This is a genomic window from Pseudomonas sp. F01002, assembly GCF_004402115.1.
Taxonomy (GTDB): domain Bacteria; phylum Pseudomonadota; class Gammaproteobacteria; order Pseudomonadales; family Pseudomonadaceae; genus Aquipseudomonas; species Aquipseudomonas frigoris.
On record NZ_SOPU01000003.1, the window covers coordinates 452895 to 507212 of the forward strand.

Below are 54318 nucleotides of genomic sequence, written 5' to 3' on the forward strand. Positions count from 1 at the left end.
CCTTGTCATGAGTATCACTCGATGCTGCAAAAATCCCTGAGAGCACAAATCCTCGCGTTGTTGAGCGGCAGCTTGTTCGCGATGTTGTTGATCGCCCTGGCCTGTTTTCATTTTCTGTCCAACGGTGTTCAGAACTACGCGAATCTGATCGAAGGCCCGCTGCACACCTCGCAATTGATCGATGAAGCCAACCTGCAATTCAAGGTTCAGGTTCAGGAGTGGAAAAACGTCCTGCTACGCGGCAAGCAGCCTGCGGATCTGGATAAGTACTGGAAGCAATTCGAAGACCGTCAGCGCGATGTGCAGGACATCCTCGGCGAACTGGCCGGGCAGAAGGGTATCGAGCCGCAGCTGAAAACCCGCATCGAACGCCTGCGTGACGAACATCGCCTGTTGGGCGCGGCCTATCAGAAGGGCCGTGATGCCTACGTGGCGGCAGGTGCCGACCCAACGGCTGGCGACACGGCGGTCAAAGGTGTTGACCGCGCGACTAGCGATCAGATGACCGAGTTGGTCAGCGAATTGCGCAAGCAGGGTGCCGAGCAATCGAAGCTGATCAGCGCCGACGCCGACCGCACCGTGTTGCTGGGGATCATTGTGATGCTCGCCTCGGGTCTGTTGATCGGGTTGCTGAGCCTGTGGCTGGTCAACCGCAACCTGGTGGAACCGATTCGCAAACTGATCGAGTACGTAGCGCAACTCAGCCAGGGTCGTTTCGCCGAACGCGTGGCCAGCACCCGTCAGGATGAGCTGGGCAAATTGGCGACAGCGGCCAATACACTTCGCGATTTCCTCGCCGAAACCTTCAGTCGTTTGCAGCGCAGCGCCAAGGATCTGGACAGCGCCAGCGGTGAACTGAACTCCATCGCCAGCCTCATGGCCATCGGCACTAACGAGCAGTTCAACCGTACTGATCAGGTGGCCACGGCGATGAACGAAATGTCCGCTACCGCGCAAGAAGTCGCACGCCACGCTGCCGATGCGGCACGTGCCGCCGACGATGCCGACCAGTCCGCCCAGCAGGGCGAAAAGGTCATGCAGGGCACCATTCACACCATCACCCAAATGCGCGGCGAAATCGCCAATACCGCCACGGTCATCCGTCGTCTGGAAACCGACAGCGGGCGCATCGGCAAGGTACTGGAAGTGATTCGCGGCATCGCCGAGCAGACCAACCTGCTGGCGCTCAACGCCGCCATCGAAGCAGCCCGTGCCGGTGAAGCCGGGCGCGGTTTTGCGGTGGTGGCCGATGAAGTCCGCAGCCTGGCCCAGCGCACGGCGGCGTCGATCATCGAGATCAACCAGATCATTCAAACGGTGCAAACCGGTGCGGTGGACGCCGCTCAGGCGATTGAAAGCGGTCAGTCGCGCAGTGAGGAAAGTGTCGAGCAAGTGACCCAGGCCGGCGCCATGCTGGAGCGCATCACCCTTGCCGTGGAAGCCATCCGCGACATGAACCGCCAGATCGCCACCGCCGCGGAAGAGCAGACGTCGGTGGCCGAAGACATCTCGCGCAACCTCACCGAGATCACCAGCATCGCCAGCACCAATCTGGACAACGTGCAGCGCACGGAAGCGGCCAGCCACAACCTGCACGGGTTGTCGGGGCAGTTGAATGAAGTGACGGCACGTTTAAGCGCGTAACGGGAAGGGCTGTGTACCGGTTTGCTTACCGAGTCGGTACACAGTCGATCTCAAGTCCGCAGTGTCGATGTCGATGACCACGGTAATCCCATAAACCCAATGGAAAACCGCCATGGTCAGCATCACTTCCGTTTCGATCACCCCGACGGCCTCGACTGCTTCGAACAAGACTGCCGTCAGTGACAGCACCGATGACACGTCAGTCACGGCAACCGCTGAGGCGTCCAGCGACACCACCAAGGTATCCGCCGGCGGCGCCCCTGCGGCGAGCGGCAGCAGTTCCAGCAGCAGCGAAGAATCCGATACGGTGAAAGAGCTGCGCAAGCAGATCGCCGAATTGCAAAAGCAATTGCAGGAACAACAGCAGCAACTGCAAGCGGCCCAGGCCAAACAGGAAAGCGCCGAAGCCAAAGCGGCGGACGTCGCGGCGGCTCAGTCGCAGATTGCGACGACTTCGGGGTCATTGCAGACGGCAACGGCGGCGTTGTTGCAGGCGTTGCAGGATTCCGGTTCCAGTACGTCGGGATCGCTGGTCAGCACTTCGGCCTGATATTCGGTTCAGTAGGCATGACCGCTGGTCGGATTCGACGCTTCAAACCCATTGATTCAGAAGGTACCTGTTATTTCTGACAGTAGACGGGACGCATTCCTGACGGCTTGATGATCGGGTCAGCGCAATGGCGCGATTATCCCGATAAGGAGTGTTCCCATGTCTACGCTTGAAGTGTTGGAAAAGCTGACGATCCCGAGCATGACGCCGGTCGAAGGTCAGGAGTATGAGGGTGAGGTGTCTTTACCCTCGGCTCCCGGTCTGCGGGCGTCTGTCCCTGGCAAACAGGGTTTGAGCGAAGGGGATCATCTTGAGGTGGTATGGGTCACCAAAGCAGGCACTGAAACAGTTTTTACGCATGAGATCACCGAGATTGAAGAAGTAAACCCTGTGCATTTCTATGTGAAGGAAACCTTCATCACCCCGGGTTTGGTGACTACCTTTTATGAGGTTGTCAGAGACGACCGAATCTGGCGCTCCAAGCCGTTGATCATTATGGTCAAGTGATTCGAGCCTGGCAGATCACACCGGCAAGCTGAACGTAAACGTCGTGCCCTGTTGCCCGGTCGAGACCACGTCCAGTTTTCCGCCATGGGACTGCGAAATCTGACTGGCAATGTACAACCCCAACCCGAGGCCGGTCCGTGGTGTTCCGCTGACCGGTCGCGAGTAGGGCCGGAACAGATGTGGCAGCGCATCCTCGGTAATCAGCCCCTGATTGTTTACGCTCAGCACGAACTGTCCTTCATTGATCTGCGCGCTGATATCGATCGAGCCATTGGGATCTCCGTGAGCAACCGCATTCGCCACCAGATTGGAGAGTAACTGCGCGATCCGCTCGCGATCGCAATAAACGCTGTGCAGGTCGCCGATGGACGATTGAATGGTACGGCCGGGATGGACGCTCTGAACTTCAGAAATTACATGCCGCAATGCATCCTCGAGATCCGGGCACGGCTTGATGTTGACCGGGATGCCACGACCCAGTGAGCCGCGAGCGAAATCCAGAACGTCATCGACCAGTTTGGTCGCACGTCGGGCGCTGGTGAGGATGTGCCGGGCCCGCTGCTGATTCGCCGGATCGGGTAGTTTGCGCAGGAGCATTTCAGCGCCGGCGCTGATGGCGAACAAGGGGTTGCGCAGATCATGCCCGAGCACGGCGATGAACTGTTCGCGCAGTTCGGCGGTTTCCCGTTCCTGCCGCAGCGCTGCTTCGGTCTTTTGCAGGTTTTCTTCGGCCTCGATTTGCAGCGCCAGCATTCGGGCGAAGGATTCCATGGTGCTCTGGATCGTGCTGGATTTGAGTGGCGCAGGATTGGGGTCAAGAGCGCAGAGGGTGCCGAAAAAGCGTCCGTCGGTGCGGAAAATCGGCACGGAGATGTAGCTTTCGAACTGATAGAGGCGAGGTGTGTGGTGGTCGCGGTAGAGCGGGTCTTCACTGGCCTTGTCGATGACCACCGAATGATGCGTCTGGCGAATTTCGTGGCACAGGGTCGTGACAAGATCCAGCTCGCCGCCGACCTGTAAACCGAAATTCAGTTGATCAAGCACAGCACACGCCGTCCACGACTCTTCGGTGACCCGGGCCACGGCGGCGAAGCGCAGCCCCGTCAGTTCACGGATCACTTGAAGAATCGCCGGCACTGCACTGATCCGACCGATCGTGGCGATGTCTGCTGCCGCTGCTTGCCCCATTTCAATCTATCCCTGCATGAACAGTGTGGTGGGATTCTAGCGGGCTGGCGCCGCGTTGGCGCGACTTGATTGCCTGAATCGGACATGCAAAAAAGCCGCACGATCCGAAAATCGTGCGGCTTATCGTGAGGCGATTACGTGTCTTGTTTGTTGCTCAGTACTTTGCCGGTTTTGGCATCCAGATCTACATCCCACTCAACATTTTTGGCGTCACGGATCTCCACTTGGTAGACATAAGCGCCAGTGGCGGTCTGTTCCAGTTCGGTATCGGTGATGTTTGCTGCGGTGGTGCCTGGATGCTGGGCGAGGGCTGCCTGGTTGAGTTTTTCCAGGTCCATGATGGTGCCCGCCTTGAGCAGACCCGGGATCAGGTCAGGACGGACATCGGCCTGGGCCAGGCCAGCGGTGAGAGTCAGGGCAGCGGCAGTGAACAGGGCAGTCAGGGTTTTCATGAGGTTCTATCCTTGGGTGATCTGTTTAAGTGGGATCAGGCTAACCGGCGCAACTTAATCCACCCTTAATTCACCGAACGTGACTGAGCGAAGATCGTTCCCTCGTTCATCAGTAACCGTTGTTCTGCAGCAACTGCGCAACACTGGCCGCCGCCGGGCGTTTGTAGAACTTGAGCAGTTCGCTGGCGCGGTTGGTGAAGATGCCGTCGACGCCGGCGTCCATGACTTTCTGGTAATCCACGGCATCGTCGATGGTGTAGACGTGCACCAACAAGCCCTGATCGTGGGTGTACTGGTTCATCCACGGTTGCACCAGGTCCGAGTAACTCTGATCACCACCCTTGGTCAGCGCAGCAGAAGGGCCGGTGCCGATCGCGCCCTGGGCTTTGGCGTATTCGACCCATTGCTGGAATTCGGCTTTGTCCTTCGGTTGCTGTTTGGCGTAGTAAGTGGCTTTGTCCTTGTCGCCGGACTCGGCAAACGTCACCTTGGATTTCGGCTCGATGCTGCCTTCACCGACCCACAGCAGGAGGATTTTCGGCACTTTCGGCATTTCCTTCTCGAGCAGTTCGAGGCTGCTCTTCTCGAAGGTTTGCAGCACGACTTTACCTTTGCCCTGGCCAACCGCCAGATCGCTCTTCGCCAGTTTCGAACCCGCCGGGCTCAACCAGCCGCGGTCCTGGAGTTTTTCCTTGAGGTCGCGCTCGATCCCGGGAAACTGCTTCGGTTCTTTGGTTTCGATGTACAGGCCAGGCTTGTGCAGCGGATTGCCCTGGGCGATATCGATGATTTCGTCCAGCGTCAGAATTTTCAGACCGACGTACGCAGGACGTGCGCGATCCGGGTAGGCGGTGTTGAACCAGCTGCCGGCATCGAGGGTTTTCAGCTCGGCGATAGTGAACTCGTTGGCCGGGCGGTCCTTGCGTTCAGGGAATTTGCTGGCGACGTCGGTGGTGCGTTGCAGGTTGTTGTCGTGCAGAGCAAAGAGCACGCCATCCTTGCTGCGTTGCAGGTCCATTTCCAGGTAATCGACCCCCAGATCGCGGGCCAGTTTGTAGGCGGCGGCGGTGGATTCCGGTGCATCGAACGACGCGCCACGGTGGGCGATCACGGCCGGATGCGGAATGCCCATGCGGGTGGCCAGTGCGGTGGGGCTTGGCTCGCTGGCGGCCTGTGCCTGGCCGAGGCCCAGCATCAGACTCAGCAACAGGGCGCTCTTGGTGAAGGTAACAGGCATGGTCGAGGTCCTTTCGCAGATTTTCAAAGACGTATCTTTTAACAACTGATTGCCGCTTGCGCTATCGTCAGACCGACATAAACGTGTTTAAAGCAGATTTTTTCAGCGCTTTTGTGCGCTTCTTTGCAGTACTCTTGGCCCCGGCAGTTACCCCGGCAGAGGGAACGCCCATTCGCTTGCCCTGCGTGTAAACCATCGATCACCGGTCCTTCGCGACCTTCTGTGAGGTTTATCATGCGCATCACTTCCGTGCTCATCTGCCAGGCCGCCGACCAACTCAAAGGCTTCGTCGGCCTCAATCGAAAGACCGGCCACTACATCGTTCGTTTCAGCGAAGACGCCTTCGGCATGGACGTGGCGGATGACGGCATTATTCCCACCAGTGAATTCGTCTGGGCCCCAGATTCCGGGCAGGCCATGACGCTCAAGCGTGAGTTGATTCAGTTGTTGCTGGATCAGAACATCGATGACCGGATCAACATCACCGAGCCGTTGCGGGTGTACATGAATCGGCGGGACGTGCCGCAGATTTCGGCGGTTCGCAGTCTGGTGCAGAGCTGAGTTTTGCGGTGTTTGTGCTGGCCTCTTCGCGAGCAAGCCCGCTCCCACATGGGTTATGTGTCGATCACAAGACCAATGTGGGAGCAACTGTCATGGTTGTTTTTATTTTGGAGCTTTTTCAAAAGACAACCGGGTTCCCACAGTTTCAACCCGTGTGATTCCCTACAACCGCAGCCTGTTTAGGCTGCGCGTTCTTTCCATTCAGCTTTGTCTCGGATCATGGCGGCCTGCTCGTAGCCGTGATCACCGTCGGTGCGCAGGGAGGTAAAAATCACCGCGTAGTAAGGCGCTGGCAGAGTCTTGGCGATCATGACTTCTGCCTCTTGCAGGCTGCGATCAACGCACGGACCAGCGGCGGCAGATTGCCTTTGAGCGCGGCGCGTTCAGGTTGGAACAGCGTCGCGACGAAGAACGGATGACCTTTGAGTTCCACCGCCCGCAAGTCGCCGGTTGAATCGTGTCCAACGGCGTACAGCTGTTGGGTCAACAACTCACGTTCGAACGCTGGATTAACGCCGTAGCGGCAGCGATATCCTTCGACAATCTCGGCGTTTTCGTACGCCTGGGCGATCAACGAGCCTTCAACCAGATGAATGCTGTCAACGGCCTCCACTAGCGAACAGGTCAGTGGCGTGAGCAGCGCTCGCGTTGCATCGGGCGATGTCTCGCCATGTTCGGCATCTTCCCAACCCAGGACATTTCGGGCGTATTCGAGTACTGCGTGTTGAAAACCGCCACAGGTGCCAAGGAACGGCCGCTGCTGTTCACGGGCAAAACGAATCGCCCGCAACGCACCGTCCCTATCGCGGTAAGGGCTGGCAGGCACGCACCAGAAACCGTCGAAATCAGCCAATGGCGCATCGGCGCTGATGCGGTCGGTGGCCAACCATTGGAACTGCACGTCTGTGCCCGCCTGTTCGGCGGCCATGCCGAGGGCGATGGGGATGGCCTGGTGAGCGGTGACTTGCGGGTCGTAATCGCCGATCAAGGCGATGCGGATTGGGCGGGTTTCCATGAGTGCGCTCCACGCTTGTTGATTCCTGGCACCCACTATAGATTGGCGTTCACGCACTCAATATTGGCGTTATCCCAATTGATCAATGCACCGATGCACTATCGACTGGATTACCCCGACCTGTCCCTGATCCTCGCGCTGGTGCGCGGCGGCTCTCTGGCCCGGGCGTCGACGCTGTTGAAGGTCGACGTTTCGACCGTATTTCGCGCTGTGCGCCGACTGGAAGCCGCGCTGGGCCAGCAACTGTTCGAAAAAAGCCGCGCCGGCTACTTGCCGACCACCTTGGCGCAGACCCTGGCCGAGCAGGCTGAACGGGCCGAACAGGCGCTGGAGGCGGCGCGCATTGGCGTGGAGCAGGGCGGTGAAGTCATCAGCGGCACGGTGCGCCTGACCTGCACCGATTCGGTCTTGCAAGGCTTGCTGCTGCCGGCGTTGGCGAAGTTCATGCCCGGTTACCCGGCGCTGACCATCGAGTTGAGTACCTCCAACGACTTCGCCAACCTCAGCCGCCGGGATGCGGATATCGCCTTGCGCCTGACTCGCACACCGCCCGAACACCTGGTGGGCCGGCGATTGGCGGAGGTTTCCTATCGAGTCTGTGCCAGCGAGGCGTATCTGAAATCGGTCGATTCCGAAGTCTTGGCTTCGCTGACCTGGATCGCCCCGGACGATTTCCTGCCCGATCACCCCACCGTTGTGTGGCGCCGTCAGCAGTTGCCCGGCGTCACACCGGGTTATCGCTGCAACAGTATGTTGTCGGTGACTGAGCTGGTACGAGCCGGACTCGGTGTCGCGGCCTTGCCGGACTTCCTCATCGGTGACGGGTTGCAGCCGTTGAGCGAGTCACTACACGGTTACGACACGGCGCTCTGGTTGCTGACCCGCCCGGACTGCCGCGCCTTGCGCTCGGTGGTGACGTTGTTCGATGAGTTGGGGCGGGCGCTTCGATTGCCTTGACCGAGCGCTAAACCTTCGGCTGATCCTTGCGCACGAAATGCTGATGCATTTCCGAGGTCAGGCTTTCGATGCGTTCGGTGAGGGCCTTGGTCATTTCGGTAAGCCGGGTGTTTTGCTCGAGCAGTTCCAGCAGTTGCGCGGTGTTCTGCGCCGCTTGTGCCTGACGCTCACTGTTGGCCACGGCGAGGGATTCGCGGTGTAGCGCATCGGCTTCAGACTGGGCTTTGTCGCGTGCTGCCTGGCGGGTCTGTGCCAGCAGGATCAGCGGCGCGGCATAAGCCGCTTGCAGGCTGAATGCGAGGTTGAGCAGGATGAACGGGTAGAGGTCGAAGTGGGCCACGCCGAACAGATTGAGGCAAATCCATACCACCACGATCAGCGTCTGCGCTCCGAGAAAGGTCGGCGTGCCGAAGAACCGCGCGAAGGCCTCGGCGCGCAGGGCAAACTTGTCGTTGCCGAACGTGGGCGCCAGATGTGCGTGGGGGCGATGAAAGCGCAGGTGGTCGATGGGGAGGGCGGGTTGAGTGTCGGAAGTCGTGGTGGTCATGGTGCTCTCTGCATGGCGCTGGGACTGAGGCTCACTATAGCCCCAGCGCCAGTTTCATTCTGAAACACATTGCGGTGTTTTATTCAGAGCGACCTGTAATCGGTAAATCGGCAGACCTTGTCATTTATTGCAACTCGATTCAGAGCTGATAGCAGGCCAAAAACATGTCCAACGCCGACTCCACCACCGTGGTCTGCATTTCGGCTGACAGGCCGGGCAGGCCCATGGAAATCTGCGGCCAGAACGCAAAGGATTTGAGCATTCCCTGAATCTGTTGAGCGGCGAATTCGGGGGCCACCGGCTTCAAACGGCCATCAGTCTGAGCAGCGCGGATCCACACCGTCAGGCCCTCTTCGCGCTCACCCATTCGGGCGACCATATTCTGGGCGCGCTCGGGGGAATGGATGGTGGCGGCGATGGCCACTCGCGCCAGGTCGAGAAAATTGTCATCGCCCAGCATCTGCAATTTCGCCATCAGCATCCGGCGCATCTGGTCGCGCAGCGGCAGGTCAGGGTGGTAGGGCGTTTCCTGTTCTGACGTCACCCGCGCCCATAATTGATTGAGGATTTCGGCGAACAACTCTTCCTTGCTGGGGAAGTGGTTGTACACCGTGCGCTTCGACACGCCGGCGGTGGCGGCGATCTTGTCCATGCTGGTGATATCGAAACCGTTGGCACGGAATTCGGCAATCGCCGCCTGAATGATGGCTTCGCGTTTTCGGTCAGTGAGGCGCTGTGGAGCTGTCATAAGTACGCTTCGGCAGGAAGAAGTGAGAATTACACTCGGCAGTTTACTTGTGATCGGCTTTGATGCAACCTAGAAACTACACTGTGCAGTGTAATGATTTGTTAATCCTGTGCAGTGAAGAATAGAATCTCCGGCTGATGCGTGCGTGCCTTGGCCATTTATCGTCCCAAGCGGAAATCGCGAATTGTGCGGTTTTTCTGGAGTCATTCAGTCATGGCCACATCAACTTCCCCATCGGATAACGTCTCTACGCCTGAAGCTTCCCGTCAGGTAGAAGGGCTCTTTCGAAATCATGCGCTGGTAAAGCGCGAAGGTTTTCGCAAAACCCTGCGCATCATGTGGAACATGATCTTCCACAAACCGCACGACACCCGCCCGACGGCGCCTGTCCCGGTGCAAACCCTGACTCAGGCAGCGTTGATCGCTGCTCCCAACCACAGCGTTTACCGACTCGGTCATTCCACCGTACTGCTGAAACTGCAGGACAAATTCTGGATCACCGACCCGGTCTTCGCCGAGCGCGCCTCACCGGTGCAATGGGCCGGCCCGAAGCGCTTCCACCAGCCGCCGATCAGCCTCGAAGAGTTGCCGCCGATCGAAGCGGTGATCCTGTCCCACGATCACTACGACCACCTCGATTATCAAGCGGTGCTCAAACTGGCGGACAAGGCCCAGTACTTTCTGACGCCGCTGGGCGTGGGCGACACCCTGATCAAGTGGGGCATCGATGCCAGCAAAGTCCGACAACTGGACTGGTGGCAGGGCACCAAGGTCGACGGCATCCGGTTCATCGCCACGCCTTCGCAGCACTTTTCCGGGCGCGGTCTGTTCGATGGCAACAGCACGCTGTGGGCCTCGTGGGTGATGATCGACGGCGACACGCGAATCTTCTTCAGCGGCGACAGCGGTTATTTCGATGGTTTCAAACGCATCGGTGAGCAATACGGCCCGTTCGACCTGACGCTCATGGAAACCGGTGCCTACAACGTCGAGTGGCCACATGTGCACATGCAACCGGAGCAAACCCTGCAAGCACACATCGACCTCAAAGGCCGCTGGTTACTGCCGATTCACAACGGCACCTTCGACCTGTCGATGCACGCCTGGTACGAACCCTTCGACCGCATTCTGGCGTTGGCCTGGGAGCGGAATGTTTCGATCACCACGCCGCAGATGGGTCAGGCGTTCAATGTGATGTATCCGCAGCGGGGTAGCACTTGGTGGTCGGAGATGGAAAACATTGGCGATCAGGTGGAGCCTCAGAACGCATAGCGTGTAAAACCGGGCTGAGCGTCTTAAGCGAAAACCACCTCAATACGGCCCTCTTTTCGTGATCGGGGGGCTGTCTTGATCACGATCTGCACGTCACGTCCGAGCAGGGAAAGGCATTCCATCATCTTGGCTTCACTGATGCCGCGAAACTTTCCGCGCAACATCTCAGAAAGCTTGGGTTGAGAGAGGCCCAAGATTTCTGACGCTTGAACTTGGGTCAAATGGCGAGCCTTGATGATCTCGCCAATTTTGGCCGCCAGTTGCGATTTGACTCGCATTTCATTGGCGTTGGGCGTCCCGAGGTCTTCATAGACGTTCCCGCTGCTCTCTTCGATTTCAATCATTTCCTGATCCTTTTGCGTGATCCTGCGCCGCTTGAAGTCTCTTTCTGATCAAATCGATGTCGCACTGCGTGGTTGTGATGCCCGTAGTCGACTTCTTCTGAAAGCAGTGCAGAACATAAATGGCATTACCAAAACGAACGGTATAAACGGCGCGATAGGTGTTCGTATTGAAGTCATCCACCATCTCAAGCACACCTGCACCTCCAAAACCCTTTAGAGGCTTCGCGTCGGGATGTTTTGCACCGCTTTGTGCCAGATCTAGTGCATGACCAAAAACATCTTGTACATCTGCGGGCATTTGCTTGAGGTCTTTCTTACTGCTGCTAACCCACAGGAGTGACTTCCTTGTACTCATGCGAAAATATACCTATATGGGAATAATCGTCAATCGATGATTTCTCACTCAACCATCGCATAATCCGCCCGCCCCACCGGATCAGGCGTAGACCCTCTCACATTCATCCCTCTCCCCGGCACAAATCCCGGGAAGAACACCAACCCCTCCGATTCAAACCGATATGCCAGTGCCAGCCGCGTAACATCCAGCACATTGCGTTCATCCTCAAATCGCTGAATAGCGTCAACCGAAACCCCGGATTCCCGAGACAACTCCTCCACACTCCAGCCCAGCATCGCTCGGGCCTGAGTGCAATGTGCGGGGGTGAATTGGAAAAGGGCGATACGTTCCAGGGTGATTTTCATCGCAAGAGAGGACATGGTGTTCTCCGGGCTCAAGAGTGCTGGTTCAAAATATACTGTGTTTTTGTACAGTTGTTTTAAGCCCGAATCAAACTCATTTTTTGATCGGTTCTATTTTTCCTCTCAGGCAGGAGCGTTGGACCGACTACGCTATTTTTAGGCGGCTCCTGAAAGCTCAATGGGTTTTCAACACCCGTCAGCGGCAATGTTTGAACGTCAGCTTTCTGATTTTCAATACAAGGAAAGGTGGCGTTTCAGAGGCTGTGCGCCACAGCGTTATGCAGGGAAGGGAATCATGAAAAGACTACGTCTGCTATGTACCCTGATCGGTTTTACAAGTCTGTCCGTCCTGGCCGATATGGCATCGTCAAACAAAGATGCCTTTGTGACCAACCTGATGAATCAGATGACCCTGGAAGAAAAAGTCGGCCAACTGCGGCTGATCGCTATTGATGAAAAGATGACTCCCGAAAGGATGTGCCAAGAAATCACTGCCGGGCGCATTGGGGGTACGTACGGCTCTGTGAGCCGTTACGTAAACCGACCCATGCAGGACGCGGCTCAACAAAGCCGCCTGAAAATACCGATGTTTTTCGGCTGGGACGTGATACACGGCCATCGAACCATTTTTCCCATTGGCCTGGCGTTGGCCTCCAGCTGGGATATGGACGCTATCGAGTTGAGCGGTCGAACGGCGGCGAAAGAAGCCAGTGCGGACGGTATCGATTTGACCTTTGCACCGATGATAGATATCGCCCGTGATCCTCGCTGGGGGCGTACATCCGAAGGCTTCGGTGAAGACACCTATCTGGTTTCGCGCATTGCCAAAGTGATGGTTCAGGCCTACCAGGGCAAAAGCCTGAATGCACCCGACAGCATCATGGCCAGCGCCAAACACTTCGCGTTGTATGGTGCTGTCGAGGGTGGACGCGACTACAACAGCGTCGACATGGGCCTGGCCAGGATGTACCAGGACTACCTGCCACCTTATCGTTCGGCGATTGAGGGTGGCGCGGGAGCGATGATGGCAGCGCTTAACTCGATAAATGGCGTGCCAGCAGCTGCCAATGCATGGTTGATGCAAGACCTGCTTCGCAAAGCATGGGGCTTCAAGGGGCTGGTCATCAGCGACCATAACGGGATAACCGATCTGGTTCAGCATGGCGTTGCGAAGAATCACCGCGAAGCGGCCAGGCTCGCAATCAGGGCCGGTATTGATATGAGCATGAACGACTCCTCTTATGGCCCGGAGCTACCCGGGCTGCTTGAGTCTGGCGCTGTTTCCCAGAGCAATATCGATAACGCCGTGCGGGAAGTCCTGGGGGCCAAGTACGACATGGGGCTGTTCGAAGACCCTTACCGGCGCATCGGCGTTGCCGGTGAAGACCCCGCTGATAACAATGCCGAAAACCGTCTGCACAGAGCGCAGGCCCGTGAGGTGGCACGCAAGACATTGGTGCTGCTGAAGAATGAAAACGGGCTCTTGCCACTAAAGAAAGAGGGTGTGATCGCGCTCATAGGCCCGTTGGCAAAAAGTACCGTCGACATCATGGGCAGTTGGTCCGCAAGCGGCGTGCCCTCGCAATCGGTGACGATCTACGACGGGCTGAAAAGCGCGATGAACCAAGGTTCGCTGATCTATGCCCGAGGCGCCAATCTCACGGAAGATCCGGAGGTTGTTAAATATCTGGGAGTGGCCGAAATCGAGAACGACACTCGGCCGGCAGTAGAAATGATTGACGAAGCGGTCAAGGCTGCACAGCAAGCCGATGTTGTGATTGCAGTGGTGGGCGAGCCCCGCAGTATGTCTCATGAAGCGGCCAGTCGAACCAGCCTCGATCTGCCGGGGCGCCAGAGTGAATTGATCACCGCCCTGAAAGCCACCGGCAAGCCGCTGATACTGGTATTGATGAACGGCCGGCCACTTTCCATCGGCAAGGAGCAGAAACAGGCCGATGCGATTCTGGAAACCTGGTACAGCGGCTCCGAGGGAGGCAACGCCGTTGCCGATGTATTGTTTGGTGACTACAACCCGTCCGGCAAGTTACCCATCACCTTTCCACGCTCCGTGGGGCAGATCCCGATTTACTACAGCCACTTGAACACCGGCCGCCCCTACCTGCCGGGTGCGCCTCGCAACTACACATCTCAATATTTCGATCAATCCGATGGTCCGCTTTATCCCTTCGGCTATGGACTGAGCTATACCGACTTCAGCCTGACTGACATGGCCCTGTCTTCGACCACACTGAACAAAACCGACAAGCTCGTCGCCAGCGTCATCGTGAAGAATACCGGCCAGCGCGAAGGCGAAACGGTAGTTCAGCTGTATATCCGCGATGTCGTTGGCTCCCTCAGCCGTCCGGTCAAAGAACTGAAGAACTTTCAAAAAATCATGCTCAAGGCCGGAGAAGAGAAAGCGGTCCACTTCAGCATTGATGAGAACGACTTGAAGTTCTTCAACGCTCAGTTGGAATACGCCGCCGAGCCGGGCGAGTTCCGGGTGCAGATCGGTCTGGATTCTCAGGATGTGAAGGAGCAGAGTTTTGAGTTGCTTTAAGGTCGAGGCATTAGCGGCAGTGGCTAATGCCAGTCAGTTGAACCGTTATGCGATCTGTAGCAGCTGGCGAAGCCTGCGTTCGGCTGCGTAGCAGTCGTAAAACCAGAGATTGCGGTGCATCAGGCAGACCGCGTCAGTCGGATTCACGACTGCTTCGCCCGAGCGCGGACCGAGCCGAACGCAGGCTTCGCCAGCTGCTACAAAGTGTGCGTCGCGGCTGAAATTGCTTAACTGACTGGTATTAACGGCAGCGGCCTCTCTTTTTTGGGCTGACTACTTCGCCCCCTCCAACCAGACGGACGGTGCCTGCCCCAGTACGCGGCGGAACATTGTCGAGAACGCAGCGGGGCTGTCATAGCCAAAATCCAGGGCAATCCGCGTCACCGGTTCGCCGGCCACCAGCCGCGCCAGAGCCAGCACCACGCAAGCCCGCTGCCGCCATTGACTGAAACTCATACCGGTTTGTTGGCGGAACAGGCGATTGAAAGTACGCAGGCTGATGTGCAACTGATCGGCCCATTGCTGTAGCGACTGATGAGCGTCGGGCCGCTGCACAAAACCCTGGCACAACGCGAGTAGCCGCGCATCGACGGGCAGCGGAATGTGCAAGGGCAGGTGAGTGCTGCGCGCCAGTTCATGCAGCAGCAAGCCGATCAGCGTACCGTCGCGCCCGCGCTCGTCATACGCCAGCGGGATCTCCACCGCCTCCATCAGCAAATGCCGCATCAACGGCGAAACGCTGATCACCTGACAACGCTCCCCCAGATCCACCGCCCCCGGCTCGATATACAAACTGCGGGTACTCACCCCCATCATCAACACCTCATGCGCCACCCCCGACGGAATCCATACCGCCCGCTGCGGCGGTACTACCCAATTGCCGTCGTGCGTGCTGACCTGCATCACCCCGGTGGCGCCGTATAACAATTGCGCCCGCCGATGGGTATGACGAGGCAACACATGGCCGTGGGAATAATCCGTACCGATGGCCACCACCGGCCGTGGCGTGTGGTCCAGCAGATCAATCGAAACATTGCGCATCGAGCAGTCCCAGCGGTTGGCGTAAACGCGAACATTATTGGCTGACTTGCTGAGGCAGGCCAAGGCGCATCGTTCTATCGTCGACCGCTCTCAACAACGGACGACACCCATGTTCTATCTCCTGCTGGCACTCTTCGGCTGCATGACCGGCATCACCGCGGTGCTGTTCGGTTTCGGCGGCGGCTTCGTCGTCGTGCCATTGCTCTACCGCATGCTCATGACCAGCCACGGCACAGACGACCCCGTCGGCCAATCGGCGATGCACATTGCTGTGGCTACCTCGACCTGCGTGATGATCGTCAACGCAACGATCGCCACCGGAAAACACCGACGCGCCGGTAATCTCATTCGTCATTACCTGTGGCCGTTGGGCGGGTTTATCGGCGTGGGCGCGGTAGTCGGCGCCGTAGCGGCGATGTGGGTGAGTGGTGAGGTGATTCGCTATGCCTTCATCGCGTACCTGAGCGTGACCATCGCCGATTGCGTGTTGCGACGCGGCTTTCTTACAGCGTCCGACACCGCCATCCCACGGCGATTGGGAAGGACAGAAGTGTCTGGCGGCGGTGTAGGAATCGGCACCATCGCCACGTTTCTCGGCGTAGGCGGCAGCGTCATGACCGTGCCGTTGTTGCGGCGTTGTGGGTTGAGCATGTCCCAGGCGACGTCCATGGCCAATCCGCTGAGTTTGCCCGTGGCGTTGGCCGGGACGCTGACTTACATGGCGTTGGCTGGGTTTACCGAGCTTGATCTGGGGCCGTGGTTTATCGGTTATGTGGATGTGCTGGCGTTTGCAGTTTTGACGGTGGGGTCTATGGTGGGGATTCGGTTGGCTACGCCGTGGATTGGGCGGATACCGGACCGAATGCATGCGCGGGTATATGTTGGTTTGCTGGTTTTGGTGATGCTGAGTATGTGCGTCACGTAGGGTTGGAATCGGTAGGCTTATTCGCAACAATGCGCCTTCGCACTGTCCAAGATTTCACGCAGGAGAATGCCATGTCGATCCTCGAAAGTGACTGGAAGAAATTCAAGGAACTGCGCAAGATCGCGCTCGATCGGTTTTGCCAGGGCGTTCTTGCCGATGCAAAAGCCATTACCCTGCACGGTGCGCTGTCTGCTCACGCTCGATATGGAATGCTCTACGGCTTGATCCATGATCGGAATAAGGACATGGCCCGGGCCTTTGACCATCACAGCCAATCCCGCTCCAGTGCTCTCACCGCATTGAGGTTGTTTGTCATGCATGACTTGCTGACCGACGCAGAGTTATCAGTGCTCAGTGAAGATGCGCTGGACTACATCTCGGATGTCATTCGCCGGCCCTATGAGCTTGAATGGGTCGAAGAGATCGTGCGGCAGGACTGAAAACGGTTATCAACCAGCCTTTTATAAGAGAACGATGGATGTGGATCTTCAATTGCACCGAAGCGGCAAGTAACTTCTTCAGCCGCGTGCACAAGGGTAAAAAAATCAGCCCGGTGCACAAACCGCCATCGTCCGTCATTGAAGATGATGTGCCTGATGAGTCCGCCGAACAGTGGCTGGTTCACGCTGTCACTGTTCAACGCAAGCATGTGTTGTACGTCATTCACGTAAAAACTCGTTATTGCATGATTTTTGCGGACGCGAAAAAAGCGGACATCAAAGGTTTCGTTCAACGTTTTTCCGAGCGTTGGATAAATGGCGTGATTCAGCATGCGGGGCAACACGACATACTTCGTTGGTTCAACGACGAACTGATAGCGGAGCGATTCCAAGAGAGTTGTCGCGAGTACGTGTTTTACAAACGCGGACATCGCGGTGCGCAGAAACACATCAATGACATCGCCTGGGTGTTTGAGGGATGTGCTGCCGAACGAGGTTCTTTACCCCCTGACGAACTCTCGGCGGCCCGCTTCGATTCCGACATGAACAACTACCCGAGAGGCGGTAAAGAACACAAGGATTACTTCTACCCGGATGAGGAAATGATCGTTCACTGGTTAAGCCGTTACGGCGGCCTTGATGAGCTTGGCATTCAAGCAGCCCGTGAGCGGCACAAGGAAGTGAAACGGGAGATTCGGGAGGTCGTAAGGCAGCTTAATCTCGAAGCGCAATGAGCCGTCGCAATAACGCCGTGCCCCGGTCCTTTAACCTTTGAGCCCCGGCGCCTCACGAATGATGAAGTGATCCAGGTTCTCGATATGGGCGCTGAACACCCCGAACATCTGCTCGGGGTTTTTCTTGCTTGGCACCTGCTTCAACTCCGGCGTCACACCATAAAAGAAGCAAAACAACTCTTTTTCGCTCTCGATAGCGTGCTTGATCTCTTCCAGAAACGCTTTGCGTTTGCGGTAGTTGTCGATCAGTTTTTTGCTCAGGTAAACGTTGACCGAGTAAGGCTTCTTCTTCGCCTCGTCCGGTTGCTTGAACCAGACCTTCTGTTCGAAATCGATGCGAAAACTTGCGCTGTGGTAATCCTCGATTTTCTTGATCTTGCCCCAGTAAATCAGCCCTTTGTTGTCCAGCAGAAACTCGATTTTCTTGAAGAAAGAACTGTAGGGCGCCGTGTGCTCGCCAATCTTCAGCGGCATGCGCTTGAGCAACTCCTTGTCCTCGAAATTCGACACAAAACACTCCACCGGATGGGCGAAGACACTTGTCTTGTCCGGTGCCGACTCGCGGCTCGGGTGTTCGACATTACTGGCCGCTGAAGAGGATTTCGGATCGTCCCGCATCACATCAGCCGCCACCGCCGGGCTCGACGGCTTACGCACATACTCACGCCGCGTCAGCAACAACTCCGATGGGAAATGCTCCTCGCGACTGTCATCCGTTTCCGCACCGTCCGCGTCCACACCTGACGGCGGCGTCTTGAGGCTGACATAAGGACAATCCGCAACATGGCGGGTGCTGGGCGTGTTCTTGAAGTGCGGGGTGCGAACGTAATTCACGTTTTTGGCGTTGAACGTCGTCAACACATTCGCCGCATCGAAGGCCGTCCTGCATGCGTCATTGGGACATTGGAAGTGTTCCTTAACGGAATCAAACTCCATGGTCTCGTCGAAATTCAAATCGCGCACGTCATAGATCGACAGCTTGTCGTCTAGGCTGAGGCAGTAGGCGAGGTCGAATTTCATGGGTGGCTCGGGTCCTTGAGTGGGGAAGGGTATTAATAGCGGGAGGCGGGGCGGGTTGCACTCACTGTTTTCAACACAGCGCAAAATCTGCGGTAACACACCAAACCTGTGGGAGCGAGCTTGCTCGCGAAAAACTCAAGAACACCACGGGGCATCTGGTTGAACGCGTTGTCGGTCTTCTCGGACAGCTTGCTTTTTGACAAGCGGTCAGCTCGACACCTTGCCTATTGGAAATCTCCAGCTTAGGCTAGCTTAGCTAACCCTATGGAGGTGCCATATGAATGAACTGGTGCAAGTAAACATGCACGAAGCAAAATCTCAACTTTCCCAACTTGCTGAACGTGTATGGCATGGCGACAAGGTTGTGATTGCCAAGGCCGGCAAGCCTTATCTCGATCTGCTGCCTCATGTCGATACACCTCGGGCGCGCAAGCCTGGACGGTTAAAGGGGAAGATTCGGATGTCTGCCGATTTTGACAAGACCCCCGACGACATCATCGATGGATTTGAGGGCAGTCTATGAGGCGCTTGCTGTTGGATACCCATGCGTTTCTTTGGTGGCTGTCCGATGATCCTTCACTGGGAACAGACGCTCGACAAATGATCGGGGAGCCGCGTAATCAGGTCCTGGTGAGCGCCGCTTCGATCTGGGAGATATCGATCAAACAGGCCAAAGGAATGCTAGAAGCCCCAGAGGATCTTGAGGCGCTGGTTGAGGACGAGGGTTTTACCAAACTGCCGATTTCGCTGTTCCATGGACAGCAGGCAGGCAAGTTACCGGAGATTCATCGCGATCCGTTTGATCGGATGTTGATTGCCCAGGCTCAGGCGGAAGGGCTGGAGTTAGTCACCGCGGACGGGATTATTCCGCAGTACGGGGTGAGGGTAGTTTCGGCAAGGTCGTGAGGGGGGCGGGGCGCCGATGTTCCCAAACCAGCCGCAAATCCCTGTGGGCGCGAGCCTGTTCGCGATTCATAAGATCACCACATTCCCCAAGCCGACCACCAAGCTGAGGCGAGGTGGGTTGGCCCCGTTGGGCTTCGTAGCGGTCCCGGATCTGGCAAGCAGGAGCTGACGAGTCGCGTTTCGCACTAAGCGAAGAAAGCGAGTAAACAAAAACCGATCAGGAGGTCGGTCGGTTTTTTTGTGTTGGCTCTTTCAGTCCACTATCACTTCGATTGCCACTTGTCTCGATAGACGAACGCAACTTGGTAGTCATAGGAGAGCAACTGAATGGCATGGTGGAAATGAGGCTGAAGAGTGCTGACCCAGTCGGGAGATACGTTGAAACCGCCATTGTTCACATTGTTTTCAATGGGTATGCCCAGCGCTTCGATAACAGAGCCATCATCGCCAAAGTCTTTCGACAACTCCTCCCCTTCGCCCATCTCGGTTCGTTTGTCATACCATTCCAGCCTGATTTTCAGTCCCATAACGTCCTCATAGATATTTTTTGATGCTTCGATTTTTCTTCGGTGGGTCCAGCTGTTCGCCAGTCTCATAGTCGAAAGAACCTAAGTGGCTGCCATCACTTGAACGATAGGCTTCAAGTTCACCATGTAAAAAATCCCACTCGTAAATGGTTCTACCCTTCGCATCAGTCCAGCGATCCCGAAGTCCTCCCGCGTATGGGGTTTTCTTTTTTGTTCTTCTCAATCCAGGAAATGCAGTGATGTCTTCGGTTTCGGGGGCTGGGTGATAGGTGTGACCAGCTTCGGCTGTGCCTTTGCCCCTAGCACTCACCACAATATAAACCGGCCTTACCCCCGATCCCGCCGGGAACACCAGAATGAAATCCTTGTACTCCGGCGGATACACCGGGTTCACGATGATGCTGTCAGCCGCTTTCGTCGGCGGGTAAACCCAGATATGCGGTGCTTGCGGTGCAGCTTGCAGCGCCGGAATGCCCAGGATGTCGGAACCATCTACAGCCGGTGTCCAGATCAGTTCAATGCCGTCACCCAGGTCAGCCACCTGCTGGCTGCCACGCAATGTGAACTGCACGACGTCAACCATTTCCCAATCGCGATTTTTGCCGGTGTAGAAACCGTATCCCTTGAGGCTGCCGTCAATCTGTTGCTCGACCCGAAGGCGAACGCGGGTGCGGGCCTGTTTGAGCGCACGGAGTTGGTCTTCGGTGTAAAGCGAGCTGTCGCCCAGACTCGATTGTGTGACCAGCGCAACAAGGCCAATCAACGTTGCTGTTACGGCGCTCGCCGCGGCCACGGGAGCAGCGGCGAATGCCGAGCCGGCCAAGGCGAGGGAACCCAGACCGATGGGAATCGCTGTGCCACTGATCTTCTTCAGTGGCACAACGCCTGATTCATCCGCTTCGCGAGCACCCAGCAGAATCAGGTCACCGTAGTCTTTCAGGCTATCGGTCGGCACCATCCCTGAGGGATTCGAGTAATCGATGATGGCGTCCGGCAGCTTGCAGGACTTGGCGAAGACACATCCGGCTTGAGTGGGCCTTTGCCTTTCCGCTATGACCTGACGGCTGCGTTCGAAGGCGTCTTGCCTGGCCAGCATGGCCTCGTAGGCTTTTTGTCTGGCGTCCCGCTCGGCCAATTCGGTGGCAGTCATGTAGCGGTAGGTGACGTGATGCCCATCCCCGGAGGGTGGATTCTTAATCCGCGGAATGTCCTTGTTGCCAGCCACTGATCATCCTTTCGTTCATCCATCGGCAGCCCCGGAAAAGGGGCTGCGCGACGTTAACGAACGTGTCTAATCGTGGCTGTAGGACGAGTCCTTGATGACGATAAGCGTTTTCTCTTTTTATCGGGACGGCAGCGCAATCCTTACGACTCGCCGCCTTCGTGCACATGTGCCGATGAAGTTTTCCAGGCCCGATCACTCAAACTTCAACCGCTCCACTTTCTGAAACAGTGAAGCTGTGAACTCATCCCGGTCGCTCGAATGGTGACAACGTCGATGACAGTTCGGACACAGCGCCACGGCATTGCTCGGGCGATCCGAACCTTCCTGCGCCAAATGCTTAACGTGATGAACCTCAAGAAACGGTCTGCCGTCCTTTTCAAACGGAGCAGGCTGGCCACAACCTTCGCAGACACCCTTTGCCTCTTTCCGCACCCAAGCTCTCACCTCAGGATCGCGTACATAAGCGTTGCCAGAGGTGGGCAACTGCTGTGGTTTCAAAATTCCTTTCGGCTCACCCTTGAGCGATTGCTTCTCAAGCTTGGCGGCACGTCGTTCTAGCGTTGCTTCGTCAGCGGTCGGTGCAAAGTCTTCAGGAGTCAAAGTGCTTGGAGCATTCAGCGCGTCGCGAATGCTGCTAGCTACATTCGCGCCGACATTCTTGGCAGGTTTGTACCCCTGAATGCGATCACGCTTCAGCTCTTCCAGCACGGTAGAAATGTTCTGCATCCGAAACTCAACTGAGCCTTTGGTACGACCGGCGAGGGCACCTTCGCGCAAGACGCGATTTTCATGAGCCTTATTGACATTCTGACCGCTCAGCTCGCGGGACAACATGCTGAGATAGGCATCGACTGCAGCCTGAATCTCCACGTCACTCCAATCGCTGTTGCTCTTTTCCGTGTCCATACAATCGCCGAGGGTTGAAAACCCTCGGACGATACTGAGTGGCCATTACGACTGTCTACGAAAATTCCTACAGAAAAGAGCGACGAATCGTTCAGTCGGTCCTACAAAGCCATTTGCGCGCTAACCGACGGAATGCTTCGAAGACTGAAACACCTCCACAACCTTCCGCCACCAAGGCTTAACCACCGGCACCCGCCGTCGTGTGCGATTGAGCAACAGATAAGGCATATCCCGCAGCCGAATCCAGCCTTCATCCTGCCAATGCAACAGACTCAACGACATCTCCGGCCAATCCAACATACTCAACATCGGCCGATCAGAATTCGATTGCCCCGCATCACGCAAGGCTGGCACCACTTGATGAGTCAACCATTCACGCAGCAACCGATGCCCTGGCGCGTAGTGATATACCAGCAATGCATACGCACCGGACTCGCTGATCATCAACCGTTTCTCCGGTTGGCCGTGGTACTCAATCAACAACGTATGTCTCTGATCCTCGTCCAGTTTGCTGACCACACGATCATTCAGATGGAAACCCATCAAACGACCCAGATCTCGGGCACAGAACCATGGTTGGTTTTCTAGGAGGAGGGCATGGAGGGCAAGGTTGTGGCGAGTGAAGACTGTTACAGAGAAGGGATCAGTCATGACTGATCTCCAGAATGGCGAGAGTGCGGGGTAAATCGTGTTCAGGCATATCCAGTACCTCTACGTGTAGATTTAGGAGGGCCTGACCCCAGCGTAGAGTGGACTTAAAAAATCCCAACGAGCAAAGCCTTCGCACATCCGAACGACAAATCACCAAAGGGTGAGTTGCGTGTCTGTGTGATTGACCAAGCTTTCTACGTTGGGCGTTTCTTAGGCACCTGAAATGGAGCTTAGAGGTGCTTTGGTCGGGCATCAACGCGGAAGCAGCTGTAAGTTTTGTAGGAGTTTTAGCGTCGTAGCGTAGGGATGAAAAAAAACATATTCATCCGACCATAAAAAAGCCCCGATCAGATCGGGGCTTTTGCTTTTTCGATTTGTCGATTCAGGTTGCAATCAGCAAATCGCGGCGAGCTCCAGGAATCAATCCCAGCTCAACGCCCCACCAGTCTGATACTCAATAACTCTCGTCTCAAAGAAATTCTTCTCTTTCTTCAAGTCCATAATCTCGCTCATCCAAGGGAACGGGTTAGTCGTCCCTGGATACTCTTCCTTCAACCCAATCTGCGACAGACGACGGTTAGCGATGAACTTCAGGTAGTCCTCCATCATCGCCGCGTTCATGCCCAACACGCCGCGAGGCATGGTGTCGCGCGCGTATTCGATTTCCAGCTGAGTGCCCTGCAGAATCATCTGCGAAGCTTCTTCCTTCATTTCAGCATCCCACAAGTGCGGGTTTTCGATTTTGATCTGGTTGATCACGTCGATGCCGAAGTTCAGGTGCATGGATTCGTCGCGCAGGATGTATTGGAACTGCTCGGCGACGCCGGTCATTTTGTTGCGGCGGCCCATGGAGAGGATCTGGGTGAAGCCGCAGTAGAAGAAGATGCCTTCCAGAACGCAGTAGTAGGCGATCAGGTTGCGCAGCAATTCTTTGTCGGTTTCGACGGTGCCGGTTTCGAACTTCGGATCGGAGATCGAACGGGTGTATTTGAGGCCCCAGGTGGCTTTTTTCGCGACCGATGGGATCTCGTGGTACATGTTGAAGATCTCGCCTTCATCCATGGCCAACGATTCGATGCAGTACTGGTAGGCGTGGGTGTGGATCGCCTCTTCGAATGCCTGGCGCAGGATGTACTGGCGGCATTCCGGGTTGGTGATCAGGCGGTACACGGCCAGCACCAGGTTGTTGGCAACCAGGGAGTCGGCGGTGGAGAAGAAGCCGAGGTTGCGCATCACGATGCGGCGCTCGTCGTCGGTCAGGCCTTCCGGGTCTTTCCAGAGGGCGATGTCGGCGGTCATGTTGACTTCTTGCGGCATCCAGTGGTTTGCGCAACCGTCCAGGTACTTCTGCCAGGCCCAGTCGTACTTGAACGGGACGAGCTGGTTGAGGTCGGCGCGGCAGTTGATCATGCGCTTTTCGTCGACGGCCACACGGGCGGAGGCGCCTTCGAGTTCGGCGAGGCCTTCGGCGATGTCGAGGTTGTCCAGGGCAGCTTTTGCACGGGCGATTGCGGCGGAGTCGGACGCGGTTACAGCGCGGGCTTCTTGAGCCGCGACGCCACCAGCGGTGTCGAGGCGGTCCATGTTGGCTTCAGTTGCGTGCCCAGCGTTGGCGCCTTTTACAACGGTTTCGCCGCTGTCTTCTTTGTCGAATTCGTCCCAGCTCAGCATGACGTGTCGTCTCCTGCGTGAGGGCCAGATGCCCGTGTGAAAACTGATTGGTTGGTTTTTCACACGACCGTACTGGCCGCGTTGGATAGCGTTTTTTGCAGCGGTACACGCAGGCAAATAAACATAATTTTGTACGGGGTTCCGAGAGCCTCTGACGGGCGCCGAAATCGGTGAAGACTTCGGCGTGGGCTTCAGACTGGCTGTTATCCCTGTAAGGGAATATTGCAGGCCCGTTTAAGCCGGCATTATAGGGAAATTTTTGCGGCCGTGGTGGGGCGAATCCGCGCATGGAGCGGTCGAGAAGGAGGGTTTTTCGGTCGGAGCGAGGGTTTACAGGGCTTTGGCCGGATGTCGCGGGTGCAGATTTTTTTTCATAAATTTTGGCGGGCAATTTTTTTGTTCAAAAAACAGCCAGAAAACCGCCTTTTTCACTACATGTTGTGTTTTGAGTCGGTTTTCGATGGCTCCAGACACAACTAAGCCCGACCGAAGTCGGGCTGTAAAGTCACGCTTGATGATCAGCTGAAGCGAGCGGCACCAACGTGATCTGCGCCATCGGCAGCCAGTTTGGCGGCGCCGGTGTGATCAAAACCGTCAGAAGCGAGTTTGGCAGCGCCCGTGTGGTCGGAGCCATCGGAGGCGAAAGACGCCGACCCGGTATGGTCGTAACCATCAGAAGCGACAGCCGCTTGCGTGCTGTAAGCAGCCGAGCCAGTGCGGTCGTAGCCGTCAGCGGCGAAGGTGTTAGCGGCCAGGACAGAGAGGGTCAGGGCGAGGATCAGTTTGGTTTTCATGGTAGTGGCTCCAGGTTCGTTGGCGTTTTGTGCCTTGGGTGTGGAATTCATACTACGCCAGGTAATTCGATTAAAAAGCGCAAATAAACGCTTAAATAAATCGTATAAATCGATATATAAGGTTCGGCGCTTCATCTGCCTTAATAGCGGGCGGGTGGGTCGAACCTTGGGAAGGTGACAGCGGCTGATTAGCCGTTAGAGCAGCCGTTACCCATAACGCTGTAGCGCAGAATGTGGCGTTGGCCTTTGGAGTCGTCGTATTCCATTGTTGCTGGAACAACTTCACACACATTCGGGATTTCGCTCATCGATACAACTTTGGCGATGTCCAGGTGAGTGGAGTAAGTGTATTCCTCGATGGCGGGTTGCTGCTGTGCGACATCAGTCGGGACCTCGTCTGCCATGGCGGTTGCGCACAGGCTGCTGAGGGCCAGAACTAATAAAGCTTTCATTTCAAATTTACCTTTTAGAGGTCGAGTGGGGTCACGCAACCTTTTTGGGGTTGCGTGTGGAACTTAAGTACTAGGTTTTGGATTAACTGCCTTCGTGGGGGCTGCAACTTGGTTAATCACGTTGTCTGGTTGGCGAGGCTGATTTTAGGCGTGGGGTTTACATTCATATAGGTGTGCTTTTGATAAACACCTTTGGCGAATTTCGTAACAATCCCTGTAGGAGCTGCCGCAGGCTGCGATCTTTTGATCTTGGCGGTCCTCGAAGATCAAAAGATCGCAGCCTTCGGCAGCTCCTACATTGGGCATTGGTGGCCGGAATAGAGCGTTTGCACAAAACCTGTGGGAATAGTCACGACATTTAGTAGGGGCTTGTTACTACCATCGTCGAATGGTTCTATAGGCCCGGCCCGGCTACAACTGGGTCATACAAAAACAACTATTCCACCGAGGTAACAAAGATGAGTGCGGCTTCTCTGTATCCCGTTCGTCCCGAGGTTGCGGCCAACACGCTGACTGATGAGGCGACCTACAAGGCCATGTACCAGCAGTCCGTCGTTAACCCGGACGGCTTCTGGCGCGAGCAAGCCAAGCGCCTCGACTGGATCAAGCCTTTCACCACGGTGAAACAGACTTCCTTCGACGATCACCATGTCGACATCAAATGGTTCGCCGACGGCACCCTGAACGTTTCCTACAACTGCCTCGACCGTCATCTGGCCGAACGCGGCGATCAAATCGCGATCATTTGGGAAGGGGATGACCCTGCCGAAAGCCGCAACATCACCTACCGTGAGCTGCACGAACAAGTCTGCAAGTTCGCCAACGCCCTGCGCGGCCAGGATGTGCACCGCGGCGACGTGGTGACTATCTATATGCCGATGATCCCCGAAGCCGTGGTCGCCATGCTGGCGTGTACCCGGATTGGCGCGATTCACTCGGTGGTGTTCGGTGGTTTCTCGCCGGAAGCCCTGGCGGGCCGGATCATCGACTGCAAATCCAAAGTGGTGATCACTGCTGATGAAGGCATTCGTGCCGGTAAGAAGATCCCGCTCAAGTCCAACGTCGACGACGCGCTGACCAACCCGGAAACCAGCAGCATTCAGAAAGTCATCGTGTGCAAGCGCACCGGTGGCGACATCAAGTGGAACCAGCATCGCGACATCTGGTACGAAGACCTGATGAAAGTGGCAGGCACGGTGTGCGCGCCGAAAGAAATGGGTGCTGAAGAAGCGCTGTTCATCCTTTATACCTCCGGTTCGACCGGTAAGCCGAAGGGTGTACAGCACACCACCGCCGGCTATCTGTTGTACGCGGCGATGACCCACGAGCGCGTGTTCGACTACCGTCCGGGCGAAGTCTACTGGTGCACCGCCGACGTCGGTTGGGTCACTGGCCACACCTATATTGTCTATGGACCACTGGCCAATGGCGCGACCACCTTGCTGTTCGAAGGCGTGCCGAACTACCCGGACATCACCCGGGTGGCGAAAATCGTCGACAAACATAAGGTCAACATTCTCTACACCGCCCCCACCGCAATCCGCGCGATGATGGCGTCGGGCAAGGCTGCCGTTGAAGGCTTCGATGGCAGCAGTTTGCGTTTGTTGGGTTCGGTCGGTGAGCCGATCAACCCGGAAGCGTGGGACTGGTACTACAAGAACGTCGGCCAATCCCGTTGCCCGATCGTCGACACCTGGTGGCAGACCGAAACCGGCGCGACCCTGATGAGCCCGCTGCCGGGTGCGCACGCGCTCAAACCGGGTTCTGCTGCACGTCCGTTCTTCGGCGTGGTGCCGGCGTTGGTGGATAACCTGGGTAACATCATCGAAGGCGTTGCCGAGGGTAACCTGGTGATTCTCGATTCGTGGCCAGGCCAGGCGCGCACGCTGTATGGCGACCATGACCGCTTCGTCGATACCTACTTCAAGACGTTCCGCGGCATGTACTTCACCGGTGACGGTGCGCGTCGTGACGAAGACGGTTACTACTGGATTACCGGTCGCGTGGATGACGTGCTCAACGTGTCCGGCCACCGCATGGGGACCGCCGAGATTGAAAGCGCGATGGTCGCCCACCCGAAAGTCGCCGAAGCAGCCGTGGTCGGTGTGCCGCACGACATCAAAGGGCAGGGCATCTATGTCTATGTCACGTTGATCGGTGGCGAAGAGCCGAGCGAGCAGCTGCGACTTGAGCTGAAAAACTGGGTACGCAAAGAGATTGGCCCGATTGCCTCGCCGGATGTCATCCAGTGGGCGCCGGGTCTGCCGAAAACGCGTTCGGGCAAAATCATGCGCCGTATCCTGCGCAAGATTGCCACGGCCGAATACGATGGGTTGGGGGATATCTCCACCTTGGCGGATCCGGGTGTGGTGCAGCATTTGATTGATGAGCACAAGATCATGAACGTCGCGTAAGCGTTCCGAGTCATCTAAACCCCGCCAGGTGTTGAGCCTGGTGGGGTTTTTTTATGTCGATCAGGTTTGGATTTTCCGTTGCTTGGGCGGGCCTCTTCGCGAGCAAGCCCGCTCCCACACTAGATCTCCAGTGAGCAGAGAATTTGTGCCAGAAGCAGATCCAATGTGGGAGCGGGCTTGCTCGCGAAGGCGATCTGTCAGACGCCACATAAACAACTGCCAATAATTATCGGCTTCGCCTGTAGGTGATTTCCCACTGTTACCCATCACCTTTCAAGTAACTGAATGTGTAACCGCGCGCTCCGATACGGGGCATTGGGAAACGCAAAGCCCCATCATCGGGCCTCCTCAGTCCCTGCAAAAAATAAGACACAACGCTACGCTTGCCGGATTAGAAGGGTTTGCCAATAATAGGCCCGCAATTTGCAATATAGATCGGTTCACTGTCTTTTGCTCTTGCATGAATTTGCAAGGCTGTCAACGCGCCCAAGCGGCTTTCTCGGTGCTTCTGTAATTAGTTGTCGCATTGAAGAAATATCGGCTTCGGGCCTGTCGTTAGAATGCCGATCACTCGCTCGTTGTTGCTCGCGTTGAAAAAAGCGCGCGATTCCTACGACGCAGCACCGCTTTGCGGTTCCACTCATTCGCATATTGGGCTATCGCTCACTCTGCCGTTTTAGCCCTTTACCGATGGAGTCCCAAGATGAAGAAACTCGTGCTGCTTGGCGCCCTGGCACTGTCCGTGCTGTCCCTGCCGACTTTCGCCGATGAAAAGCCTCTGAAAATTGGTATCGAAGCGGCTTACCCTCCGTTCGCTTCTAAAGCGCCGGACGGCAGCATCGTTGGTTTCGACTACGACATCGGCAACGCTCTGTGCGAAGAGATGAAGGTCAAGTGCGTTTGGGTCGAGCAAGAGTTCGACGGTCTGATCCCGGCACTCAAAGTGCGCAAGATCGACGCGATCCTGTCGTCCATGTCGATCACTGAAGATCGCAAGAAGTCCGTGGACTTCACCAACAAGTACTACAACACCCCGGCTCGCCTGGTCATGAAGGCCGGCACTCCAGTCAGCGACAGTCTGGCTGAGCTCAAGGGCAAGAACATTGGCGTGCAACGTGGTTCGATCCACGAGCGTTTCGCCCGCGAAGTCCTGGCCCCGCTGGGTGCCGAGATCAAGCCTTACGGTTCGCAGAACGAAATTTACCTCGACGTCGCCGCTGGCCGCCTCGACGGCACCGTGGCAGACGCTACGCTGCTGGATGACGGTTTCCTGAAAACCGACGCCGGCAAAGGTTTCGCCTTCGTTGGCCCGGCGTTCACCGACGTCAAATACTTCGGCGACGGTGTAGGTATCGCAGTTCGCAAGGGCGACGCGCTGAAAGACAAGATCAACACCGCGATCACCGCCATTCGCGAGAACGGCAAGTACAAGCAAATCCAGGACAAATACTTCGCCTTCGATATCTACGGCAAGTAACACGTCCCGGCGACAAGTCCGAAATGGCGCAAGCAACAGGATCTCTGAGGTTTGCGCCATTTTTTCATCCCCCTTTTCGAGGACCTGAATCATGTTGAAAGGCTACGGGGCTGTCATCCTCGATGGCGCATGGCTGACGCTTCAGCTCGCCTTGTCGTCCATGGTCTTGGCCATTGTTCTGGGTCTGATCGGCGTTGCGCTGCGTCTGTCCCCGATTCGCTGGCTGGCCTGGTTGGGCGACCTGTATTCCACGGTGATCCGCGGTATTCCCGACCTGGTGCTGATCCTGCTGATTTTCTACGGCGGTCAGGACCTGCTCAATCGCGTCGCGCCAATGCTCGGTTTTGACGACTACATCGACCTGAACCCGTTGGCCGCCGGTATCGGCACCCTGGGCTTCATCTTCGGTGCGTACCTGTCGGAAACCTTCCGTGGCGCCTTCATGGCGATCCCGAAAGGTCAGGCAGAAGCCGGCATGGCGTACGGCATGAGCAGCTTTCAGGTGTTCTTCCGGGTGTTGGTGCCGCAGATGATTCGCCTGGCGATTCCGGGTTTCACCAACAACTGGCTGGTACTGACCAAGGCCACCGCGCTGATTTCGGTGGTGGGGCTGCAAGACATGATGTTCAAGGCCAAGCAGGCGGCAGATGCCACCCGCGAGCCTTTCACCTTCTTCCTCGCAGTGGCGGCAATGTACCTGGTGATCACCAGCGTCTCGTTGCTGGCATTGCGTCACCTTGAGAAGCGCTACTCGGTAGGCGTAAGGGCGGCTGATCTATGATCTTCGACTACAACGTCATTTGGGAGGCCCTGCCGTTGTACTTCGGCGGCCTGGTGACCACCCTCAAATTGCTCGGGCTGTCGCTGTTTTTCGGTCTGCTGTGCGCCTTGCCGCTGGGCTTGATGCGCGTCTCAAAAAACGCGGCCGTCAACATGAGCGCCTGGCTCTATACCTACGTGATCCGCGGCACACCGATGCTGGTGCAGCTGTTCTTGATCTACTACGGTCTGGCGCAGTTCGAAGCGGTACGTGAAAGCTTCCTCTGGCCGTGGCTGTCCAGCGCGACGTTCTGTGCGTGTCTGGCCTTCGCGATCAATACCAGCGCCTACACCGCTGAAATCATCGCCGGCAGCCTGCGGGCCACGCCGAACGGTGAGATCGAAGCGGCCAAGGCGATGGGCATGTCGCGCTACAAGATGTACAAGCGCATCTTGCTGCCGTCGGCCTTGCGCCGGGCACTGCCGCAGTACAGCAACGAAGTGATCATGATGCTGCAGACCACCAGTCTGGCGTCCATCGTGACTCTGATCGACATCACCGGTGCCGCGCGTACGGTCAACGCGCAGTTCTACCTGCCGTTCGAAGCCTACATCACCGCCGGCGTGTTCTACCTGTGCCTGACCTTCATTCTGGTGCGGATGTTCAAACTGGCCGAGCGCCGCTGGCTGGGCTATCTGGCCCCGCGGAAGCACTGATATGGAACGCATCGATCATTCATTGCCGTGGAGCCACTTGGGCAGCGAACGCCAGATTTCGGTGTTCTGTTTCGGCAATAAGGAGCGCAGTGGCGGGCGCAAGGCCTACATCCAGGCCAGCCTGCACGCCGATGAACTGCCGGGGATGCGCACGGCCTGGGAGCTGAAAAAGCGCCTGACCGAACTTGAAGCCCAAGGCTTGCTCAACGGTGTGATCGAACTGGTGCCGGTGGCCAATCCACTGGGCCTCGGCCAACTGTTTCAGGGCAGTCATCAAGGGCGTTTTGAGGCGGGCAGCGGCAAGAACTTCAACCGGGATTTCGTCGAGCTGAGCGCGCCAGTGGCCGCCGAGCTGGAAGGGCACTTGGGTGATGATCCGCACGCCAATATTCAGCTGATCCGTCAGACCATGAGTGATGCGCTGGCTGCATTGCCGCAGCCTACAAGTCAGTTGCAAGGCATGCAGCGCATTTTGCTCAGTCATGCCTGCACCGCTGACGTGGTGCTTGATCTGCATTGCGATGCCGAAGCGGCGCTGCACATGTACGCCTTGCCGCAACACTGGCCGCAATGGCGTTCGTTGGCCGCGCACTTGAACGTAAAGGTGGGGCTGCTGGCGGAAGATTCTGGCGGCAGTTCGTTTGACGAAGCGTGCTCGCTGCCGTGGTTGCGTCTGTCGCGTCTGTTTCCTGATGCGCAGATTCCCTTGGCCTGCCTGGCGACTACCATTGAATTAGGTGGTCAGGCCGATACCGGTCGCCCAGAAGCGATGGCTTACGCCGAAGGCATTCTGGCGTTCCTCGCCGAGCAAGGCCTGATCAGCGGCGAATGGCCAAAACCTGCGCAAGATGCTTGCGAAGGCATGCCGTTCGAAGGCACCGAATTACTGTTTGCGCCACACCCTGGCGTGATCAGTTTCTTGCGTAAACCCGGTGAATGGATTGAAGCCGGCGATGAGATTTTCGAAGTGATCGATCCGTTATCGGATCGGGTCAGCACGGTGTGTGCTGGTACGTCCGGGGTGCTGTTTGCCATTGAACGGCTGCGTTATGCCCAACCCGGTTTCTGGCTGGCCAAGGTGGCGGGGCGCGAAGCGCTGCGTCACGGGCGCTTGCTCAACGACTGACTGACTGTTTTTGTGAGAACCGACCGCATGTACAAACTTGAAGTCCAAGACCTGCATAAACGCTATGGCAGTCACGAAGTGCTCAAGGGCGTGTCCCTGAAAGCGGCGGCTGGCGATGTGATCAGCATCATCGGCTCCAGTGGCTCCGGCAAAAGTACTTTCCTGCGCTGCATCAACCTGCTGGAGCAGCCGCACGCGGGCAAGATTCTGCTCAACAACGAAGAGCTGAAACTGGTCGCCAACAAGGACGGCGCGCTGAAGGCGGCCGACCCGAAACAGCTGCAACGCATGCGTTCGCGCCTGTCGATGGTGTTCCAGCATTTCAACCTGTGGTCGCACATGACCGCGCTGGAAAACATCATGGAAGCGCCGGTCCACGTGCTCGGCATGTCCAAGGCTGAAGCCCGTGAAAAAGCCGAGCACTACCTGAACAAGGTCGGTGTGGCCCATCGCAAAGACGCCTACCCGGGCCACATGTCCGGCGGCGAGCAGCAGCGTGTGGCGATTGCTCGTGCGCTGGCGATGGAACCCGAGGTGATGCTGTTCGACGAACCGACATCGGCACTCGACCCAGAACTGGTTGGCGACGTGCTGAAAGTCATGCAGGCCCTGGCGCTGGAAGGCCGGACCATGGTGGTGGTGACGCACGAAATGGGCTTCGCCCGTGAAGTGTCGAATCAACTGGTGTTCCTGCACAAAGGTGTCGTCGAAGAAAGCGGCAACCCGCGTGAGGTGCTGGTCAATCCACAGTCCGAACGTTTGCAACAATTCCTCTCGGGTAGCCTCAAGTAAACCGATCTCCCGTTGCGCACCGGGATAGTGCATGCTTCGCAATCTAGAGGCTGGCCCCGATCCCTTGTGGGAGCGGGCTTGCCGCCCCCCAGTAGGAGCTGCCGAAGGCTGCGATCTTTTGATCTTGATTTTGCAAATCAAAAGATCGCAGCCTCGTTTCACTCGACAGCTCCTACAGGGGGGGCGACAAGCCCGCTCCCACATTTGATCTCTACCGGTTCCGAGATATGCGTTCATTTACGGGCTAGCATTGGCCCATGCCTTTAACACTGTTTTCGTTTCGGATTGCCCGCCATGACTGCCCATCGAATTGGTTTCCTGATTTGGCCCAGCACTAAAGCACTAACGCTTGCGCTGGCTGAGGAGGCCTTGCGTGTTGCCCAGCGTGTGCATCCGGACGTTGTCTACGAACTGTCGTTTTTGCAGGCCGAACCGCCGACCGAAGGCGCCTGGCAATTGCCGGGTGAGCCGTGGGCCGGCAAGCTCGAGAACTTCCAGAAACTGTTTTTACTCGCCGATGAGCCACCGACCACACTCGCGCCGGCGCTCAGCAGTTCGTTGAAACAACTGGTGCGAGCCGGTTGTGTCATTGGCGGTTTGTCGGCCGGTGTTTACCCGCTGGCCCAACTGGGTTTGCTCGACGGTTATCGCGCTGCCGTGCATTGGCGCTGGCAGGACGATTTCACCGAACGCTTCCCGAAAGTCATTGCTACCAGCCATCTGTTCGACTGGGATCGCGATCGTCTGACAGCGTGCGGCGGCCTGTCGGTACTCGATTTGTTGCTGGCCGTGCTGGCCCGCGACCACGGCGCCGAGCTGGCCGGTGCGGTATCCGAAGAGTTGGTGGTCGAGCGCATCCGCGAGGGTGGCGAACGCCAACGCATTCCGCTGCAGAATCGTCTCGGTTCCAGCCATCCGAAGCTCACGCAAGCCGTGCTGCTGATGGAAGCCAACATCGAAGAGCCGCTGACCACCGACGAAATCGCCCAGCATGTGTGCGTGTCCCGTCGGCAGCTGGAGCGGATCTTCAAGCAATACCTCAACCGTGTGCCGAGCCAATATTACCTGGAACTGCGCCTGAACAAGGCCCGGCAAATGTTGATGCAAACCAGCAAGTCGATCATCCAGATCGGCCTGTCGTGTGGCTTCTCCTCAGGGCCGCATTTCTCCAGCGCCTACCGCAACTTCTTCGGCGCCACGCCGCGGGAAGATCGCAACCAGCGGCGCAGCAGCAGCCCGTTCGAACTGTCGTCGGTGCCCTCGGAGCGTGGGTGACAGAGCAACCACGCCACCGGCTGAAGGCTGATTTATTCCTCCATGTCGGAGCCTTCAGAAGTCGAGATATCCATCTCTCCTCGATTGATCACCTCTTCCACGCCAAAGTCCATGCCCGTCCGCTCGAAGTAACCGATCAGCCGTAGCAGGCTCTCTTCGGAAAACCGATTACCTCGAAAACTGATGTTTTCAGCGATTTCCACCGGCAGTTCCAGTACGTCGCTGGGGACTTCGGTGATGGCGTTGCCACTGAGGTCGGCCCAGTCCAGCTCTGTCATTTGCAGCAGGCCGTGCGGTATTTCGGTGATACCGGTGTCATTCAGCAGTACGGTCGCGAGCTCCATCATCTGGCTCAGGTCAGGCGTTTGCCCCAGGGGATTGTGGGCCAGATCGAGATAATCGAGCTGTTCCATTCCCGCCAGCGCACTTGCCGATTCCGCTGACAGTCTGACGCGGCATTCAGGGATCGACAGTGACCGCAGTTGACCCATCTTGAACACCGCATCGGGAATATTGCCCAGATTACAGGCGCGAAGCCTGAGGCTTTTGAGGTTGGGGAAAGACTCCAGAAAATGCCCGACGCGGGTCGCTCCGTCGGCGCTGCGTAACTCCAGCGATGTCACATGACTGAAGTCGGCGTTCAGGGTAGGCAGGTCGCCGTTGATGTAGGAGTTGAAAACGAGTTCATAGGTGGGCTCCAGCGCCTCATTGAAATCATCCTGTTCGCTTTCATGCCGCCAGCACTGCTCCAGTGTCTGTTTGAACTGGTCGCGGTTCATGTGCTCGACAAGCTGTTGTTGGGCGGTGAACGGTTTGCCCGTCAACGGGTGTTGGGCCGGAAGGTCGGCGGTCCATGCCGCCAAGTCGTTGCTCAGTTGTGCCAACTCCGCTTCAAGGTTTGTCAGCTCGATCCGGCCGTCTGCCAGGGTGCCTGACAGTTCATAGACAAACTCGCTCGCCTGTTCGACCTCCAGGTTCGGGTACAGCGCCCTGACTCGGTTGATGTCCGCCTCTGGGGCATAGATACCCAAATCGTATGAGCTGTCGAAGTAGTGATGCTTGATCAGTTGTCGGGCGTTATCCGAAAGCGGATTGTGCGTCAGGTGTATTGCGCGTTTGGTGTACACCGGGCTTTCGAATAATTGCGACGGTAGCTCACTGATCCTGTTGTGTAGCAGCTTGGCGGTATCAAGTTTGGGGTGGCGAATAACGCTGTCGGGAATGTCGGTCAGGCCGGTACGGCTCAGGTCCAGGTAAACCAGCTCAGGCATGGATTCGACACTGGGCACCATAGTGAACGGGTTCTGGTGCAGATCCAGCATGACCAGTTTGTTCAATGAAGACAGTTTCGCCCAGTTGGCTGCGTCGAACCTGATTCCGCAATCGCTTAACACCAGCGCATCAAGGTCCGTCATTCGAGGAATGGCCTCGGGGAGGGTGGTCAGGGAAAAGCGTTTTAAATCGAGGTGGCGCAAGCCATTGAAGCGCTGAAGAAACTCGGGAACACCCTGCACAGCATTGCTGCCTTCAAGGGACAGCAATGACACATGGGGGAAATCGGCCGTCAGCGTCGGTAGATCGCCAAGAATCGGCCCGGCAAATCTGAGTGTGTAGCGCGGCGTGTCATTCGGGCCATCGAAGTCTCGCTCTGATTGTCGACGCCAGCTGCGCTGGATTTCCTGGGCCAGCAGCCTGCGATTGTGTCGAGCGGCCTGTTGTTCCAATTCGCTCAGAGGGGCCCGGGTTCGCGGGTGAACAGTGGGCGAGTCGTTTAGCCAGGTGTTCAGATCCTGATGCAGTCGCGAGAGCTCGCTGGACAGGCGTGAGAGCTCCGTGCGTGCGCCATCGGGATGCGTTTGTAACTGGACAACAACAGACTGGAGTTCCTCCTCGGAAAGGCTGGGGTAAACCTCGCGAACCCGGTCGTTGAGAGATGGCGTCGGGGCGTAACTGCGCCTGTAACCCTCTGTGCCGCCGGGCAAGCGCATGGTTGTCGGATCGTAGAACGGTTTTCGATGGGGATTTTTTGCGAACAGCTTGCGCAGTGCCGGTTGGTTCAATGCATGTTCGGCGATGCGTACTTTGAGTGACTGAGCGTTTGCTATAGAAGGGTTCAACGCATTGCGCTGTGCTTGCGGCAGCACCTGAAAAAGTCCCTGATAAAAATCACCGGGCACCGATTCGCTGTCTTGATAAACCTGGTAAGTGCCGTCTTCAGCGCGCACCAGTGTTTTCACGATCGGTGCATCGGACTGGCCAATGCTGTCGCGCACAAGTCCGTCATGGGCATAATCCCTCACTTCGATACGCAGCTCGGCGGGAAAACCGGGCAGGGAACTCAGGCTTTGCAAGGCCAGTCGGTGGGTGTCGGTGTTGTCCAGAACGTCGGAATAAAGGCCTTCACAGGCTCTGGTTGCGCGTACGGCCTCCATGGCTTTTAGTGCTGCTTCCTTGAGCCGTTGGGGCGCGCGACCGTTGTGCAGCTGGCGTAACTCGGTCCCGGTTGCATTGCTCACCAGCTCTTGCGCGACATCGGTCGGCAATCCATGCACGTCGTCGAGCAGTCGCTGGACCTGCACGTTGTCGGTTTTCTCCTGCGCGCGATAGCGTGTATCGAACAGCGATTTGTGATGCTTCAGGGCAAGTGCGGCCGTTTGTTTTCTGAATGCTTGCGTTTGGGTTTCCGGTGCTGGCATTGGCGTGTCGACAGGCCAATCGTCGTAGCTGCTCAGTAATTGATGTTGCAGGATCAGATCGGCCTTGCGATAGCGCTCGGGCTGGTCGCTGCCGATCTGTTCGATAAAGGTTTCGATGTCCCGGTTGATCCTGAAGCGCTTGATCGTGTCTGTCAGCAGCGAAGGCGGGCGATAATGTTCGACATGCATTTCGCGCATTACGTTGTCGTGGTAACCGCTGATCCGCAGGATCTGTTCGCGCTCGGCGCTGGTGAACGACTCGACGCTGTGGCCGAGGCGGCGCATGACCTTTTCCCGGTCCCAGTTCAGCGGTTGCTCCAGTTCTGTGTGCCAGGCGCCGTGGTTGTTATGCAGCAGAGGTGGCTGATAAGCATCAGTTCGGTTTGGATGCTCAATCTGAAACGTGCCTGGCACGCGGTCGGGCTTCACGGCATACAGTTTTCCCTCCAGTGGCAGCAGCGTCTTGCCCTCGTTTTGATAGAGGCCGAGGTGATCGGGTTTTGCGACTTCGGGCAAAATGAATGCTTGTTCGTAAGGCTTGAGGTCCGGCTTCCAGTAGCGGGTTTTTCCTTCGGGCGTTGTGACGGGTTTGAGTGGGTCGACAAGCGCAATAGCTTCACGAGAGAGCAGACGGCTGAGGGTTCGGGCAGCGATGGCGCCGCCCACCGCAAATGTCCCCACCTGAACCACCGTTTCGACGAACGTCATCAGATGCCCGAACGCTTCTGTTTTCAGCCCTTCAGCCAGGTCCACTATGCCTTCGAAGGTTTCGTCGAGTAACTGGTAAGCCATGTAGCCCAACATCAATTCGCCGAGAAACGGGACGAAAGGCAACGCAACGAACGTCGCGATTTCAAGGATTGTCGAGGCCACTTTGCTGAAGGCATTCCACAATGCCCATCGCGCGTTGCTGTCGGCAGTGGCGGTGGAGACGGCGAGCGTGCTTGCATCGTTGAGGATCTTGTTCAGCTGTCGCTGATAGAGATGGTTCCATAGGTCCGCTCTGAACGGGATCGCCGAAAACCGCAAATCAGGCTTGTCGATGGGCGTTTCGCGCCAGCTCGGCAGTGGGTCGCCCTGTCGGTGTTGATGCCAGGTCACGCTCTGGAGGCGACGGTTGAGGTCCGCGAAAAAATGTCCTCTTTCCTTATGGTCGACGAAGCGACTGAAGAACGTTTGATAAGCGGGCGAGCGCAGTTTGCGGGTCAACTCGGCCATGAACGCCAATGTATTCGGGTATTCCTTGAGAGGATGCTCTGGATCATCGGGAATGTAGGCAATGATCCGTGTTGCCGTGCGTGCGCGCTCCAGGCTCGCCGCGAAAATGACAATGCCGGTCAGTGAGGAGGACATCATTGTCAAATCGTGACCATATAGCGGCTGCCCATACAGTCGAGCACCCGAACGCCCTTCCAGAATGCGCAGGATCGAGAGATGGGCATCCGCTGAAATATCCTTTCGGACTTGCGCCATCTGCAGCGCAGATTGCAGCGCAGATTGGAGTGCTGTTTTGTGCGAGCCGATCACCTTCGATTTCAACACCGCGCCGGCCACCGGGTTGGACGGCCCCAGGTTGTCTTTGAGGTAAGCGTTGTACCGGGCGCCGATATCCAGTTCCCGGCATAACCGGGTAAAGGCCGGGATAGTGAGCTTTTGCTTGACCGCCGGCAGCGTATCGAACTGCCCTGAGGGCGAAGGTTTGGTGATGAACGTCGAGGCTAACTCGTAAGCCCCTGCCGCTGTTTCCGATTCCTGAAAGTTATGCAGGGCGGCGTCGAGCATCGACACGGTCCAGGTGCGCGCGGCGCCAGTCTTGATTCCGAAAAGCGGCACGGTTTGAGGGATATATAGGCGCAGGAAGGTGGTTTTGACGTCCAGTTCCAGGTCAAACCGGGTTTTCAGGGCGTCGCTCAGCAGCGGTTCGGCAAAGGCTTGTGCGCTTTGCAGCTTCGACAGCATTGAGTCCAGACGATTTCGATGGGTCCAGTGTTCCTGACTGATCTTTTTCAGCGATTGGTGCTGCTGCGGTGTTGCGGTGCCATGCCAGTCCGGCGTCATAAGCGTGGCGTTCTTGAGGGCGCTATGCGTACTGGACGGTGCTTCTAATACCCAGACTGGCAGATTGTTGAACAGGTGATGGTAGTGATCGTCCGGCTGCGTAGCGGATTCACTGCCTCCAGTAGTGGAAAGGCGATCGTTCTCGTATCGGCTCATGCGCTATTCCCTTAGCGTTTTGGATGAGCCGCCAGCAAAACAGACGATGATCGGTTCCGTGCGGTACATATTTACCGCACCGTTCGACAAGCCTGCCTATAACCTGTGCCGGCGGTTTAAACTGCGCCTTTGCGACCCTATATGTCGCATTGCCGTAAACCCGGGAAAAACCGGGGTTTGCGCTATAAGAAGTTGTCGCTTGGCGGCAAGGCCGGGCTGAAAACTGTCCTTACAATCCCCCCATCGCTCGCCAGTTTCAGGCGAGTGTTCCTCATCAGGAGACTCCGATGTCCGTTGAGCACGCTGCGGTACAACGCGCCGATTTCGACCAGGTAATGGTTCCCAACTACGCGCCTGCCGCTTTCATTCCTGTTCGTGGCGCCGGCTCCCGCGTCTGGGACCAGTCTGGCCGCGAGCTGATCGACTTCGCCGGCGGGATTGCCGTTAACGTATTGGGCCATGCGCACCCGGCGCTGGTCGCTGCCTTGACCGAGCAGGCGAACAAGCTGTGGCACGTGTCCAACGTCTTCACCAATGAGCCGGCCTTGCGCCTCGCGCATAAGCTGATCGACGCTACGTTTGCCGACCGCGCGTTCTTCTGCAACTCCGGCGCCGAAGCCAACGAGGCCGCCTTCAAGCTGGCCCGTCGCGTCGGTTTCGATCGTTTCGGCAGCGAGAAGTACGAAATCATCGCCGCGCTCAACAGCTTCCACGGTCGTACCCTGTTCACCGTGAACGTCGGTGGCCAGTCGAAGTATTCCGATGGCTTCGGTCCGAAGATCACCGGTATCACCCACGTGCCGTTCAACGATCTGGCCGCGCTGAAAGCCGCCATTTCCGACAAGACTTGCGCTGTGGTTCTGGAACCGATCCAGGGCGAGAGCGGCGTGATCCCGGCTGAGCTCGAGTACCTGCAAGGCGCCCGTGAACTGTGCACCGCGCACAACGCGCTGCTGATTTTCGACGAAGTGCAAACCGGCATGGGCCGCAGCGGCAAGCTGTTCGCCTACCAGCATTACGGCGTGACGCCGGACATCCTGACCAGCGCCAAGAGCCTGGGCGGTGGTTTCCCGATCGCCGCAATGCTGACCACCGAAGACCTGGCCAAACACCTGGTCGTCGGCACTCACGGCACCACATATGGCGGCAATCCGCTGGCTTGCGCTGTCGCTGAAGCTGTGATCGACGTGGTTAATACCCCTGAAGTACTGGCCGGCGTCAACGCCAAGCACGACAAGTTCAAGGCTCGCCTGGAGCAGATCGGCGAGAAGTACGGCCTGTTCACCCAGGTCCGTGGTATGGGCTTGTTGATCGGTTGCGTGCTGAACGATGCCTGGAAAGGCAAGGCCAAGGACATCTTCAACGCCGCTGAAAAAGAAGGCCTGATGATTCTGCAAGCCGGCCCAGACGTGGTTCGTTTCGCGCCAAGCCTGGTGGTTGAAGACGCCGATATCGATGCCGGTCTGGACCGTTTCGAACGCGCCGCAGCCAAACTGACTCAAGCCTGATAGGCCCTTCGACGCCTGATCATTCAGGCGTCGAACCAATTTTTATGCCGGACCAGATTCAATGTGGGAGCGGGCTTGCTCGCGAAGGCGGACTGACATTCAGCATTGATGTTGAATGTTATGGCCCCTTCGCGAGCAAGCCCGCTCCCACACTGGACACTGAGTAGCTTGAATGCTCGCCCGGCTTATTTTCCTCAAAGAATTTTTAGAAAGGAGTGACACCATGCTGGTGATGCGCCCCGCGCAAATGGCTGATCTGGGCGAGGTACAGCGTCTGGCTGCGGACAGCCCGATTGGTGTCACTTCCTTGCCGGATGACGTTGAACGCCTGAGCGACAAGATCGCAGCAAGCGAAGCCTCGTTCGCCGCCGAAGTCAGCTTCAACGGTGAAGAGAGCTATTTCTTCGTCCTCGAAGACACCGCCACCGGCAAACTGGTGGGCTGCTCGGCCATCGTTGCGTCGGCCGGTTATTCCGAGCCGTTCTACAGCTTCCGTAATGAAACCTTTGTGCACGCTTCTCGCGAGCTGAAGATTCATAACAAGATCCATGTGCTTTCCCAGTGCCACGACCTGACCGGCAACAGTTTGCTGACCAGTTTCTACGTGCTGCCGGAGCTGGTGGGTTCGGCCTGGTCGGAACTCAACTCCCGTGGTCGCTTGCTGTTCGTCGCCAGCCACCCGGAGCGCTTCGCCGATTCGGTGGTGACCGAGATCGTCGGTTACAGCGATGAAAATGGTGATTCGCCGTTCTGGGATGCCATCGGCCGCAACTTCTTCGACCTCAACTACGCCGCTGCCGAGCGTCTGTGCGGTCTGAAGAGCCGGACGTTCCTGGCCGAGCTGATGCCGCATTACCCGATCTATGTGCCGCTGCTGCCGGACTCCGCTCAAGAAGCGATGGGCCAGGTGCACCCGCGGGCGCAGATCACCTTCGACATACTGATGCGCGAAGGCTTCGAGACCGATCACTACATCGACATTTTCGACGGCGGCCCGACCCTGCACGCCCGTGTCTCGGGGATCCGTTCGATCGCTCAGAGCCGGGTAGTCCCGGTGAAAATCGGCGAGCCGGTCAAAGGCGCCGGTCGTCAGTACCTGGTGGCCAACGCCCAGTTGCAGGATTACCGCGCCGTTTTGCTTGAGCTCGATTACGCGCCGGGCAAACCCGTGACCCTGGATCTTGAAGCGGCCGAAGCCTTGGGCGTCGGTGAAGGTGCCAGCGTGCGTCTGGTGGCGGTTTAACGCCTGCTTTAATCCTAGAGAGAATTGCCTAGAAAGCAGCGAAGTTTCACGGGTGGCGCAAGCGGCCCGTTTGAGGAGATAGCATGATCGTTCGTCCCGTACGCAGCAGCGATTTACCCGCTCTGATCGACCTGGCCCGCAGCACCGGCACCGGCCTGACCACCTTGCCGGCCAATGAAGAGCGTCTGGCCCATCGGGTCGGCTGGGCCGAGAAGACCTTCCGCGGCGAAGCCGGGCGGGGCGATGCGGACTACCTGTTCGTGCTCGAAGATGATGACGGCCGCGTGGTGGGTATTTCCGCCATCGCTGGAGCCGTCGGTCTGCGTGAGCCTTGGTACAACTTCCGGGTTGGCCTGACCGTCAGCGCTTCGCAAGAGTTGAACATCTATCGCGAAATTCCAACGCTGTTCCTGGCCAATGACCTGACCGGCAATTCCGAGCTGTGCTCGCTGTTCCTGCACGCCGACTACCGCACTGGCCTTAACGGTCGCATGCTGGCCAAGGCGCGGATGCTGTTCATCGCCGAGTTCCCGCAGCTGTTCGGCAACAAGATCATCGCCGAGATGCGCGGCATGTCCGACGAAGCCGGGCGTTCGTCGTTCTGGGAAAGTCTGGGGCGTCACTTCTTCAAGATGGAATTCAGCCAGGCTGACTACCTGACCGGCGTGGGCAACAAGGCCTTCATCGCCGAACTGATGCCGAAATTCCCGTTGTACACCTGCTTCCTGTCGGAAGATGCACGCAACGTGATCGGCCAGGTTCATCCGGACACCGAGCCGGCGTTGGCCATGCTCAAAAGCGAAGGTTTCAGCTATCAGGGCTACGTCGACATCTTCGACGCCGGTCCTGCGGTGGAGTGTGAAACCGGCAAGATCCGCGCAGTGCGCGACAGCCAGGCGCTGGTGCTGGCCATCGGCACGCCGGGTGACGACGCCACTCCGTTCCTGATTCATAACCGCAAGCGCGAAGACTGCCGGATCACTGCTGCTCCTGCACGTTTCGCCGCCGGTACGCTGGTGGTCGATCCACTGACTGCCAAACGTCTTCAACTCAACGCCGGCGATCAAGTGCGCGCCGTTCCGTTGTCCGCTGCCAGGGAGTCGAAATAATGAATTCGCTATACATCGCAGGTGAATGGCTGGCCGGCCAGGGTGAAGCCTTTCAGTCGCTGAACCCGGTCACCCAGCAAGTGCTGTGGGCCGGCGAGGGCGCTACCACTGCTCAGGTTGAATCGGCCGTGCAAGCCGCGCGCCAGGCATTCCCGAGCTGGGCCCGGCGTACCCTGGAAGAGCGCATTACAGTGCTGGAGGCCTTTGCCGCCGCGCTGAAGAACAATGCTGACGAACTGGCTCGCACTATCGGTGAGGAAACCGGCAAACCTTTGTGGGAAGCGGCGACTGAGGTCACCAGCATGGTCAACAAGATTGCGATCTCGGTGCAGAGCTACCGCGAACGTACCGGCGAGAAGAGCGGCCCGTTGGGCGACGCCACCGCCGTGTTGCGCCACAAGCCACACGGTGTGGTCGCGGTGTTCGGGCCTTACAACTTCCCGGGTCACTTGCCGAACGGTCACATCGTGCCGGCGCTGCTGGCCGGTAATAGCGTGCTGTTCAAACCCAGCGAGCTGACGCCGAAAGTCGCCGAGCTGACGGTCAAGTGCTGGATCGAAGCCGGTCTGCCGGCAGGCGTGTTGAACCTGCTGCAAGGCGCTCGTGAAACCGGTATCGCCCTGGCGGCGAACCCAGGCATCGACGGTTTGTTCTTCACTGGCTCCAGCCGCACCGGCAATCACCTGCATCAACAGTTTGCCGGTCGTCCGGACAAGATCCTCGCGCTGGAGATGGGCGGTAACAACCCGCTGGTCGTTGATCAGGTCGCAGACCTCGATGCTGCCGTTTACACCATCATTCAGTCGGCATTCATTTCCGCCGGTCAGCGTTGCACTTGTGCACGCCGCTTGCTGGTGCCGCAGGGCGCCTGGGGCGACACGCTGCTGGCGCGTCTGGTGGCGGTCAGCCGTACGATTGAAGTCGGCGCGTTTGATCAGCAACCGGCACCGTTCATGGGCTCGGTGATTTCCCTCGGCGCTGCGAAAGCACTGATGGATGCGCAGGAACATCTGCTGGGTAACGGCGCAGTAGCATTGCTGGAAATGACTCAACCACAAGCTCAAGCCGCCTTGCTGACCCCGGGCATTCTGGACGTCACGGCAGTGGCTGATCGCCCTGACGAAGAGCTGTTCGGCCCGCTGCTGCAAGTGATCCGCTACGCTGATTTTGAGGCGGCGATTGCTGAAGCCAACGACACCGACTATGGCCTGGCGGCCGGTCTGCTGTCGGATTCCGAAGCGCGTTATCAGCAGTTCTGGCTGGAAAGCCGTGCTGGCATCGTCAACTGGAACAAACAGCTGACCGGTGCTGCGAGCAGCGCGCCATTCGGCGGTGTCGGCGCCTCGGGCAACCACCGCGCCAGCGCCTACTACGCGGCAGATTACTGCGCGTACCCGGTTGCTTCGCTGGAAGCGCCAAGCCTGACCTTGCCAGCCGCGCTAACCCCGGGCGTGCGGATGTCGTAAGACCGCTTTCGCGAGCAGGCTCGCTCCCACAAGGATTGCGCAAAACCTGTGGGAGCGAGGCTTGCCCGCGAAGGCCACGACCCGGTCTTACTGAATTGTTACCTGATGCCTATAACAACAGATTCTCGTGGAGCCTCGCTGATGAAATCCTATGAAGTCAATTTTGACGGTCTAGTGGGGCCGACCCATAACTACGGCGGTTTGTCCTACGGCAACGTCGCGTCCCAGAGCAATAGCCAGCAGTCTTCGAACCCGAAGGAAGCCGCGCTGCAAGGCCTGGCGAAAATGAAATCGCTGATGGAAATGGGCTTTCAACAGGGCGTGCTGGCCCCACAGGAACGCCCGGATGTGGCAGCCCTGCGTCGTTTGGGTTTCAGCGGCACCGACGCTCAGGTGATCGAGCAGGCGGCTAAAGATGCGATGCCGTTGCTGGTCGCCAGTTGCTCGGCGTCGAGCATGTGGGTGGCCAACGCCGCCACCGTCAGCCCGAGCGCCGACACCGCGGATGGCCGTGTGCATTTCACCGCGGCCAACCTGAACTGCAAATATCACCGCAGCATTGAACACCCGACCACCAGTCGTGTGCTGGGGGCGATGTTCGCTGACCAGAAGCACTTCGCTCATCACGCCGCCTTGCCGGCCGTGGCGCAGTTCGGTGACGAAGGCGCAGCCAACCACACCCGTTTCTGCCGTGAATACGGCGAAGCAGGCGTCGAGTTCTTCGTGTTCGGTCGCAGCGCGTTCGACACCCGTTACCCTGCACCGCAGAAATACCCGGCACGCCAGACCCTCGAAGCCTCCCAGGCGGTTGCCCGCCTGCACGGCCTGAGCGATGACGGCGTGGTCTACGCTCAGCAGAACCCTTCGGTGATTGATCAGGGCGTGTTCCACAACGATGTGATCGCGGTGGGTAACGGCGAAGTTTTGTTCTATCACGAGGATGCGTTCCTCGACACCGAGCAGATGCTGGCCGAATTGCAGAGCAAACTCGCCAAAGTCGGTGGGAAATTTCAGTCGATCTGCGTACCGCGTTCCGCGGTCTCCGTGGAAGACGCCGTTCGTTCCTACCTGTTCAATAGCCAACTGCTGTCGCGTCCTGACGGCTCGATGCTGTTGATCGTGCCGGAAGAATGCCGAGGCAACGAGCGTGTCTGGCAGTACCTGCAAGGGTTGACCAGCTCTGGCGGCCTGATCCGCGAAGTGAAAGTGTTCGATTTGAAGCAGAGCATGCAGAACGGCGGCGGCCCGGCTTGCCTGCGACTGCGCGTCGCGCTCAACGAAACCGAACTGGCGGCCGTCAACCCAGGGGTTATCATGACGGCACCGTTGTACGGCACGCTGACCGAATGGGTCGACAAGCACTACCGCGACCGCATGACCGAAAACGATCTCGCGGACCCGCAATTGCTGCTTGAGTGCCGGACGGCACTGGATGAACTGACACAAATCCTTAAACTGGGCGCGGTTTATCCATTCCAGATCAATTGAACGTCGAGAGCGTAAAAAACATGAGCGATACCCTGCAGCTGATCCTTGAAGACACCGACGGCACGCAACTGGAAACTTCCTGCACCCGCGTCGCGGTCATGTGGCAAGGTAAAGAGCTGTGGATTCAGCAAGACGGCCGCGGCCAATTGCTGATCGGCGTGGACGTCGAAGAAGGTGACGCTGAGTACGCAAACCTGCTGTTGCGCCCATTGGCGACTAATCTGGTAAGTCTGCAACTGGAAATGGAACCGGCTGAAGTCGGTGACGAAGACCACGTGCACGGCCCGGATTGCGCACACGACCACTAAGGAAACCGCTCTATGCTCGCCCTCGGCAAACTGCTTGAACTGACCCTCGCCGGCCGCGAACCGGCGGAGAAGACTCAACTGACTGTCGAAGGCGTGCGCATGCGCTGGTTGAGCGAAGGTGCGCTGGAAGTCCGGCCACCTGAAGCTCGCGACAACGGCCTGGACCTGCTGCTATCGGCCGGCATCCATGGCAACGAAACAGCGCCGATCGAGTTGCTCGATCGCCTGTTGCATGACCTCGCCCGCGGCGATTTGAAACCGCGCGCACGTATCCTGTTCCTGTTCGGCAACCCGGAAGCGATTCGCAAAGGCGAGCGTTTCATCGAGCAGGACGTCAACCGGCTGTTCAACGGCCGTCACGAACAAAGCAGCGGCTCCGAAGCCCTGCGCGCCTGTGAACTGGAGCGGCTGGCGGCGAGTTTCTTCAGCCTGCCGGATCGCAACCGTCTGCACTACGACCTGCACACGGCCATTCGCGGTTCGAAAATCGAGCAGTTCGCGCTGTATCCCTGGAAAGAAGGCCGTCAGCATTCACGCCTGGAACTGGCGCGTCTGCGTGCCGCCGGCATGGAAGCGGTGCTGCTGCAAAACAAGCCGTCCATCGTTTTCAGCTCCTATACCTACGACAAGCTCGGTGCGGAGTCCTTTACCCTCGAGTTGGGCAAGGCGCGGCCATTCGGGCAGAACGATGGGGTCAACGTCGATCTGCTGGAAACTCGCCTCAAACAGATCATCGAAGGCAACGAGCCGGCCCAGACCGAAGAGGCGCTGGACGGTTTGCAGCTGTATAGCGTGGCGCGAGAAATCATCAAGCACAGCGATAGCTTCCGCTTGAACCTGCCAGCGGACATCGAGAACTTTTCGGAGTTGGAAGTGGGTTACCTGCTGGCCGAAGACATCGCCCAGACCCGGTGGATCATTGAGGAGGAGGGTGCCCGGATCATCTTCCCGAACCCCAAGGTCAAGAACGGCCTGCGCGCCGGCATCCTGATTGTGCCGACTACCGACGAAAACCTCGCCTGAGCCTGATCTCAAGCCAGGCATAAAACCCATGTGGGAGCGAGCTTGCTCGCGATAGCGGAGTAACAAACGACATCATTGTTGAATGTTAAACCGCCATCGTCGGAACGCCGCCCGGACCAAGCTCGCTCCCACAGGTTAAGCGTTTAGACAGCTACCGCACGTGGCTCGCTACGACGCAATGCACGCATTTTGTGCAGCGTATCCGCGCACGTCTTCGCCGCTTCCTGGCCTTTATGCACAAAGTGCTCGAAGAAGAACTTCTGATGTTCTTCGCCAGCATGGAAGTGGTGCGGCGTCAGGACCACCGAGAACACCGGCACTTCGGTTTCCAGCTGAACCTGCATCAAACCGCTGATCACCGACTGGGCGACGAATTCGTGGCGGTAGATCCCGCCGTCGACCACCAGGCCCGCCGCGACGATGCCGGCATAACGACCGGACTTCGCCAGCAGCTTGGCGTGCAGCGGTATTTCAAAGGCGCCGCCGACTTCGAAGAAATCGATCTCCGATTCCTGATAACCCTGAGCAATCATTTCGGCCACAAAGCCCTTACGGCTCTGATCGACGATTTCCTTGTGCCAGCAGGCCTGGATGAACGCAACGCGCTCGCCCTGATGGTTTTTGCTTTTGCTATCGATTGCGGTGGGTTGCATGTTCTGACTCCTGTTTATGTAAAAAACAGGGCATATGAATCGAATGGGATTTAAGGGTACGCACGCTCGCACGAATGCCTGCGGACGGCCCTTTGGCGCCAATCCCGTTCTCTCTTCATCCGGACTATGACCGTCGGCCCCGGGATCACACCGGGTCTGCTGACCTTGCCGCCATCACAGCCATTGCCGTGCCTGTCGCCAAGCGCTCGCGGGCTATGCGCATTGCGCGCAATTACCGCCGGTGGGGAGTTGCACCCCGCCCTGAGAACGTTTTGCCGCCAGATTGTTTGGCGGCGAAGCGTTTTTAACACATATTTCTCACCCGTGCATTGCTGCTATCTGATGATTGCTATCGATTTTTTCGTCAGTTCAAGAAGCCTTTTCGTACCCAAGGGTTGATTATTCGTCGGCATGACCGCAGTAATTCCTGACTGAAAGGGATTTTCCCTGCTTACCGAGGCCAGATTCATGAGCGTTATTGATCTTCGCAGCGACACCGTCACCCAACCGACCGCAGGGATGCTCGACGCGATGGCCACAGCGGCCACCGGTGACGACGTTTACGGCGAAGATCCGACGGTCAATCGACTGGAAGCCGAGCTTGCGAATCAGTTGGGTTTTGCTGCAGCGCTGTTTGTTCCTACGGGCACCATGAGCAATCTGCTGGGCTTGATGGCCCACTGCGAACGCGGTGACGAATACATCGTCGGCCAGCAGGCTCACACCTATAAGTACGAAGGCGGCGGTGCGGCCGTGCTCGGTTCGATCCAGCCACAGCCGCTGGAAGTGCAGGCCGACGGCTCGCTGGACCTGGCGCACGTGGCAGCTGCGATCAAGCCGGATGACTTCCACTTCGCCCGCACCCGTTTGCTGGCGCTGGAAAACACCATGCAGGGCAAGGTTTTGCCGCTGGAGTATCTGGCGCAGGCTCGAAGCTTTACCCGTGAACATGGGTTGCAGCTGCACCTGGACGGCGCGCGGCTGTACAACGCGGCGGTCAAATTGGGTGTCGATGCCCGCGAGATCACCCAGTATTTCGATTCCGTCTCGGTCTGTCTGTCCAAAGGCCTGGGCGCGCCGATCGGTTCGGTGCTGTGTGGCTCGGTCGAGTTGATCGGCAAGGCGCGACGCCTGCGCAAGATGGTCGGCGGCGGCATGCGCCAGGCCGGGATTCTGGCGGCGGCAGGTTTGTACGCGCTGGATAACCATGTTCAGCGTCTGGCTGACGACCACGCCAATGCGCAGTTGCTGGCCGAAGGCTTGCGAGCGGCGGGTTACGAGGTTGAGCCGGTGCAGACCAACATGGTTTACGTGCAGATGGGCGACAAGGCCGAGGCCATCAAGGCGTTTGCCGCCGAACGCGGGATCAAGCTGAGCGCTGCCGGACGTCTGCGCATGGTCACGCACATGGACGTCAGCCGTGCTCAAATCGAGCAGGTCGTCGCGACATTCGTCGAGTTTTCGCGCAACTGATAGCGTTAGCGGTCCAATTGACCGTTTCTATCGTATAAACACGCTGTACCCCGCGCGCAGGGCCGATATAATGCGGCCCTTTGCCGTCGCTTCGTCTGTTGACGTTTCGCACAGGCCTTTGGCCGCAGCCTCCGTGGAAGAACCTAATGAAAAGCGCAGAAATCCGTGAAGCCTTCCTTCGCTTCTTCGAAGAGCAAGGCCACACCCGTGTAGCCTCCAGCTCTTTGATTCCGGGCAACGACCCAACCCTGCTGTTCACTAACGCGGGGATGAACCAGTTCAAGGACTGCTTCCTGGGCCAGGAAAAACGCGCGTACACCCGCGCGGTCAGCAGCCAGAAATGCGTGCGCGCCGGCGGCAAGCACAACGACTTGGAAAACGTCGGTTATACCGCCCGTCACCACACATTCTTCGAAATGCTGGGTAACTTCAGCTTCGGTGATTACTTCAAGCGCGATGCGATCACCTACGCCTGGAACTTCCTGACGTCCGACAAGTGGCTGAACCTGCCGAAAGAAAAGCTCTGGGTCACCGTCTACGCCAGCGATGACGAGGCGTACGACATCTGGACCAAGGAAATCGGCGTTCCGGCCGAGCGCATGGTTCGTATTGGCGACAACAAAGGCGCCCCGTACGCTTCCGATAACTTCTGGACCATGGGCGATACCGGCCCGTGCGGTCCTTGCACCGAGATTTTCTACGATCACGGCGCCGACATCTGGGGTGGCCCACCGGGCTCGCCGGAAGAAGACGGCGACCGTTACATCGAAATCTGGAACAACGTGTTCATGCAGTTCAACCGCACCGCCGATGGCGTGTTGCACCCGCTGCCTGCCCCGTCGGTCGATACCGGCATGGGCCTGGAGCGGATCAGTGCCGTGCTGCAGCACGTTCACTCGAACTATGAAATCGACCTGTTCCAGAGCCTGCTGAGCGCATCGGCCAAGGCCATCGGCTGCACCAACGACAATCAGGCGTCGCTGAAAGTCGTCGCCGACCACATTCGCTCGTGCGGTTTCCTGATTGCCGACGGCGTGCTGCCGTCTAACGAAGGTCGCGGCTACGTGCTGCGCCGGATCATTCGTCGCGCCTGCCGTCACGGCAACAAGCTGGGCGCCAAGGGCAGCTTCTTCTACCAGATCGTTGCGGCACTGGTAGCCGAGATGGGCGAAGCCTTCCCTGAGCTGAAATCCCAGCAAGCGCACATCGAGCGCGTACTGAAAGCTGAAGAAGAGCAGTTCGCCAAGACCCTGGAGCAGGGCCTGAAAATCCTCGAGCAGGATCTGGCCGAGCTCAAAGGCGACGTGGTGCCGGGCGACGTAGTGTTCAAACTCTACGACACGTACGGTTTCCCGATGGACCTGACCGGCGACATAGCTCGCGAACGCAGCCTGACCATCGACGAAGAAGGCTTCGAGCGCGAAATGGAAGCCCAGCGCGTCCGTGCCCGTTCCGCCAGCTCCTTCGGCATGGACTACAACAGCCTGGTCAAGGTTGATGTGGCCACCGAATTCACCGGCTATGAAGCGACTAAAGGTTCGGCGAAAGTCGTTGGTCTCTATAAAGATGGCCAGTCGGTCGACGTACTCAGCGAAGGCGAAGAGGGTGTGGTCGTACTGAACCAGACGCCGTTCTACGCTGAATCCGGCGGTCAGATTGGCGACTGCGGTTTCCTTCAGGTCGGCAACGCGCGCTTTGACGTACGCGACACCACCAAAACCGGTGGCGCCTTCTTGCATCACGGCGTGCTGGCGTCGGGCAGCCTGACCATCGGCGCGCCGGTAGAGACTCATGTTGATGCCGAAGTGCGTCACGCGACTTCGCTGAACCACTCGGCGACTCACTTGCTGCACGCGGCATTGCGTCAGGTGTTGGGCGAGCACGTTCAGCAGAAAGGCTCGTTGGTCGACAGTCAGCGCCTGCGCTTCGACTTCAGCCACTTCGAAGCCATCAAACCTGAGCAGTTGAAGGCTCTGGAAGACATCGTCAACGCCGAGATTCGCAAGAACTCCGAAGTTGAAACCGAAGAAACCGATATCGAAACCGCCAAGCAGAAGGGCGCCATGGCGCTGTTCGGCGAGAAGTACGGCGACAATGTGCGCGTACTGAGCATGGGCGGTGATTTCTCCGTCGAGCTGTGCGGTGGTATCCACGCCAACCGTACCGGCGACATCGGCCTGCTGAAGATTATCAGTGAAGGCGGTGTGGCTTCCGGCGTGCGTCGTATCGAAGCGGTCACTGGCGCCGCGGCGCTGGCATACTTGAACGCTGCTGAAGAACAACTCAAGGAAGCGGCCAACCTGGTCAAGGGTAGCCGCGACAACCTGATCGACAAGCTGTCGGCTGTGCTGGAGCGCAACCGTCTGCTGGAGAAGCAACTCGAGCAGTTGCAGGCCAAGGCTGCCAGCGCGGCGGGCGACGATCTGTCGGCTTCTGCCCTGGATGTCAAAGGCGTGAAAGTGTTGGCCGTGCGTCTGGACGGTCAGGACGGCAAGGCGCTGCTGGCGCTGGTCGATCAACTGAAAAACAAACTCGGCCGCGCAGTGATCCTGCTCGGCAGTGTCCATGAGGAAAAGGTCGTTCTGGTTGCAGGCGTAACCAAAGACCTGACTGGCCAACTCAAAGCCGGTGATTTGATGAAGCAAGCCGCTGCGGCAGTGGGCGGGAAGGGCGGTGGTCGTCCAGATATGGCGCAAGGCGGCGGTACTGACGCTGGCGCACTGGATGCGGCATTGGCCCTGACTGTTCCATTTGTAGAGCAGGGTTTATAAGGCAGTGTGTCCGGCCCGCAGTCTAGTGGCGGGCCCGAACGCGGTTTGAGTGATTATTTGGGCGCCCTTCATGGGCAGAGGCGGCTTTGAAATGGCTTTGATCGTACAGAAATTTGGAGGCACCTCGGTCGGCACTGTCGAGAGAATCGAGCAGGTCGCCGACAAGGTTAAGAAATTCCGCGAGGCCGGCGATGACCTGGTGGTTGTGCTGTCTGCAATGAGCGGCGAAACCAACCGTCTGATCGATCTGGCCAAGCAAATCAGTGGCGACGGCCAACCAGTTCCTCGTGAGCTGGATGTAATCGTCTCCACCGGTGAGCAGGTGACGATTGCGCTGTTGGCCATGGCGCTGATCAAGCGCGGCGTGCCAGCGGTGTCTTACACAGGCAGTCAGGTGCGGATTCTGACGGACAGCGCTCACAATAAAGCGCGTATCTTGCAGATTGATGAACAGAAGATTCGTGGCGATCTGAAGGCCGGTCGTGTGGTTGTTGTCGCCGGTTTCCAGGGCGTCGACGAGCACGGCAACATCACCACCCTCGGTCGTGGCGGTTCCGACACCACCGGCGTGGCCCTGGCGGCAGCCTTGAAGGCTGACGAATGCCAGATCTACACCGATGTCGACGGCGTCTACACCACCGACCCGCGTGTGGTGTCCGTGGCTCAGCGCCTGGACAAGATTACCTTCGAAGAGATGCTGGAAATGGCCAGTCTCGGTTCCAAGGTGTTGCAGATCCGTGCGGTGGAATTCGCCGGCAAGTACAACGTTCCGCTGCGCGTACTGCACAGCTTCAAGGAGGGTCCGGGCACCCTCATTACTATTGATGAAGAGGAAACCATGGAACAGCCGATCATTTCCGGCATCGCTTTCAACCGCGATGAAGCCAAGCTGACCATCCGTGGCGTGCCAGACACCCCGGGCGTTGCGTTCAAGATTCTCGGCCCGATCAGTGCCGCGAACATCGAAGTCGACATGATCGTGCAGAACGTTGCGCACGATAACACCACCGACTTCACCTTCACCGTGCATCGCAATGACTTCCAGGCCGCGCAAACCGTGCTGGAAAACACCGCTCGCGAGATCGGTGCCCGTGAAGTCGTTGGCGACATCAAGATTGCCAAGGTGTCGATCGTCGGTGTCGGCATGCGCTCCCACGCAGGTGTGGCCAGCCGCATGTTCGAATCCCTGGCGAAAGAAAGCATCAACATCCAGATGATCTCGACTTCGGAAATCAAAGTCTCCGTAGTGATCGAAGAGAAGTATCTGGAGCTGGCTGTGCGCGCTCTGCATACGGCATTCGAACTGGACGCACCGGCCCGTCAGGGCGAGTGATGCGTTAACCGAAGGGCGCGGTCTGACCGCGCCCTTTTGTTTTTTTGAATGGTGCGACTCGAGGCTGTTCTTTTGCTCGCGCTAGTCAATACTCAGGCATGTAGGGCTGCGATCGTTCCGGTTGTAGGTCGAGTGCCTTTTTTTTGCAGACTGTTGTCCCTGAAATGAAATGCGTGAGGAGAAAGGTATGCTGATTCTGACTCGTCGGTGCGCAGAAAGCCTGATTATTGGTGATGGCGAAATCACCGTGACCGTGCTCGGCGTCAAAGGAAATCAAGTGCGTATCGGTGTCAACGCCCCGAAAGAGGTTGCGGTCCACCGTGAGGAAATTTACCTGCGTATAAAGAAAGAGAAGGACGAAGAACCAAGCCATTAATTTTTATCGTTTTTTATGTTTGCAAACGGGGAAGAAGCTGGTTAACATACGCCCCGTGTTGCGGAGAGCTGGCCGAGTGGCCGAAGGCGCTCCCCTGCTAAGGGAGTACACCTCAAAAGGGTGTCGGGGGTTCGAATCCCCCGTTCTCCGCCATTATTTGCGTAGTACGTTGTAATCTAGCTTCTTCGGTAAGTGTTTGAAATTACTAGAAAAAGTGCTTTACATAGAGATTAAACGGCCTATAATGCGCGGCAACAAATGCACTCGTAGCTCAGCTGGATAGAGTACTCGGCTACGAACCGAGCGGTCACAGGTTCGAATCCTGTCGAGTGCACCANTTTAAGAGTTGTTTGCAGTAATGTGAATGACTTGACTTCAACCAGTTGTGATCTGGTATAAAAACACAAATGCACTCGTAGCTCAGCTGGATAGAGTACTCGGCTACGAACCGAGCGGTCACAGGTTCGAATCCTGTCGAGTGCACCAAACACCAAAAAGCCCGCGTTTAACGCGGGCTTTTTGCC

The 54318-nt window shown here is 57.6% G+C and carries 50 protein-coding genes, 3 tRNA genes, 1 pseudogene and 1 riboswitch; of the genes and pseudogenes, 33 read left to right on the forward strand and 21 right to left on the reverse strand.

Features of this window, described 5'->3' with window-relative positions:
• Window positions 1-21 precede the first annotated feature (21 nt).
• The 3 genes from E3W21_RS02675 (at window position 22) to E3W21_RS02685 (ending at window position 2701) form a co-directional block, all read left to right on the forward strand.
• Complete coding sequence (locus E3W21_RS02675) at window positions 22-1644, forward strand: methyl-accepting chemotaxis protein (protein ID WP_134417784.1); 1623 nt, start codon at window positions 22-24, stop codon at window positions 1642-1644.
• A gap of 112 nt (window positions 1645-1756) precedes the next feature.
• Window positions 1757-2194: a hypothetical protein gene (locus tag E3W21_RS02680; RefSeq protein WP_129437704.1), complete on the forward strand. Its 438-nt coding sequence runs from the start codon at window positions 1757-1759 to the stop codon at window positions 2192-2194.
• 159 nt (window positions 2195-2353) lie between these two features.
• Window positions 2354-2701, forward strand: a complete 348-nt coding sequence (locus E3W21_RS02685) for a hypothetical protein (protein WP_129437702.1) — start codon at window positions 2354-2356, stop codon at window positions 2699-2701.
• A gap of 15 nt (window positions 2702-2716) precedes the next feature.
• On the opposite strand, the gene E3W21_RS02690 is transcribed toward E3W21_RS02685, so the two are convergent.
• From E3W21_RS02690 to E3W21_RS02700, 3 genes are all read right to left on the reverse strand, one after another.
• Entirely contained in the window at window positions 2717-3889 is a 1173-nt protein-coding gene (locus tag E3W21_RS02690; RefSeq protein ID WP_134417791.1) for a GAF domain-containing sensor histidine kinase, read from the reverse strand.
• A 134-nt stretch (window positions 3890-4023) separates the two neighbouring features.
• A complete protein-coding gene (locus E3W21_RS02695) occupies window positions 4024-4341 on the reverse strand; it encodes a PepSY domain-containing protein (RefSeq protein ID WP_129437698.1) in 318 nt (105 codons plus the stop codon).
• 109 nt (window positions 4342-4450) lie between these two features.
• Window positions 4451-5578: a glycerophosphodiester phosphodiesterase gene (locus E3W21_RS02700; RefSeq protein WP_134417797.1), complete on the reverse strand. Its 1128-nt coding sequence runs from the start codon at window positions 5576-5578 to the stop codon at window positions 4451-4453.
• A gap of 234 nt (window positions 5579-5812) precedes the next feature.
• Here E3W21_RS02700 and E3W21_RS02705 point away from each other — a divergent pair, with 234 nt between their 5' ends.
• On the forward strand, window positions 5813-6139 hold the full coding sequence (locus E3W21_RS02705) for a DUF2025 family protein (protein ID WP_134417804.1): 327 nt from the start codon (window positions 5813-5815) through the stop codon (window positions 6137-6139).
• Between the two features lie 221 nt (window positions 6140-6360).
• Here the strand turns inward: E3W21_RS02705 and E3W21_RS02710 are convergent.
• Window positions 6361-6450 (reverse strand): annotated as a pseudogene (locus E3W21_RS02710) (antibiotic biosynthesis monooxygenase); the annotation flags it as partial.
• Entirely contained in the window at window positions 6447-7154 is a 708-nt protein-coding gene (locus E3W21_RS02715; protein ID WP_134417811.1) for a CTP synthase, read from the reverse strand. The gene E3W21_RS02715 and the pseudogene E3W21_RS02710, both read right to left, overlap by 4 nt.
• A gap of 15 nt (window positions 7155-7169) precedes the next feature.
• Here E3W21_RS02715 and E3W21_RS02720 point away from each other — a divergent pair, with 15 nt between their 5' ends.
• Window positions 7170-8111, forward strand: a complete 942-nt coding sequence (locus E3W21_RS02720) for a LysR family transcriptional regulator (protein WP_134417817.1) — start codon at window positions 7170-7172, stop codon at window positions 8109-8111.
• Between the two features lie 7 nt (window positions 8112-8118).
• On the opposite strand, the gene E3W21_RS02725 is transcribed toward E3W21_RS02720, so the two are convergent.
• Both E3W21_RS02725 and E3W21_RS02730 read right to left on the reverse strand, forming a co-directional pair.
• Window positions 8119-8658 (reverse strand): DUF1003 domain-containing protein, encoded by a 540-nt coding sequence (locus E3W21_RS02725; RefSeq protein ID WP_129437686.1) that lies wholly within the window; start codon window positions 8656-8658, stop codon window positions 8119-8121.
• A 139-nt stretch (window positions 8659-8797) separates the two neighbouring features.
• The gene (locus tag E3W21_RS02730) at window positions 8798-9406 is read right to left on the reverse strand and encodes a TetR/AcrR family transcriptional regulator (protein ID WP_129437684.1); all 609 of its coding nucleotides are present in this window, start codon (window positions 9404-9406) and stop codon (window positions 8798-8800) included.
• A 213-nt stretch (window positions 9407-9619) separates the two neighbouring features.
• Between E3W21_RS02730 and E3W21_RS02735 the strand changes: the two genes are divergently transcribed.
• Entirely contained in the window at window positions 9620-10678 is a 1059-nt protein-coding gene (locus E3W21_RS02735) for an MBL fold metallo-hydrolase (RefSeq protein WP_134417824.1), read from the forward strand.
• A 23-nt stretch (window positions 10679-10701) separates the two neighbouring features.
• On the opposite strand, the gene E3W21_RS02740 is transcribed toward E3W21_RS02735, so the two are convergent.
• The 3 genes from E3W21_RS02740 to E3W21_RS02750 are packed head-to-tail and all read right to left on the reverse strand — an operon-like array spanning window position 10702 to window position 11739.
• A complete protein-coding gene (locus tag E3W21_RS02740; RefSeq protein WP_129437680.1) occupies window positions 10702-11022 on the reverse strand; it encodes a helix-turn-helix domain-containing protein in 321 nt (106 codons plus the stop codon).
• Entirely contained in the window at window positions 11015-11377 is a 363-nt protein-coding gene (locus tag E3W21_RS02745) for a type II toxin-antitoxin system RelE/ParE family toxin (RefSeq protein ID WP_129437678.1), read from the reverse strand. Before E3W21_RS02745 ends, E3W21_RS02740 begins: the two co-directional genes overlap by 8 nt.
• 44 nt (window positions 11378-11421) lie before the next feature.
• Window positions 11422-11739 (reverse strand): helix-turn-helix transcriptional regulator, encoded by a 318-nt coding sequence (locus E3W21_RS02750; protein ID WP_134417831.1) that lies wholly within the window; start codon window positions 11737-11739, stop codon window positions 11422-11424.
• A 277-nt stretch (window positions 11740-12016) separates the two neighbouring features.
• Here E3W21_RS02750 and bglX point away from each other — a divergent pair, with 277 nt between their 5' ends.
• Complete coding sequence (gene bglX, locus E3W21_RS02755) at window positions 12017-14281, forward strand: beta-glucosidase BglX (RefSeq protein WP_134418026.1); 2265 nt, start codon at window positions 12017-12019, stop codon at window positions 14279-14281.
• A 273-nt stretch (window positions 14282-14554) separates the two neighbouring features.
• Here the strand turns inward: bglX and E3W21_RS02760 are convergent, their stop codons facing one another.
• Entirely contained in the window at window positions 14555-15322 is a 768-nt protein-coding gene (locus E3W21_RS02760; protein ID WP_134417838.1) for a helix-turn-helix domain-containing protein, read from the reverse strand.
• 109 nt (window positions 15323-15431) lie between these two features.
• Here E3W21_RS02760 and E3W21_RS02765 point away from each other — a divergent pair, with 109 nt between their 5' ends.
• The 3 genes from E3W21_RS02765 to E3W21_RS02775 all read left to right on the forward strand — a co-directional run bounded on the left by E3W21_RS02765 (window position 15432) and on the right by E3W21_RS02775 (window position 17421).
• A complete protein-coding gene (locus tag E3W21_RS02765; RefSeq protein WP_134417845.1) occupies window positions 15432-16247 on the forward strand; it encodes a sulfite exporter TauE/SafE family protein in 816 nt (271 codons plus the stop codon).
• Between the two features lie 71 nt (window positions 16248-16318).
• A complete protein-coding gene (locus E3W21_RS02770; protein ID WP_008145964.1) occupies window positions 16319-16687 on the forward strand; it encodes a hypothetical protein in 369 nt (122 codons plus the stop codon).
• Window positions 16688-16725: 38 nt separating this feature from the next.
• The gene (locus tag E3W21_RS02775; protein WP_134417852.1) at window positions 16726-17421 is read left to right on the forward strand and encodes a hypothetical protein; all 696 of its coding nucleotides are present in this window, start codon (window positions 16726-16728) and stop codon (window positions 17419-17421) included.
• A 30-nt stretch (window positions 17422-17451) separates the two neighbouring features.
• Here E3W21_RS02775 and E3W21_RS02780 read toward each other — a convergent pair whose 3' ends face one another.
• On the reverse strand, window positions 17452-18441 hold the full coding sequence (locus tag E3W21_RS02780) for a hypothetical protein (RefSeq protein WP_134417859.1): 990 nt from the start codon (window positions 18439-18441) through the stop codon (window positions 17452-17454).
• A 277-nt stretch (window positions 18442-18718) separates the two neighbouring features.
• On the opposite strand from E3W21_RS02780, the gene E3W21_RS02785 reads away from it, so the two are divergent.
• Together E3W21_RS02785 and E3W21_RS02790 are read left to right on the forward strand one after the other, a co-directional pair.
• Window positions 18719-18964: a type II toxin-antitoxin system Phd/YefM family antitoxin gene (locus E3W21_RS02785; RefSeq protein ID WP_134417866.1), complete on the forward strand. Its 246-nt coding sequence runs from the start codon at window positions 18719-18721 to the stop codon at window positions 18962-18964.
• Window positions 18965-18975: 11 nt separating this feature from the next.
• Window positions 18976-19347 carry a type II toxin-antitoxin system VapC family toxin gene (locus E3W21_RS02790; protein ID WP_256661478.1) on the forward strand — a complete coding sequence of 124 codons (372 nt, stop codon included), beginning with the start codon at window positions 18976-18978 and terminating at the stop codon, window positions 19345-19347.
• A gap of 263 nt (window positions 19348-19610) precedes the next feature.
• On the opposite strand, the gene E3W21_RS02795 is transcribed toward E3W21_RS02790, so the two are convergent.
• From E3W21_RS02795 to E3W21_RS02825, 7 genes are all read right to left on the reverse strand, one after another.
• Complete coding sequence (locus E3W21_RS02795; protein ID WP_134417880.1) at window positions 19611-19874, reverse strand: colicin E3-like toxin immunity protein; 264 nt, start codon at window positions 19872-19874, stop codon at window positions 19611-19613.
• Between the two features lie 7 nt (window positions 19875-19881).
• Window positions 19882-21099, reverse strand: coding sequence for an S-type pyocin domain-containing protein (locus tag E3W21_RS02800; RefSeq protein ID WP_134417887.1), 1218 nt, complete (start codon window positions 21097-21099; stop codon window positions 19882-19884).
• 192 nt (window positions 21100-21291) lie between these two features.
• Window positions 21292-22005: an HNH endonuclease signature motif containing protein gene (locus tag E3W21_RS02805; protein WP_134417894.1), complete on the reverse strand. Its 714-nt coding sequence runs from the start codon at window positions 22003-22005 to the stop codon at window positions 21292-21294.
• A 120-nt stretch (window positions 22006-22125) separates the two neighbouring features.
• A complete protein-coding gene (locus E3W21_RS02810) occupies window positions 22126-22656 on the reverse strand; it encodes a Bro-N domain-containing protein (protein WP_134417900.1) in 531 nt (176 codons plus the stop codon).
• Window positions 22657-23076: 420 nt separating this feature from the next.
• A complete protein-coding gene (locus tag E3W21_RS02815) occupies window positions 23077-24327 on the reverse strand; it encodes a ribonucleotide-diphosphate reductase subunit beta (protein WP_008034875.1) in 1251 nt (416 codons plus the stop codon).
• 518 nt (window positions 24328-24845) lie between these two features.
• Complete coding sequence (locus tag E3W21_RS02820; RefSeq protein ID WP_134417907.1) at window positions 24846-25121, reverse strand: hypothetical protein; 276 nt, start codon at window positions 25119-25121, stop codon at window positions 24846-24848.
• A gap of 188 nt (window positions 25122-25309) precedes the next feature.
• The gene (locus E3W21_RS02825) at window positions 25310-25573 is read right to left on the reverse strand and encodes a DUF2790 domain-containing protein (RefSeq protein WP_129437656.1); all 264 of its coding nucleotides are present in this window, start codon (window positions 25571-25573) and stop codon (window positions 25310-25312) included.
• A 458-nt stretch (window positions 25574-26031) separates the two neighbouring features.
• On the opposite strand from E3W21_RS02825, the gene acs reads away from it, so the two are divergent.
• The 7 genes from acs (at window position 26032) to argR (ending at window position 34133) form a co-directional block, all read left to right on the forward strand.
• Window positions 26032-27987, forward strand: a complete 1956-nt coding sequence (acs, locus tag E3W21_RS02830) for an acetate--CoA ligase (RefSeq protein WP_134417913.1) — start codon at window positions 26032-26034, stop codon at window positions 27985-27987.
• A gap of 703 nt (window positions 27988-28690) precedes the next feature.
• Window positions 28691-29464, forward strand: coding sequence for an ABC transporter substrate-binding protein (locus tag E3W21_RS02835; protein ID WP_008154331.1), 774 nt, complete (start codon window positions 28691-28693; stop codon window positions 29462-29464).
• Between the two features lie 91 nt (window positions 29465-29555).
• Window positions 29556-30245, forward strand: a complete 690-nt coding sequence (locus E3W21_RS02840; RefSeq protein WP_008154330.1) for an ABC transporter permease — start codon at window positions 29556-29558, stop codon at window positions 30243-30245.
• Window positions 30242-30940, forward strand: coding sequence for an ABC transporter permease (locus E3W21_RS02845; protein WP_129437652.1), 699 nt, complete (start codon window positions 30242-30244; stop codon window positions 30938-30940). The genes E3W21_RS02840 and E3W21_RS02845 overlap by 4 nt, the downstream gene beginning before the upstream one ends.
• 1 nt (window position 30941) lies before the next feature.
• Entirely contained in the window at window positions 30942-32066 is a 1125-nt protein-coding gene (locus E3W21_RS02850; protein WP_134417920.1) for a M14 family metallopeptidase, read from the forward strand.
• A gap of 27 nt (window positions 32067-32093) precedes the next feature.
• Window positions 32094-32858 (forward strand): ABC transporter ATP-binding protein, encoded by a 765-nt coding sequence (locus E3W21_RS02855; protein WP_008154324.1) that lies wholly within the window; start codon window positions 32094-32096, stop codon window positions 32856-32858.
• A gap of 294 nt (window positions 32859-33152) precedes the next feature.
• Window positions 33153-34133, forward strand: a complete 981-nt coding sequence (argR, locus tag E3W21_RS02860; protein WP_033056741.1) for a transcriptional regulator ArgR — start codon at window positions 33153-33155, stop codon at window positions 34131-34133.
• 32 nt (window positions 34134-34165) lie between these two features.
• On the opposite strand, the gene E3W21_RS02865 is transcribed toward argR, so the two are convergent.
• Window positions 34166-39043, reverse strand: a complete 4878-nt coding sequence (locus E3W21_RS02865; protein ID WP_134417927.1) for a leucine-rich repeat domain-containing protein — start codon at window positions 39041-39043, stop codon at window positions 34166-34168.
• Window positions 39044-39330: 287 nt separating this feature from the next.
• On the opposite strand from E3W21_RS02865, the gene E3W21_RS02870 reads away from it, so the two are divergent.
• The 7 genes from E3W21_RS02870 (at window position 39331) to astE (ending at window position 47188) form a co-directional block, all read left to right on the forward strand.
• Entirely contained in the window at window positions 39331-40551 is a 1221-nt protein-coding gene (locus E3W21_RS02870) for an aspartate aminotransferase family protein (protein WP_129437644.1), read from the forward strand.
• A 223-nt stretch (window positions 40552-40774) separates the two neighbouring features.
• Window positions 40775-41794, forward strand: coding sequence for an arginine/ornithine succinyltransferase subunit alpha (gene aruF, locus E3W21_RS02875; RefSeq protein WP_008154316.1), 1020 nt, complete (start codon window positions 40775-40777; stop codon window positions 41792-41794).
• An 83-nt stretch (window positions 41795-41877) separates the two neighbouring features.
• Window positions 41878-42903 carry an arginine N-succinyltransferase gene (gene astA, locus E3W21_RS02880; protein ID WP_129437640.1) on the forward strand — a complete coding sequence of 342 codons (1026 nt, stop codon included), beginning with the start codon at window positions 41878-41880 and terminating at the stop codon, window positions 42901-42903.
• Window positions 42900-44369: a succinylglutamate-semialdehyde dehydrogenase gene (astD, locus tag E3W21_RS02885; RefSeq protein ID WP_166793804.1), complete on the forward strand. Its 1470-nt coding sequence runs from the start codon at window positions 42900-42902 to the stop codon at window positions 44367-44369. Before astA ends, astD begins: the two co-directional genes overlap by 4 nt.
• Before the next feature lie 141 nt (window positions 44370-44510).
• The gene (astB, locus tag E3W21_RS02890) at window positions 44511-45857 is read left to right on the forward strand and encodes an N-succinylarginine dihydrolase (RefSeq protein ID WP_134417941.1); all 1347 of its coding nucleotides are present in this window, start codon (window positions 44511-44513) and stop codon (window positions 45855-45857) included.
• A gap of 20 nt (window positions 45858-45877) precedes the next feature.
• Window positions 45878-46165 carry a hypothetical protein gene (locus E3W21_RS02895; protein ID WP_033056735.1) on the forward strand — a complete coding sequence of 96 codons (288 nt, stop codon included), beginning with the start codon at window positions 45878-45880 and terminating at the stop codon, window positions 46163-46165.
• A 12-nt stretch (window positions 46166-46177) separates the two neighbouring features.
• Entirely contained in the window at window positions 46178-47188 is a 1011-nt protein-coding gene (gene astE, locus E3W21_RS02900; RefSeq protein WP_134417948.1) for a succinylglutamate desuccinylase, read from the forward strand.
• A 143-nt stretch (window positions 47189-47331) separates the two neighbouring features.
• On the opposite strand, the gene E3W21_RS02905 is transcribed toward astE, so the two are convergent.
• Window positions 47332-47841 carry a 6,7-dimethyl-8-ribityllumazine synthase gene (locus E3W21_RS02905; protein ID WP_007943897.1) on the reverse strand — a complete coding sequence of 170 codons (510 nt, stop codon included), beginning with the start codon at window positions 47839-47841 and terminating at the stop codon, window positions 47332-47334.
• A gap of 102 nt (window positions 47842-47943) precedes the next feature.
• Window positions 47944-48114, reverse strand: a riboswitch (FMN riboswitch).
• Window positions 48115-48309: 195 nt separating this feature from the next.
• On the opposite strand from E3W21_RS02905, the gene ltaE reads away from it, so the two are divergent.
• The 7 genes from ltaE (at window position 48310) to E3W21_RS02940 (ending at window position 54280) form a co-directional block, all read left to right on the forward strand.
• On the forward strand, window positions 48310-49314 hold the full coding sequence (ltaE, locus tag E3W21_RS02910) for a low-specificity L-threonine aldolase (protein ID WP_129437632.1): 1005 nt from the start codon (window positions 48310-48312) through the stop codon (window positions 49312-49314).
• Between the two features lie 146 nt (window positions 49315-49460).
• Complete coding sequence (gene alaS, locus E3W21_RS02915; RefSeq protein WP_129437630.1) at window positions 49461-52085, forward strand: alanine--tRNA ligase; 2625 nt, start codon at window positions 49461-49463, stop codon at window positions 52083-52085.
• A 91-nt stretch (window positions 52086-52176) separates the two neighbouring features.
• Window positions 52177-53418, forward strand: coding sequence for an aspartate kinase (locus E3W21_RS02920; protein WP_129437628.1), 1242 nt, complete (start codon window positions 52177-52179; stop codon window positions 53416-53418).
• A gap of 187 nt (window positions 53419-53605) precedes the next feature.
• The gene (gene csrA, locus E3W21_RS02925; RefSeq protein WP_002554426.1) at window positions 53606-53794 is read left to right on the forward strand and encodes a carbon storage regulator CsrA; all 189 of its coding nucleotides are present in this window, start codon (window positions 53606-53608) and stop codon (window positions 53792-53794) included.
• 62 nt (window positions 53795-53856) lie between these two features.
• A tRNA-Ser gene (locus E3W21_RS02930) sits at window positions 53857-53947 on the forward strand.
• 107 nt (window positions 53948-54054) lie between these two features.
• Window positions 54055-54131: transfer RNA gene (locus E3W21_RS02935), tRNA-Arg, on the forward strand.
• A 72-nt stretch (window positions 54132-54203) separates the two neighbouring features.
• Window positions 54204-54280 (forward strand) — tRNA-Arg (locus E3W21_RS02940).
• Window positions 54281-54318: the final 38 nt, after the last annotated feature.

Excerpts from the sequence above, each read along its gene's own strand:
- E3W21_RS02855 (WP_008154324.1), top strand. The coding sequence starts at position 32,094 with ATGTACAAACTTGAAGTCCAAGACCTGCATAAACGCTATGGCAGTCAC.
- E3W21_RS02840 (WP_008154330.1), top strand. The coding sequence starts at position 29,556 with ATGTTGAAAGGCTACGGGGCTGTCATCCTCGATGGCGCATGGCTGACG.
- E3W21_RS02815 (WP_008034875.1), bottom strand. The coding sequence starts at position 24,327 with ATGCTGAGCTGGGACGAATTCGACAAAGAAGACAGCGGCGAAACCGTT.
- astE (WP_134417948.1), top strand. The coding sequence starts at position 46,178 with ATGCTCGCCCTCGGCAAACTGCTTGAACTGACCCTCGCCGGCCGCGAA.
- E3W21_RS02905 (WP_007943897.1), bottom strand. The coding sequence starts at position 47,841 with ATGCAACCCACCGCAATCGATAGCAAAAGCAAAAACCATCAGGGCGAG.
- E3W21_RS02835 (WP_008154331.1), top strand. The coding sequence starts at position 28,691 with ATGAAGAAACTCGTGCTGCTTGGCGCCCTGGCACTGTCCGTGCTGTCC.
- E3W21_RS02820 (WP_134417907.1), bottom strand. The coding sequence starts at position 25,121 with ATGAAAACCAAACTGATCCTCGCCCTGACCCTCTCTGTCCTGGCCGCT.
- argR (WP_033056741.1), top strand. The coding sequence starts at position 33,153 with ATGACTGCCCATCGAATTGGTTTCCTGATTTGGCCCAGCACTAAAGCA.
- E3W21_RS02785 (WP_134417866.1), top strand. The coding sequence starts at position 18,719 with ATGAATGAACTGGTGCAAGTAAACATGCACGAAGCAAAATCTCAACTT.
- csrA (WP_002554426.1), top strand. The coding sequence starts at position 53,606 with ATGCTGATTCTGACTCGTCGGTGCGCAGAAAGCCTGATTATTGGTGAT.
- astA (WP_129437640.1), top strand. The coding sequence starts at position 41,878 with ATGATCGTTCGTCCCGTACGCAGCAGCGATTTACCCGCTCTGATCGAC.
- E3W21_RS02685 (WP_129437702.1), top strand. The coding sequence starts at position 2,354 with ATGTCTACGCTTGAAGTGTTGGAAAAGCTGACGATCCCGAGCATGACG.
- bglX (WP_134418026.1), top strand. The coding sequence starts at position 12,017 with ATGAAAAGACTACGTCTGCTATGTACCCTGATCGGTTTTACAAGTCTG.
- E3W21_RS02770 (WP_008145964.1), top strand. The coding sequence starts at position 16,319 with ATGTCGATCCTCGAAAGTGACTGGAAGAAATTCAAGGAACTGCGCAAG.
- E3W21_RS02865 (WP_134417927.1), bottom strand. The coding sequence starts at position 39,043 with ATGAGCCGATACGAGAACGATCGCCTTTCCACTACTGGAGGCAGTGAA.
- acs (WP_134417913.1), top strand. The coding sequence starts at position 26,032 with ATGAGTGCGGCTTCTCTGTATCCCGTTCGTCCCGAGGTTGCGGCCAAC.
- E3W21_RS02780 (WP_134417859.1), bottom strand. The coding sequence starts at position 18,441 with ATGAAATTCGACCTCGCCTACTGCCTCAGCCTAGACGACAAGCTGTCG.
- alaS (WP_129437630.1), top strand. The coding sequence starts at position 49,461 with ATGAAAAGCGCAGAAATCCGTGAAGCCTTCCTTCGCTTCTTCGAAGAG.
- E3W21_RS02730 (WP_129437684.1), bottom strand. The coding sequence starts at position 9,406 with ATGACAGCTCCACAGCGCCTCACTGACCGAAAACGCGAAGCCATCATT.
- E3W21_RS02895 (WP_033056735.1), top strand. The coding sequence starts at position 45,878 with ATGAGCGATACCCTGCAGCTGATCCTTGAAGACACCGACGGCACGCAA.
- E3W21_RS02705 (WP_134417804.1), top strand. The coding sequence starts at position 5,813 with ATGCGCATCACTTCCGTGCTCATCTGCCAGGCCGCCGACCAACTCAAA.
- E3W21_RS02850 (WP_134417920.1), top strand. The coding sequence starts at position 30,942 with ATGGAACGCATCGATCATTCATTGCCGTGGAGCCACTTGGGCAGCGAA.
- ltaE (WP_129437632.1), top strand. The coding sequence starts at position 48,310 with ATGAGCGTTATTGATCTTCGCAGCGACACCGTCACCCAACCGACCGCA.
- E3W21_RS02845 (WP_129437652.1), top strand. The coding sequence starts at position 30,242 with ATGATCTTCGACTACAACGTCATTTGGGAGGCCCTGCCGTTGTACTTC.
- E3W21_RS02805 (WP_134417894.1), bottom strand. The coding sequence starts at position 22,005 with ATGGACACGGAAAAGAGCAACAGCGATTGGAGTGACGTGGAGATTCAG.
- E3W21_RS02795 (WP_134417880.1), bottom strand. The coding sequence starts at position 19,874 with ATGGGACTGAAAATCAGGCTGGAATGGTATGACAAACGAACCGAGATG.
- E3W21_RS02715 (WP_134417811.1), bottom strand. The coding sequence starts at position 7,154 with ATGGAAACCCGCCCAATCCGCATCGCCTTGATCGGCGATTACGACCCG.
- E3W21_RS02810 (WP_134417900.1), bottom strand. The coding sequence starts at position 22,656 with ATGACTGATCCCTTCTCTGTAACAGTCTTCACTCGCCACAACCTTGCC.
- E3W21_RS02680 (WP_129437704.1), top strand. The coding sequence starts at position 1,757 with ATGGTCAGCATCACTTCCGTTTCGATCACCCCGACGGCCTCGACTGCT.
- E3W21_RS02725 (WP_129437686.1), bottom strand. The coding sequence starts at position 8,658 with ATGACCACCACGACTTCCGACACTCAACCCGCCCTCCCCATCGACCAC.
- E3W21_RS02765 (WP_134417845.1), top strand. The coding sequence starts at position 15,432 with ATGTTCTATCTCCTGCTGGCACTCTTCGGCTGCATGACCGGCATCACC.
- E3W21_RS02735 (WP_134417824.1), top strand. The coding sequence starts at position 9,620 with ATGGCCACATCAACTTCCCCATCGGATAACGTCTCTACGCCTGAAGCT.
- E3W21_RS02740 (WP_129437680.1), bottom strand. The coding sequence starts at position 11,022 with ATGATTGAAATCGAAGAGAGCAGCGGGAACGTCTATGAAGACCTCGGG.
- E3W21_RS02695 (WP_129437698.1), bottom strand. The coding sequence starts at position 4,341 with ATGAAAACCCTGACTGCCCTGTTCACTGCCGCTGCCCTGACTCTCACC.
- E3W21_RS02750 (WP_134417831.1), bottom strand. The coding sequence starts at position 11,739 with ATGTCCTCTCTTGCGATGAAAATCACCCTGGAACGTATCGCCCTTTTC.
- E3W21_RS02700 (WP_134417797.1), bottom strand. The coding sequence starts at position 5,578 with ATGCCTGTTACCTTCACCAAGAGCGCCCTGTTGCTGAGTCTGATGCTG.
- E3W21_RS02825 (WP_129437656.1), bottom strand. The coding sequence starts at position 25,573 with ATGAAAGCTTTATTAGTTCTGGCCCTCAGCAGCCTGTGCGCAACCGCC.
- E3W21_RS02675 (WP_134417784.1), top strand. The coding sequence starts at position 22 with ATGCTGCAAAAATCCCTGAGAGCACAAATCCTCGCGTTGTTGAGCGGC.
- E3W21_RS02920 (WP_129437628.1), top strand. The coding sequence starts at position 52,177 with ATGGCTTTGATCGTACAGAAATTTGGAGGCACCTCGGTCGGCACTGTC.
- E3W21_RS02760 (WP_134417838.1), bottom strand. The coding sequence starts at position 15,322 with ATGCGCAATGTTTCGATTGATCTGCTGGACCACACGCCACGGCCGGTG.
- E3W21_RS02775 (WP_134417852.1), top strand. The coding sequence starts at position 16,726 with ATGTGGATCTTCAATTGCACCGAAGCGGCAAGTAACTTCTTCAGCCGC.
- astB (WP_134417941.1), top strand. The coding sequence starts at position 44,511 with ATGAAATCCTATGAAGTCAATTTTGACGGTCTAGTGGGGCCGACCCAT.
- E3W21_RS02745 (WP_129437678.1), bottom strand. The coding sequence starts at position 11,377 with ATGAGTACAAGGAAGTCACTCCTGTGGGTTAGCAGCAGTAAGAAAGAC.
- E3W21_RS02870 (WP_129437644.1), top strand. The coding sequence starts at position 39,331 with ATGTCCGTTGAGCACGCTGCGGTACAACGCGCCGATTTCGACCAGGTA.
- E3W21_RS02690 (WP_134417791.1), bottom strand. The coding sequence starts at position 3,889 with ATGGGGCAAGCAGCGGCAGCAGACATCGCCACGATCGGTCGGATCAGT.
- aruF (WP_008154316.1), top strand. The coding sequence starts at position 40,775 with ATGCTGGTGATGCGCCCCGCGCAAATGGCTGATCTGGGCGAGGTACAG.